This is a genomic window from Paraburkholderia polaris, from assembly GCF_012927345.1.
Lineage (GTDB): Bacteria > Pseudomonadota > Gammaproteobacteria > Burkholderiales > Burkholderiaceae > Paraburkholderia > Paraburkholderia polaris.
In genome coordinates this window covers 1-57,671 of the sequence record NZ_JABBGJ010000037.1, presented here as the reverse complement: position 1 = coordinate 57,671, position 57,671 = coordinate 1, and the positions used below count along the sequence as shown (strand labels likewise).

Annotated in this window: 51 protein-coding genes and 2 pseudogenes (1 of these 53 running past the window's edge); 16 read left to right on the top strand and 37 right to left on the bottom strand. The window is 61.5% G+C overall.

Annotated features, from left to right (window positions below):
- The 6 genes and pseudogenes from HHL24_RS30225 to HHL24_RS30200 form a co-directional block, all read right to left on the bottom strand.
- Positions 1–677, bottom strand: partial view of a sugar transferase gene (locus HHL24_RS30225; protein ID WP_169489042.1) — the 5' portion only. It extends 187 nt beyond the left edge of the window; 677 of the gene's 864 nt are visible here — the first part of the coding sequence; its start codon is at positions 675–677; its stop codon lies off the left edge, out of view.
- Between the two features lie 676 nt (positions 678–1,353).
- Positions 1,354–1,458, bottom strand: a pseudogene (locus HHL24_RS30220) (ABC transporter ATP-binding protein); the annotation flags it as partial.
- A 37-nt stretch (positions 1,459–1,495) separates the two neighbouring features.
- Entirely contained in the window at positions 1,496–2,521 is a 1,026-nt protein-coding gene (gene galE / locus HHL24_RS30215) for a UDP-glucose 4-epimerase GalE (protein ID WP_169489002.1), read from the bottom strand.
- A gap of 12 nt (positions 2,522–2,533) precedes the next feature.
- On the bottom strand, positions 2,534–3,682 hold the full coding sequence (locus tag HHL24_RS30210; protein ID WP_169489001.1) for a glycosyltransferase family 4 protein: 1,149 nt from the start codon (positions 3,680–3,682) through the stop codon (positions 2,534–2,536).
- Positions 3,683–3,734: 52 nt separating this feature from the next.
- Positions 3,735–4,562, bottom strand: a complete 828-nt coding sequence (locus HHL24_RS30205; protein ID WP_169489000.1) for a glycosyltransferase — start codon at positions 4,560–4,562, stop codon at positions 3,735–3,737.
- Entirely contained in the window at positions 4,559–5,821 is a 1,263-nt protein-coding gene (locus HHL24_RS30200; protein WP_169488999.1) for an oligosaccharide flippase family protein, read from the bottom strand. The genes HHL24_RS30205 and HHL24_RS30200 overlap by 4 nt, the downstream gene beginning before the upstream one ends.
- Positions 5,822–6,158: 337 nt before the next feature.
- Here HHL24_RS30200 and HHL24_RS30195 point away from each other — a divergent pair, with 337 nt between their 5' ends.
- The 4 genes from HHL24_RS30195 to waaA all read left to right on the top strand — a co-directional run bounded on the left by HHL24_RS30195 (position 6,159) and on the right by waaA (position 11,162).
- Positions 6,159–7,553, top strand: coding sequence for a phosphomannomutase/phosphoglucomutase (locus HHL24_RS30195; protein WP_169488998.1), 1,395 nt, complete (start codon positions 6,159–6,161; stop codon positions 7,551–7,553).
- Between the two features lie 241 nt (positions 7,554–7,794).
- Positions 7,795–8,796 carry a lipopolysaccharide heptosyltransferase I gene (gene waaC / locus HHL24_RS30190; RefSeq protein WP_169488997.1) on the top strand — a complete coding sequence of 334 codons (1,002 nt, stop codon included), beginning with the start codon at positions 7,795–7,797 and terminating at the stop codon, positions 8,794–8,796.
- A gap of 61 nt (positions 8,797–8,857) precedes the next feature.
- Positions 8,858–9,742: a Kdo hydroxylase family protein gene (locus tag HHL24_RS30185; protein ID WP_169488996.1), complete on the top strand. Its 885-nt coding sequence runs from the start codon at positions 8,858–8,860 to the stop codon at positions 9,740–9,742.
- A 106-nt stretch (positions 9,743–9,848) separates the two neighbouring features.
- Positions 9,849–11,162 (top strand): lipid IV(A) 3-deoxy-D-manno-octulosonic acid transferase, encoded by a 1,314-nt coding sequence (gene waaA, locus HHL24_RS30180; RefSeq protein ID WP_169488995.1) that lies wholly within the window; start codon positions 9,849–9,851, stop codon positions 11,160–11,162.
- Between the two features lie 61 nt (positions 11,163–11,223).
- Here waaA and ureG read toward each other — a convergent pair whose 3' ends face one another.
- The 12 genes from ureG to urtB all read right to left on the bottom strand — a co-directional run bounded on the left by ureG (position 11,224) and on the right by urtB (position 22,453).
- Complete coding sequence (ureG, locus tag HHL24_RS30175) at positions 11,224–11,877, bottom strand: urease accessory protein UreG (RefSeq protein WP_169488994.1); 654 nt, start codon at positions 11,875–11,877, stop codon at positions 11,224–11,226.
- Between the two features lie 11 nt (positions 11,878–11,888).
- Positions 11,889–12,569 carry an urease accessory protein UreF gene (locus HHL24_RS30170; protein WP_169489041.1) on the bottom strand — a complete coding sequence of 227 codons (681 nt, stop codon included), beginning with the start codon at positions 12,567–12,569 and terminating at the stop codon, positions 11,889–11,891.
- Positions 12,556–13,323: an urease accessory protein UreE gene (gene ureE, locus HHL24_RS30165; RefSeq protein ID WP_169488993.1), complete on the bottom strand. Its 768-nt coding sequence runs from the start codon at positions 13,321–13,323 to the stop codon at positions 12,556–12,558. The genes HHL24_RS30170 and ureE overlap by 14 nt, the downstream gene beginning before the upstream one ends.
- A gap of 3 nt (positions 13,324–13,326) precedes the next feature.
- Positions 13,327–15,033 (bottom strand): urease subunit alpha, encoded by a 1,707-nt coding sequence (gene ureC, locus HHL24_RS30160; RefSeq protein WP_093636312.1) that lies wholly within the window; start codon positions 15,031–15,033, stop codon positions 13,327–13,329.
- 55 nt (positions 15,034–15,088) lie between these two features.
- The gene (locus HHL24_RS30155) at positions 15,089–15,394 is read right to left on the bottom strand and encodes an urease subunit beta (RefSeq protein WP_120346296.1); all 306 of its coding nucleotides are present in this window, start codon (positions 15,392–15,394) and stop codon (positions 15,089–15,091) included.
- A gap of 17 nt (positions 15,395–15,411) precedes the next feature.
- A complete protein-coding gene (gene ureA / locus HHL24_RS30150) occupies positions 15,412–15,714 on the bottom strand; it encodes an urease subunit gamma (RefSeq protein ID WP_054041799.1) in 303 nt (100 codons plus the stop codon).
- 163 nt (positions 15,715–15,877) lie between these two features.
- Positions 15,878–16,681, bottom strand: a complete 804-nt coding sequence (locus HHL24_RS30145) for a transporter substrate-binding domain-containing protein (RefSeq protein WP_169488992.1) — start codon at positions 16,679–16,681, stop codon at positions 15,878–15,880.
- A gap of 314 nt (positions 16,682–16,995) precedes the next feature.
- On the bottom strand, positions 16,996–17,877 hold the full coding sequence (locus HHL24_RS30140) for an urease accessory protein UreD (RefSeq protein WP_169488991.1): 882 nt from the start codon (positions 17,875–17,877) through the stop codon (positions 16,996–16,998).
- Positions 17,878–18,032: 155 nt separating this feature from the next.
- Positions 18,033–18,725, bottom strand: coding sequence for an urea ABC transporter ATP-binding subunit UrtE (urtE, locus tag HHL24_RS30135; RefSeq protein WP_169488990.1), 693 nt, complete (start codon positions 18,723–18,725; stop codon positions 18,033–18,035).
- 56 nt (positions 18,726–18,781) lie between these two features.
- Positions 18,782–19,645 (bottom strand): urea ABC transporter ATP-binding protein UrtD, encoded by an 864-nt coding sequence (gene urtD / locus HHL24_RS30130; protein ID WP_169488989.1) that lies wholly within the window; start codon positions 19,643–19,645, stop codon positions 18,782–18,784.
- On the bottom strand, positions 19,642–20,826 hold the full coding sequence (urtC, locus tag HHL24_RS30125; RefSeq protein ID WP_169488988.1) for an urea ABC transporter permease subunit UrtC: 1,185 nt from the start codon (positions 20,824–20,826) through the stop codon (positions 19,642–19,644). The genes urtD and urtC overlap by 4 nt, the downstream gene beginning before the upstream one ends.
- A gap of 1 nt (position 20,827) precedes the next feature.
- Complete coding sequence (urtB, locus tag HHL24_RS30120) at positions 20,828–22,453, bottom strand: urea ABC transporter permease subunit UrtB (RefSeq protein WP_169488987.1); 1,626 nt, start codon at positions 22,451–22,453, stop codon at positions 20,828–20,830.
- Here urtB and HHL24_RS44655 point away from each other — a divergent pair.
- Positions 22,452–22,580 carry a hypothetical protein gene (locus tag HHL24_RS44655; RefSeq protein ID WP_268966750.1) on the top strand — a complete coding sequence of 43 codons (129 nt, stop codon included), beginning with the start codon at positions 22,452–22,454 and terminating at the stop codon, positions 22,578–22,580. The two genes, urtB and HHL24_RS44655, sit on opposite strands and share 2 nt — an antisense overlap.
- Before the next feature lie 225 nt (positions 22,581–22,805).
- On the opposite strand, the gene urtA is transcribed toward HHL24_RS44655, so the two are convergent.
- On the bottom strand, positions 22,806–24,104 hold the full coding sequence (gene urtA, locus HHL24_RS30115; RefSeq protein ID WP_169488986.1) for an urea ABC transporter substrate-binding protein: 1,299 nt from the start codon (positions 24,102–24,104) through the stop codon (positions 22,806–22,808).
- A 532-nt stretch (positions 24,105–24,636) separates the two neighbouring features.
- Between urtA and HHL24_RS30110 the strand changes: the two are divergent.
- Together HHL24_RS30110 and HHL24_RS30105 are read left to right on the top strand one after the other, a co-directional pair.
- A pseudogene (locus tag HHL24_RS30110) lies at positions 24,637–25,069 on the top strand (aminotransferase class III-fold pyridoxal phosphate-dependent enzyme); the annotation flags it as partial.
- A gap of 570 nt (positions 25,070–25,639) precedes the next feature.
- A complete protein-coding gene (locus HHL24_RS30105; RefSeq protein WP_169488985.1) occupies positions 25,640–27,460 on the top strand; it encodes a S8 family serine peptidase in 1,821 nt (606 codons plus the stop codon).
- 808 nt (positions 27,461–28,268) lie between these two features.
- Here the strand turns inward: HHL24_RS30105 and HHL24_RS30100 are convergent.
- From HHL24_RS30100 to HHL24_RS30040, 13 genes are all read right to left on the bottom strand, one after another.
- Entirely contained in the window at positions 28,269–29,369 is a 1,101-nt protein-coding gene (locus HHL24_RS30100; protein ID WP_329606767.1) for a DUF3443 domain-containing protein, read from the bottom strand.
- A 398-nt stretch (positions 29,370–29,767) separates the two neighbouring features.
- Entirely contained in the window at positions 29,768–30,217 is a 450-nt protein-coding gene (locus tag HHL24_RS30095) for a DUF2844 domain-containing protein (RefSeq protein ID WP_169488983.1), read from the bottom strand.
- 144 nt (positions 30,218–30,361) lie between these two features.
- Complete coding sequence (locus HHL24_RS30090; protein WP_169488982.1) at positions 30,362–31,663, bottom strand: DUF3443 domain-containing protein; 1,302 nt, start codon at positions 31,661–31,663, stop codon at positions 30,362–30,364.
- 32 nt (positions 31,664–31,695) lie between these two features.
- Positions 31,696–32,175, bottom strand: a complete 480-nt coding sequence (locus HHL24_RS30085) for a DUF2844 domain-containing protein (RefSeq protein ID WP_169488981.1) — start codon at positions 32,173–32,175, stop codon at positions 31,696–31,698.
- Positions 32,176–32,438: 263 nt separating this feature from the next.
- Entirely contained in the window at positions 32,439–34,049 is a 1,611-nt protein-coding gene (locus HHL24_RS30080; protein WP_169488980.1) for a TolC family outer membrane protein, read from the bottom strand.
- Positions 34,050–34,062: 13 nt separating this feature from the next.
- The gene (locus tag HHL24_RS30075) at positions 34,063–34,386 is read right to left on the bottom strand and encodes a rhodanese-like domain-containing protein (protein ID WP_120297962.1); all 324 of its coding nucleotides are present in this window, start codon (positions 34,384–34,386) and stop codon (positions 34,063–34,065) included.
- Between the two features lie 59 nt (positions 34,387–34,445).
- A complete protein-coding gene (locus HHL24_RS30070) occupies positions 34,446–35,099 on the bottom strand; it encodes a protein-L-isoaspartate O-methyltransferase family protein (RefSeq protein WP_169488979.1) in 654 nt (217 codons plus the stop codon).
- A 386-nt stretch (positions 35,100–35,485) separates the two neighbouring features.
- Positions 35,486–36,574 (bottom strand): J domain-containing protein, encoded by a 1,089-nt coding sequence (locus HHL24_RS30065; RefSeq protein ID WP_169488978.1) that lies wholly within the window; start codon positions 36,572–36,574, stop codon positions 35,486–35,488.
- 41 nt (positions 36,575–36,615) lie between these two features.
- Positions 36,616–36,876, bottom strand: coding sequence for a hypothetical protein (locus HHL24_RS30060; protein WP_063495029.1), 261 nt, complete (start codon positions 36,874–36,876; stop codon positions 36,616–36,618).
- A gap of 81 nt (positions 36,877–36,957) precedes the next feature.
- On the bottom strand, positions 36,958–40,149 hold the full coding sequence (locus tag HHL24_RS30055) for an efflux RND transporter permease subunit (protein WP_169488977.1): 3,192 nt from the start codon (positions 40,147–40,149) through the stop codon (positions 36,958–36,960).
- A 15-nt stretch (positions 40,150–40,164) separates the two neighbouring features.
- On the bottom strand, positions 40,165–41,373 hold the full coding sequence (locus tag HHL24_RS30050; RefSeq protein ID WP_169488976.1) for an efflux RND transporter periplasmic adaptor subunit: 1,209 nt from the start codon (positions 41,371–41,373) through the stop codon (positions 40,165–40,167).
- 290 nt (positions 41,374–41,663) lie between these two features.
- On the bottom strand, positions 41,664–42,833 hold the full coding sequence (locus HHL24_RS30045; protein WP_169488975.1) for an ABC transporter substrate-binding protein: 1,170 nt from the start codon (positions 42,831–42,833) through the stop codon (positions 41,664–41,666).
- Positions 42,834–42,866: 33 nt separating this feature from the next.
- Entirely contained in the window at positions 42,867–43,808 is a 942-nt protein-coding gene (locus HHL24_RS30040; RefSeq protein WP_169488974.1) for a CysB family HTH-type transcriptional regulator, read from the bottom strand.
- Positions 43,809–44,028: 220 nt separating this feature from the next.
- On the opposite strand from HHL24_RS30040, the gene HHL24_RS30035 reads away from it, so the two are divergent.
- The 6 genes from HHL24_RS30035 (at position 44,029) to cobA (ending at position 50,248) form a co-directional block, all read left to right on the top strand.
- Positions 44,029–45,708: a nitrite/sulfite reductase gene (locus HHL24_RS30035; RefSeq protein WP_169488973.1), complete on the top strand. Its 1,680-nt coding sequence runs from the start codon at positions 44,029–44,031 to the stop codon at positions 45,706–45,708.
- A gap of 22 nt (positions 45,709–45,730) precedes the next feature.
- The gene (locus HHL24_RS30030; RefSeq protein WP_169488972.1) at positions 45,731–46,282 is read left to right on the top strand and encodes a DUF934 domain-containing protein; all 552 of its coding nucleotides are present in this window, start codon (positions 45,731–45,733) and stop codon (positions 46,280–46,282) included.
- On the top strand, positions 46,279–47,025 hold the full coding sequence (locus HHL24_RS30025; RefSeq protein ID WP_169488971.1) for a phosphoadenylyl-sulfate reductase: 747 nt from the start codon (positions 46,279–46,281) through the stop codon (positions 47,023–47,025). Before HHL24_RS30030 ends, HHL24_RS30025 begins: the two co-directional genes overlap by 4 nt.
- A gap of 114 nt (positions 47,026–47,139) precedes the next feature.
- Entirely contained in the window at positions 47,140–48,102 is a 963-nt protein-coding gene (gene cysD, locus HHL24_RS30020; protein WP_169488970.1) for a sulfate adenylyltransferase subunit CysD, read from the top strand.
- 19 nt (positions 48,103–48,121) lie between these two features.
- Positions 48,122–49,435 carry a sulfate adenylyltransferase subunit 1 gene (locus tag HHL24_RS30015; RefSeq protein ID WP_169488969.1) on the top strand — a complete coding sequence of 438 codons (1,314 nt, stop codon included), beginning with the start codon at positions 48,122–48,124 and terminating at the stop codon, positions 49,433–49,435.
- Between the two features lie 54 nt (positions 49,436–49,489).
- Entirely contained in the window at positions 49,490–50,248 is a 759-nt protein-coding gene (cobA, locus tag HHL24_RS30010; RefSeq protein WP_169489040.1) for a uroporphyrinogen-III C-methyltransferase, read from the top strand.
- Here cobA and HHL24_RS30005 read toward each other — a convergent pair.
- The 3 genes from HHL24_RS30005 to lptF are packed head-to-tail and all read right to left on the bottom strand — an operon-like array spanning position 50,235 to position 52,894.
- Positions 50,235–50,633 (bottom strand): sirohydrochlorin chelatase, encoded by a 399-nt coding sequence (locus HHL24_RS30005; RefSeq protein WP_169488968.1) that lies wholly within the window; start codon positions 50,631–50,633, stop codon positions 50,235–50,237. The genes cobA and HHL24_RS30005 overlap by 14 nt on opposite strands.
- A gap of 11 nt (positions 50,634–50,644) precedes the next feature.
- Positions 50,645–51,793: an LPS export ABC transporter permease LptG gene (lptG, locus tag HHL24_RS30000; protein WP_169488967.1), complete on the bottom strand. Its 1,149-nt coding sequence runs from the start codon at positions 51,791–51,793 to the stop codon at positions 50,645–50,647.
- 3 nt (positions 51,794–51,796) lie between these two features.
- The gene (gene lptF / locus HHL24_RS29995; protein ID WP_169488966.1) at positions 51,797–52,894 is read right to left on the bottom strand and encodes an LPS export ABC transporter permease LptF; all 1,098 of its coding nucleotides are present in this window, start codon (positions 52,892–52,894) and stop codon (positions 51,797–51,799) included.
- A 136-nt stretch (positions 52,895–53,030) separates the two neighbouring features.
- Here lptF and HHL24_RS29990 point away from each other — a divergent pair, with 136 nt between their 5' ends.
- The 3 genes from HHL24_RS29990 (at position 53,031) to HHL24_RS29980 (ending at position 55,803) form a co-directional block, all read left to right on the top strand.
- Positions 53,031–54,572 (top strand): leucyl aminopeptidase, encoded by a 1,542-nt coding sequence (locus tag HHL24_RS29990; protein ID WP_169488965.1) that lies wholly within the window; start codon positions 53,031–53,033, stop codon positions 54,570–54,572.
- 52 nt (positions 54,573–54,624) lie between these two features.
- Positions 54,625–55,041, top strand: a complete 417-nt coding sequence (locus HHL24_RS29985) for a DNA polymerase III subunit chi (RefSeq protein ID WP_169488964.1) — start codon at positions 54,625–54,627, stop codon at positions 55,039–55,041.
- A gap of 93 nt (positions 55,042–55,134) precedes the next feature.
- A complete protein-coding gene (locus HHL24_RS29980; RefSeq protein ID WP_169488963.1) occupies positions 55,135–55,803 on the top strand; it encodes a DUF2486 family protein in 669 nt (222 codons plus the stop codon).
- Between the two features lie 81 nt (positions 55,804–55,884).
- Here the strand turns inward: HHL24_RS29980 and HHL24_RS29975 are convergent, their stop codons facing one another.
- Together HHL24_RS29975 and HHL24_RS29970 are read right to left on the bottom strand one after the other, a co-directional pair.
- Positions 55,885–56,223, bottom strand: a complete 339-nt coding sequence (locus tag HHL24_RS29975; RefSeq protein ID WP_169488962.1) for a c-type cytochrome — start codon at positions 56,221–56,223, stop codon at positions 55,885–55,887.
- A 182-nt stretch (positions 56,224–56,405) separates the two neighbouring features.
- Positions 56,406–57,671, bottom strand: a 1,266-nt coding sequence (locus HHL24_RS29970) for a dihydroxy-acid dehydratase (RefSeq protein ID WP_169488961.1), incomplete at its 5' end; no start/stop codon positions are given.

Sequence of the window (57,671 nt, the reverse complement as noted above, 5' to 3'; positions counted from 1 at the left end):
GCGTCGACGCCATACCGTTCCAGCTCCTCGTTGACGATGGGTCGAGGGCCGACCAGGCTCATGTCGCCGCGAAGGATATTCCAGAGTTGAGGCAGTTCATCGAGACTCGTCTTGCGCAGAAACCGGCCGACGGAAGTGATGCGCACATCGTTCTTAAGCTTGAAATCGCGATTCCATTCCTCACGCGCGTTGGCGTCGGTGGCAAGGAGTTCTGCGAGAACGAGGTCGGCTTTCGGTACCATGGAGCGGAACTTTAAACAGCGAAACGTCCGTCCACCTTTTCCAACCCGGGGATGACCAAAGAAAGCTGACCCGCCGTCGCTCAGTACGATGCACCCCAACACAAGGAAAATCGGAAATAGCACGAGGAGCAAGGCGGACGCACCGAGGATATCGAGGGCGCGCTTCGTGAAGTCGCCTTTCCTGACCGGTATGTCAGGATCGTTCACCGCAGACAAGGTGCGGCAAGCCATAGGACTTGCCGCTGTCTCCGTTGACGCGTCCGAAGAAAACGATTCTTCGCTGCGACTGAATTCCGCGGTGCCATCCATATAAGAAGCTGAAAGGCCGAGGCCGCCTAGATCCGGATTTTCGGCGTACGAACGACTCACATAGTGGGTATCGAAAGGCGCGATTTCCTTTGACACTGATTCCGATACCTTGCCGACTAAAGCCATCGCTGCCCCCGGGTCGAAGTTCGTTGACGGATACATCAGTGTTTCGGTACTTCAAGTCGTACCGGTTATTTCAGCCAAAAATCAGAATAGAAATCTTTCCATACGATATGGAAAATGTATTCCGCGCACACGAGGCATCGTAAAGCTCGATAAATTCAATCCTGACTATTTCGTAGGAAGAATAGCTTTGAGATTCGACGACTATCTGCTGAACAGTCGTAAAATGCCGATGTCTTGGCTGATTCAGAAGTTGACAAATAGGTATCGCTAAACATCAGACGGTAATTATTGGCAATGCGAAAATGTTCTTCGGCAGCACGTTCCAGCTATCGTGTCGCGAAGTGATTGGCGACGAATTCAATAGATAAGTCGATATAAGCCGGCTTGCTGTCTCTTGCATTTTTGCATCTGGTCAACATGGCCTTTAATGCAAAGACACACTGCGCCTGCTCTGCATTTTGCCGAGCATGTAGACGTAGCGTATGCGTACGGAGACGGCTATTCCGTTCGGTACGACACATAACGCGCGGTTAGGAAAACGCTCCGATTACTGCGTCCATGTGTGTGATGAAAGAGGCTCGCCGCGTTGATGCTGGGCGTGGTTGAGATGATGGTGGAGTGCCGTCGAGTTCTCGTTTTCGCGATTGCGAAAACCGGCCGACAGTCGGTGATTGGATCACCTTGGACGCGTGGCCGACTCTGAGTGATGTCGCATGACATAGCCGTAGTCGGCCACGTTGAGCGCTACCGCCGCGAATTGCTCGACCAGCAGCATCGTGACCTTTCGTCGATCATGCCGCCGTCGAGCTGTAATCTACTTAAGCAGCGAATCCTTGCGGATTGGTCGACTGCCAGCGCCAGTGATCCGCACACATCCGCTCGATACCAAACTCCGCGCGCCAGCCAATCACATCCAAAGCTGCGGCCGGATCTGCAAAACACGAAGCCACGTCGCCAGGCCGCCGCGCCACAATCTCATAAGGCACCGGCCGCCCGGAGGCCTTCTCGAATGCCTTGACGACATCGATAACGCTATACCCCTGACCCGTGCCGAGATTGACCACGAAGCTCGCATCGCGCTTAACCAGCGCATCCAGCGCGGCCAGATGCCCACGCGCCAGGTCCACAACGTGGATATAGTCGCGCACGCCGGTACCATCGGGCGTTTCATAATCGCCACCGAACACTCGCAATTTCTCGAGCTTACCCACCGCAACCTGCGCCACATACGGCATCAGGTTATTCGGGACACCCGCCGGATCCTCTCCAATCAACCCGCTCTCATGCGCGCCAACCGGATTGAAATAGCGCAGCGTCGCAATCCGCCAGGAAGCATCCGCCACTTCCAGATCACGCAAAACCTGCTCGGCAATCAGCTTTGATTGGCCGTAAGGATTGGTGGCCGACAGCGGAAAGGATTCATCGATCGGTGAGCTTTCCGGCACGCCATAGACGGTTGCCGATGAACTGAACACGAACTGTTTCACATTGCGATCGCGCATCACGCCGAGCAGCGCCAGCAAACTGCCGACGTTGTTGCTGTAGTACTCGATTGGCTTGGCGACCGATTCGCCCACCGCTTTCAGCGCGGCAAAGTGAATCGCGCCGGTGATCGGGTGTGCGTCGAAAATACGGTTGAGTGCCGCTTCATCGCGCGCGTCGGCTTCGTAAAAGCTGACAGCCTTGCCGGTGATTTGCTCCACGCGCCGCAGCGATTCGCGGTTGCTGTTCACGAGATTGTCGATTACCACGACGTCGTAACCGCCGTTCAGCAGTTCGACACATGTGTGCGAGCCGATAAATCCTGCACCGCCCGTTACCAGAATCGTGCCCTTCGTGGTCATGCTGTTGCTCCGTTAAAGTAAAACGCCCGTCATTTTCTGTACCAGGTCTTTATACGTTTCGACGACAACGCGTTCGTCGAACTCTTGCGCGACTTTCTGCCGACCGCGTTCAGCCATTGCACGGCGCTCGGCGCCGCTCATGTCGAGCATCTGCGCCAGCTTCGCCGCGAGACTCTCTGCATTGCGCACTTCACACAGCAGTCCATTGACGCCGTCCGCCACCACTTCGCGGCAGCCGGGCACATCTGTCGTAACAATCGGCCGGCCCATCGCCGATGCTTCCATCAGTGTGCGGGGCACGCCCTCGCGATAGGAAGGCAGTACAACACAGTCCGCATCGGCGATGAAGGGCCGCACGTCGTGTGCCTCGCCAAGATACTCGATGATGCCTTCCTGCTCCCACGCGGCTACCTCTTCGCGTGTGATCGCGCTAGGGTTGTCGACGCCGACCGGACCGAGCAATTGGAGCCGCGCCTGCGGGTAACGTTCACGCAAACGCCGCGCGGCTTCGACATATTCGGCCACGCCCTTGTCCCACAAGAGCCGCCCGATCAGCACGAACTTGAACTCCGCGCGCTCCGGCAGCGCGGTGAAGGCGAACTGTTCGAGATCGACGCCTTCGCCATGCAAGAGGCGCGCACGCTCAGGATGCACCAACAAATTCTGCTCGACAAACGCGGCCTGGTCGTCGCGATTCAAAAACCAGATTTCGCGCGGGAAACGAAAGGCGAAACGGTACAGTTTTTTGGCCACTTGCGCCGCACGGCTCTGCTGGATGAAGACATAACCCAGCCCGGTGGTCACCGCCACCGACTGCACACCCGCCAGTTTCGCGGCGACCGAGCCGTAAATGTTCGGCTTGATCGTGTAATGGAACACGACGTGCGGGCGGATGCTTCTATACAAACGATACAACGACAAAAGCGTGCGCAGGTCGTCGCGCGGATTGGTGCCTTTGGACGCCACCGGCAATTCGATGCAGCGGCACCCCATCGCGGTGAGCAGTTCGAACGTGCGGTCGCGCGGCGCGAGCACCGTGACGTCGACGCCGCGTCCGACCAGCATGCGGATCAGTCCTTGCCGATACGTATAGATTGCCCAAGCGGTGTTACAGACGAGTGTAATGCGTAGCGCGGGCGTCGACTTCAAGGCAGGCTTCATGCGGGAACGGGCTCGACGGTGAATAACGGGGTGAAATGACGGGGTAAGGGAATCAATGGCTCGCACGTGGCGCGAGCAACGTGCGTTTGACCCGCTGCAATGCGCGGTAGGGTGTCACCAGGTGCAGCAGATTTTTAGCGAGACCCAGCCAGTCGTACAGATTGGCGGCGTTGAAGTAGCGCAATTGCAGCCGCAGCGTCGAGTTGACCTGGCGGCGCCGTTTGGTGGCGCTAATGCCGCCTTCGTTCAGTTCGTAATAGAGCCCGAGTTCCGGCAGATTCGCGCAGTCGTAGCGCTCCATCAGGCGCACGAACAGATCGAGGTCTTCGGCGGAAGGATACGCCGCGCGATAGTTGCCGACCGTACGAACCGCGTCGATGCGCAGCATCATCGAAGGATGCGCCAGACATGAACGGAAGAAGCGCAGGCGCCGGATCTCATTCGGTTCGGCGGGCGGCGTCAGCATGAAAAGCGCTTTCCCTTCACGCGTGACGATCTGCGTCCACATGCCGAGACCGGCCACTTGCGGATGCAACTCCATGAATACGCGTTGTTTGGCGAGCCGTTGCGGCACACTGCGGTCGCCCGCATCGATGCGGGCCGCGTAGCGAAAGCCGCGCTGGGCAAGGGCGTCGATGCCGGTTTGCAGCGCGCGTTCGATGCCGCCGTTCTGCGGCATACGCAGCACTTCGATCTTCATGTTCGGGATCGCCGGCGCGACGATCGGCGGCGTGCTGCCGTCGTCGACGATCAGTACGTGGACCAGCGCGCTTTCGCTGAACGAAGCCAGCGTTAGATCGACGTCGGCCTGGCCGTTATACGCGGGCATCAGGACGGCGACATCGTCGAGGGGAAGCGCTGTGGCGGATGAATTCGTCATGGGCGCAATTTGAAGCGAATGTAATAAAGATTCACTGACGCGGCAGCGAGATAACCGGCTGCGAGGCCCACCAGCGCACCGTAAGAGCCAAGCCGTGGAATCGCCAACAGATTGACGATGAACGCAACAGCCAGCGCCAGCAGCCACTTCGAGAGCAACACGAATTTGGCCTGATATTTCAGCACGATCAGATTGCCGATCGCTTCAATGCCGGCCGGCACCGAAAGCCACACGGCCCAGCGGAAAATCTCGATGGCGCCTTCAAAGTCCGGCCCGAATACGCGGCGGATGATGAAGCCGGCCAGCAGATCCAGCACGATCGCGCCGCTCACCATCAGCGCGGCGGTCATGGCGCTGAGCCGCCACACGTTGCGGCGCAATTGCGCGGCGTCCTGCACGCGGTAGACGAAGGCGGGCGCGATTGTCTGCGCGAGCATCAGCGCGAGCGTGATCCAGTTTTCGTTCAACTGCTGCGCGGCGGAATAACGCCCGAGGTCGGCGAAGGAAATCGCTCGCTCGAGCATCAGTCTGTCCAGTTTCAGGAATAGATACATACAGATCAGGCCGAGCCAGAACACCGTGCCCGCGGTCGCGAAGTGCTTGAAGAGCGAGCGGTCGAGGTGCCAGCCGAGCTTGCCGCCATGCCGGCGGACGTAATAGATCAGCAGAACCGCGCCGATCAACGCCGATTCGGCGGCCCACAGCCAGCCGAAGCGCGCGGGCGTCGCCATTGCGCGTACCAGCAGATAGACAAAGCCGGCCTTCAGCACCGCGGTGCTCATGCTGGTGAGCAACTGCGGCTTGCTGTACGTCATGCTTTGCAGCCACGCGTTGATCACGCCGACGAACGGCTCGCGAAACAGCATCGTCACCGCGAGCCCGGCGAGCATGGCGCCCACCAGCGGGTCGAAGAAGTGCAACGCGATGCCGAGCCATGTGAGCAGCAGCGCCGCGACGGAAACGGAGAAGCGCAGCGTAAAGGCGCTGCCGAGCACCGTGCCCAGTTGGGTTGGCGGCCGGTTGACGATGGTGGGAACCAGAATTTCCGCGCCGCACACCCAGGTGATCGGCGAAAGCACTAGCAGCAGCGTGTTTGCATACTGCCATTTGCCGAAGGTGTCCGGCCCGAAGTAGCGCGCCAGCATGCCGCTGATCACAATTGCCACACCGATCTGCGTGAGCCGTTCCAGCCCGAGCCAGACGATATTGGTGAAGGCGCGCGTGACGTCGGGATTGGCGAAGCGTTTGAGCGTCAGCATCCGGCGGACACTCGCCAGTGCAATAGCACCTGTTGTGCGGCTTGCGCCGATTGCGCCAATTGCGTGGGCGGCACCGGCGACGCGAGGGGCGCACTGTGCGCAACCGCCCACCCGGCCGCCTGTCGCGGCAACTTTACAAAAGGACGGCGTCTAAGCATTAGAATGGCGTTTATAAGGCTGGTCCGAAAAGCGCAATTATAAGTTGGAACCGGATCGCTTCCGGCAAGGGCGCTTCGCGATGTCTTATCCGTCGGTAATGAGTGAATTAGCTGTTCAATTTACCGATCCCTCAGCGATGCGCCGGTCAAAATTTTCCATTGCACGCAAGTGAGCCAACATGATCTCCAAATCTATTTTCAAGGCGTATGACATTCGCGGCGTAATCGGCAAGACGCTCGACGCCGACGCAGCGCGTTCGATCGGCCGGGCCTTCGGCAGCGAAGTGCGGGCGCAAGGCGGCGACGCCGTGGTGGTCGCGCGTGACGGGCGCCTCTCCGGTCCCGAGTTGGTAGAGGCGCTGTCGGACGGTCTGCGTGCGGCAGGTGTCGACGTGGTCAACGTCGGCATGGTGCCAACTCCGGTTGGCTACTTCGCGGCCAGCGTGCCGTTGAAGCTCGACGGCGGCGAACGCCGCGTCGATTCGTGCATTGTCGTGACGGGCAGCCACAATCCGCCTGACTACAACGGCTTCAAGATGGTCCTGCGCAGTGCGGCCATTTACGGCGAGCAGATCCTCGCGCTGCATCAGCGCATCGTCGACGAAAACTTCTCTGAAGGTAGTGGCACGTACACTGAGTACGACATTGCCGATGCGTATCTGGATCGCATCACGAGCGACGTCAAGCTCGCACGCCCGATCAAGATCGTGGTCGACACCGGCAACGGTGTGGCAGGCGGCCTCGCGCCGAAGCTGTTCAAGAAGCTCGGCTGCGAACTCGTGGAACTGTTCACCGAGATCGACGGCAACTTCCCGAACCATCACCCGGACCCGGCTCACCCGGAAAACCTCCAGGACGTGATCCGCGCGTTGAAGGAAACCGACGCTGAAATCGGCTTCGCGTTCGACGGCGACGGCGACCGCCTCGGCGTCGTCACCAAAGACGGCCAGATCATCTATCCGGACCGCCAGCTGATGCTGTTCGCCGAAGAAGTGCTGTCGCGCAACAAGGGCGCGCAGATCATTTACGACGTGAAGTGCACGCGCAATCTGGCCAAGTGGGTGAAGGACAAGGGCGGCGAACCGCTGATGTGGAAGACCGGCCACTCGCTCGTGAAGGCGAAACTGCGCGAAACCGGCGCGCCGCTGGCAGGCGAAATGAGCGGCCACGTGTTCTTCAAGGACCGCTGGTACGGGTTTGACGACGGCCTGTACACGGGCGCGCGCCTGCTGGAAATCCTCACGCGTGTGGAAGATCCGAGCAAGCTGCTGAACTCGCTGCCGAACTCGAATTCCACGCCGGAACTGCAATTGAAGCTCGAAGAAGGCGAAAACTTCGAGCTGATCGCGCGTTTGCAGCAAAACGCGAAGTTCACCGGCGCGGACGACATCGTGAAGATCGACGGCCTGCGTGTTGAGTATCCGGACGGCTTTGGCCTCGCGCGCTCGTCGAATACCACGCCGGTCGTGGTGATGCGTTTCGAAGCTGATAGCGACGAAGCGCTCAAGCGCATCCAGGAAGACTTCCGCCGCGTGATCATGGCGGAGAAGCCTGACGCGAAGCTGCCGTTCTAAAGGCTTGAGCGACGCCGTGGTTCGTCACGAACTGCGGCAGCCGTCGAACGCGGCGCGGGTTTCACTTACCGCGCCGCGTTTTTTCATGTCATTTACCCGTGGCGCGCTAGAATTGCCGTCCTCATGAGAAAACGCCGGGCCGCCCCAAGTTTTCTCATCCCCCTCGGGGGGCCTGGCGCGAAGCGACAGGTTCGGGGGCTCTCTCAACGCACTTCGGGCCGGATAGCCGGTTTTCCCACACTTGAGCGTGCAAAAGATACTGATCGTGAGGGTGTCGTCATTGGGCGACGTCGTTCACAACATGCCGGTGATCGCCGACATCCGACGCCGTCATCCCGATGCCCAGATCGACTGGCTCGTCGAAGAAAGCTTCGTCGGGCTCGTGGAGCTCGTCAGCGGCGTGCGGCGGCCGATCCCCGTGTCGCTGCGGCGCTGGCGCAAGCGTCTATTTTCGATCGACAACTGGCGCGAGATCGGCGCGTTTCGCCGCGCGCTCGCCGCCGAGAACTACGACCTCGTGATCGACTGCCAAGGGCTCATCAAGACCGCGTGGGTCGCGAGCATGGCGCGTGGACCCGTGGTCGGCCTCGCGAACCGTACCGACGGCGCGGGCTTCGAATGGCCGGTGCGCTTCTTCTACGACAAGCGCGTGCCGATCGAGCCGCGCACCCATGTAGTCGAGCGTACGCGCCAACTGGTGGCCGCGGCGCTGAACGATCCGCAGCCGCAACCCACCGACGATATCGACTTCGGCCTCGACACCGGGCGCGCGGCGCTGGCTTTGTCGGAGGCGAATCTGAACCTGCCGGTGCCGTACGTGGTGTTCGTGCACGCTACCTCGCGCGCCGACAAGCAGTGGCCCGATACCGCGTGGATCGAACTCGGTCAGTCTCTGGTGCGGCGCGGCGCCTCGATCGTGCTGCCGTGGGGCAGCGAGGAAGAGCGCGTCACCAGCGAACGTCTGGCGAAGGAATTCGGCGCTGCGGCCATCGTGCCGCCCAAGCTGTCGTTGCCGGCGGTGGTCGGTCTGATCGAGGGCGCTGCGGCGACGGTCGGCGTTGACACAGGTCTAGTTCACATTGCCGCGGCGCTGAAGCGGCCGACGGTCGAGTTGTACAATTTCGCCACCGCGTGGCGTACCGGCGGCTACTGGTCGCCGAACGTCGTCAATCTCGGCACGGCCGGCAAGCCGCCCACGCTGCAAGAAGTCAAGTCCGCGCTGGCCGGTTTCGGTCTGCTCTAATGTTGTAGCGCTGTAATGCGGTGTGCTTCGCCTTACGCTCCATCCGTTTTCAAGGGCGACCATGAACGAAACCCAGATCATCGAAGTAGCGAACGCTGACTGGCACGGACGCAATCTGTCCGTGCCGCGCGAGATGCTGCTGGCCGGCGTCGAACGCGGCAAGGTGCTGTATTTTCCGAACCTGCGCTTTGCCATTGAAGGCGGCGAACAGGCGTTGCTCGATCCCGCCCTGGCCGATCCGAACCGCAAGAACATCAGTCTTGAGCCGAACGGCGGCGCCTTGCACGGCGTGGCCGGCGATGCGGTCACGCAATCGGCGGTGCGCGCGTTGATCGCGCGTTATCAGGCCAATGCGCGCACGCTCGTCGATGAGCTGTTCCCCGAATACAACGGCAAGTTGCGCGTCGCGCCGACGAGCCTGCGGCTGCGTCAGGTGGAAGGGCGCGAGACGTCCTGGCGGAAGGACGATAGCCGTTTGCACGTCGATGCCTTTCCGTCACGGCCGAATTACGGCGAGCGCATTTTGCGCGTGTTCACCAACGTCAATCCGCATGGTGCACCGCGCGTGTGGCGCGTCGGCGAACCGTTCGAGGATATGGCCAAACGCTTCCTGCCGCGCATCAAACCGCAGATGCCGGGCTCGGCGTGGCTGCTGAACCTGCTGCACGTCACCAAATCGCCGCGCAGCGAATACGACCATCTAATGCTGAATCTGCACGACAGCATGAAGGCCGATCTCGACTATCAGAAGTCGAGCCCGCAGGAGACCATGCCGTTTCCGCCGGGCAGCGTGTGGGTGTGTTTCTCCGACCAGACTTCGCATGCGGTCATGTCCGGCCAGTTCATGCTGGAGCAGACCTTCTTCCTGCCGGTCAAGGCGATGGCGCAGCCGGAATGCGCACCGCTCGGCATTCTCGAGCGCCTGAAGGGCAGGGCGCTGGTTTGAGCGCCGCTTTCGCCTTTGATTGCGCGCGCCCGCTCGACGCGAAGCTCACGACGAAAGTGACAGTGGCACTCGCGCCGAGGCCTTGGTTTAAACGCGCGGAGTCTCGATGCTGAGGGCGATTTATAACGCGCTCTGGTGGATCGTCGCGCCGCTTGCCGTGCTGCGTTTGCTGATCCGTTCGCGCAAGGAGCGTGGCTATCGCGAGCATATCGCCGAGCGTTTCGGTTACTCGCGCGGCCGGTTGCCGGAAGACAACGCGCCGCTGATCTGGGTGCATGCGGTGTCGGTCGGGGAGACGCGTGCCGCGCAACCGCTAATCGACGCGTTGCTGAAGGCGCGTCCCGACGCACGAATTCTTTTGACGCATATGACGCCAAGTGGCCGTGCCACCGGTGAGCAGATTTTCGGCGACCGTGTGTTGCGCAGCTATCTGCCGTACGACATGCCGCACGCGGTGCGGCGGTTTTTGCGGGGGTGGCGGCCGTCGCTCGGTCTGGTGATGGAAACGGAAGTGTGGCCCACGCTGATCGACGAATGCCGTCGCGCGGATGTGCCGCTCGTGCTGACCAATGCGCGGATGTCGGCACGCTCGTATAAGCGCGCGGCCAAATTCGGCCATGCGACCAAGGACGTGTTCGGTGGATTTGCGCGCGTGTTGGCGCAGAGTCCGTCGGATGCGGAGCGGCTCACGGCACTCGGTGCGCGTAACGTCGCCGTGCTCGGCAATCTGAAGTTCGATATGAGCACGCCGCCGGAGTTGGCGGCGCGCGGCCATGCATGGCGTGCGGCGATCGGCACGCGGCCGGTGTGGGTCGCGGCCAGTACGCGCGAAGGCGAAGAGGAACTGGTGCTGCAGGCGTACGCGGCGCTTGGTATCGACGATGCGTTGCTGATCCTGGTGCCGCGTCATCCGCAACGGTTTACCGAAGTGGCGGCATTGGTCGAGAAGGCCGGTTTGCGTCTCGAGCGGCGTTCGACGTGGGCGCCTGCGGCGACGGTGGCATCGGCTGCTGCGACCACCAACGGTGGTGTGCCCGCTTTGCGTTCTGACGTCAACGTGCTGCTCGGCGATTCGATGGGCGAGTTGGGCGCTTACTATGCCGCCTCGGATCTGGCGTTTATCGGCGGGAGCTTGCTGCCGCTGGGCGGGCAGAATCTGATTGAGGCCTGTGCGGTCGGTGTGCCGGTGCTGATCGGGCCGCATGTGTTCAACTTCACGCAAGCCACGGCGGATGCGGTGGCGGCGGGTGCGGCGGTGCAGGTGCAAGACCCGGCTGATCTGGCGCGGGCGCTGCGCGAGCTGTTCGGTGATAAGGCAAGGCGGCTGGCGATGGGGGGGGCGGCCTCGGCGTTTGCCGCGCGCCACCGCGGCGCGACGACACGCACTGTTGATGTGTTGATGGCGTTGTTGCCGGAGTGAGGGGAGGCGCGAAAGCGCCCCGGCTTCAAAGCTTTGAAGCTTCGATGTACGCCCCTTGGGCTTAGGCCTTCAACAACCCTTTCTTCTCGATAAACTTCACCACCACATCCAGTCCGTCGAGCGCCTTCAGATTGCACATCACGAAGGGGCGCTCGCCGCGCATCTTCTTCGCGTCTGACGCCATCACGTCGAGATTCGCGCCGACCATCGGCGCGAGATCGGTCTTGTTGATCACCAGCAGATCCGATTTCGTAATGCCTGGGCCGCCTTTGCGCGGAATCTTCTCGCCGCCGGCCACGTCGATCACGTAGATCGTCAGATCCGATAACTCCGGGCTGAACGTCGCTGCCAGATTGTCGCCACCCGATTCAATGAACACGATGTCCGCATCCGGAAAACGCGTCAGCATGCGGTCGACGGCTTCGAGATTGATCGATGCGTCTTCACGAATTGCCGTGTGCGGGCAGCCGCCCGTTTCGACGCCCATGATCCGTTCGGCCGGCAACGCGCCCGCCACGGTCAACAGACGCTGGTCTTCTTTCGTATAGATGTCGTTGGTGATCGCGACGAGGTCGTACTGCTCGCGCATCGCCTTGCAGAGCATTTCGAGCAGCGTGGTCTTGCCCGAGCCGACTGGACCGCCGACGCCCACGCGCAACGGCGGCAGTTTCTTCGTGCGGACAGGCGGGTGAGCAGGGTGATGAGGTGCGTTCATGATGGAATCTTTTAAGAGCGAAAGAGCCGCGAATACTGCGACTCGTGACGTGCCGACAGAATGCCCAATTGCGGCGCGAAGGTGTTGATGTTGTCAGGTGAGGTGGCCAAGGCTCGCGTGACGGCGGCGTCGATCGGCGCGCGTAACGCGACGATAATGCGCTGGCCGGCGAGTTGGCCGAGCGGCACGGCCTTCAATGCAGCGGCAGCCTGGTTTTCCACCCAGCTGAAAGCGTAGGCGGCGAGCGCGGCGTCAGGCGCTACATCGTGTGCGAAAGCGGCGAAGGCGAAAGCCGTGGGCTGGGCCAGGGGCTTGAGCGATGCCAGCGTGGTGCGCCGTTCGGCGTCGCCCCATTCCAGCGAGACGCACAACTGTCGCAGCGACCAGCCCATCTGTTCCGTTTCGCGCCTGAGTTCAGCGGACTCCCGGCTTGCCAGGAATTCGCTGTTCGCTTCCTTTAAGCCGTCTGCGTCGTGCGCACGCCAGCGTTCCATCTGATGTGCGAGAAACGGCAGTTCGCCACGCGCGAGCACGTCGGTTAAACCGCTCGCGATCCAATCACGTGCGGAATCGGCATCGGTGATGAGTTGCGCTTCGATCGCGGCTTCGAGACCCTGCGAGTAGCTGAATGCGCCGATCGGCAGTGCCGGTGACGCAAGATGCAGCAGCGCCGTGAGCTCAGCGATGCGCATGGCGGTGATGATGCCCGTGGCCGCACGATTCGTCGTGGACGTGATCGTCGCCGTTGTGATCGTGCGAATGGTCGTTGCCGTGGTCATGCTCATGCGCGTGTCCCTGCGCGTGGCTATGACCGTGCTCATGATCCGGTTGGTCATGCCCATGCCCATGCGCGTGATCGTGCGCGTGACTATGACCGTGTTCGTGATCGTGTGGGTGGTCATGGTCATGGTCATGCGAATGCTCATGCCCATGATGCTCGCCGAACACCTGCTGCGCGATCGCATAGTCTTCAGCGAAGGTCTCATCGTGACCATGCTTATGACCGCCGCCATACGCGCCGGATTCCGGCTGGAACGGCATCGACACCTGGTCTACGCTTGCGCCGATGCGCTTGAGCATATCGGCCAGCACCGGATCGTATTCGAGCTTCAGATAATCCGCGCCGACTTCCACCGGCGTATGGCGATTGCCCAGGTGATACGCAGCGCGCGTCAGCGTCAATGCATCTTTCGCGCGCACATACAACACCGCTTCAGGCGCGGCGACTACGCGCACCAGACCGCCATCGTCGGCGACCAGAACATCGCTGTCGCGCAGCACGGTGCCGCGCGGCAGCAGCAGCGCGACTTCTTCGCCGTTATCGAGCGTTGCCGCGAGACGGCTCTTGCGGCGGTCGTCGAAAGCGAGCGTCAAGGTCGGCGCGCGCTTCACCAGCACGGGTGCCAGTTTCAGATGCGGTGCAATCAGTTTGTCGATAGTGCGCATGGTTTAGAACAGGAAGTAGCGTTGCGCCATCGGCAGCACGGTGGCGGGTTCGCAGGTCAGCAACTGACCATCCGCAATCACCTGGTAGGTTTCCGGATCGACGCTGATTGCCGGACGCCACGCGTTGTGAATCATGTCCGCCTTTGTGATCTTGCGGCAGTTCTTTACGGCAACGATACGCTTGTTCAGGCCATAGCGTTCGCCGACGCCCGCATCGGCTGCCAGCTGCGAAACGAAGGTCAGGGAAGTCCGTCCCAGCGCACCGCCGCGCGTCGCGAACATCTCGCGATAGTGGACCGGCTGCGGCGTCGGAATCGACGCGTTCGGGTCGCCCATCTGCGCCATCGCGATCATGCCGCCCTTCAGAATCAGCGACGGTTTGATGCCGAAAAACGCCGGCTCCCAGAACACCAGATCAGCCCACTTGCCCGGCTCGATCGAGCCGACTTCATGCGAAATACCATGCGTGATGGCCGGGTTGATGGTGTACTTGGCGACGTAGCGTTTCGCGCGGAAATTGTCGTGCCGCGCGTTGTCTTCGGGCAGCGCGCCGCGTTGCACTTTCATCTTGTGCGCGGTCTGCCACGTGCGGATGATGACTTCGCCCACGCGGCCCATCGCCTGCGAATCCGACGACAGCATCGACAACGCGCCGAGGTCGTGCAGGATGTCTTCGGCAGCAATGGTCTCGCGACGAATGCGCGACTCGGCAAAGGCGATATCTTCCGCAATCGACGGGTCCAAATGGTGGCACACCATCAGCATGTCGAGATGCTCTTCGAGCGTGTTGACGGTGTACGGGCGCGTCGGATTGGTCGACGAGGGCAGCACGTTCGCCTCGCCACAGACCTTGATGATGTCCGGAGCGTGGCCGCCACCCGCGCCTTCCGTGTGATATGTGTGGATCGTGCGGCCCTTGAACGCGGCCACCGTCGCTTCGACAAAACCCGCTTCGTTCAGCGTATCCGTGTGGATCGCGACCTGCGTGTCGGTGTCGTCGGCGACGGAAAGACAGTTGTCGATCGCGGCAGGCGTCGTGCCCCAGTCTTCGTGCAGTTTCAAACCGATCGCACCCGCGGCGATCTGTTCCAGAGCCGGCTGCGGCTGGCTCACATTGCCCTTGCCGAGAAAGCCGAGATTCATCGGATAGCCATCGGCGGCTTGCAGCATGCGTTCGAGATGCCACGGACCGGGCGTGCAAGTCGTCGCATTGGTGCCCGTTGCCGGACCCGTGCCGCCGCCGAGCATCGTCGTCACTCCGCTCGCGAGTGCTTCTTCAATCTGCTGTGGGCTGATGAAGTGAATATGCGTATCGATGCCGCCCGCCGTCACGATCAGGCCTTCGCCGGCGATCACTTCGGTGGACGCGCCGATCGCGATCGTCACGTTCGGCTGGATATCGGGGTTGCCCGCTTTGCCGATCGCGGCGATGCGGCCATTCTTGATGCCGATGTCGGCCTTGACGATGCCCCAGTGATCGAGAATCACCGCATTCGTCACGACCGTATCGACCACGTCGGCATGCACGCGTTGCGACTGGCCCATGCCGTCGCGAATCACTTTGCCGCCGCCGAATTTCACTTCTTCACCGTAGGTCGTGAAGTCGCGTTCGACTTCGATCAGCAACTCGGTGTCGGCGAGGCGTACGCGGTCGCCAGTCGTGGGGCCGAACATTTCCGCGTATGCGCGGCGGCCAATGCGTAATGTCATGGTGTGAGTCCGGAAATGAGCAGGGCGGTCAGAGCAGGCGCGCGCGGGTGGCGCGTCACAGCTTACCCATCACCTTGCCGTTGAAGCCGTAGACGATGCGCTCGCCCGCCAGTTCGACCAACTCGACGGTGCGTTCCTGGCCGGGCTCGAAGCGCACGGCGGTGCCGGCTGCAATGTTCAGGCGGAAGCCGCGTGCCGCTTCGCGATCGAAGGAAAGCGCTTCGTTCACTTCATAGAAGTGATAGTGCGAGCCGATCTGCACCGGCCGGTCGCCGGTATTCGACACGACCACCGTGACGGTGGCGCGGCCCGCGTTGAGTTCGTGTTCGCCGTCGTCGATGAGGAGTTCGCCGGGAATCATGGGGCTGCCTTGCGTGATTAGGGGATCGGGTGATGGACGGTAACGAGCTTGGTGCCGTCGGGGAACGTGGCTTCGACCTGGATGTCGGGGATCATTTCCGGCACGCCTTCCATCACATCGGCGCGCGTCAGCAGCGTGGTGCCGTAGTGCATGACCTCCGCGACGGTCTTGCCGTCACGGGCCGCTTCCATCAGCGCGGCGGTGATGAAGGCGATCGCTTCCGGGTAATTCAGTTTGAGGCCGCGGGCGCGGCGCCGTTCGGCGAGCAGCGCGGCGGTGAAGATTAGCAGCTTGTCCTTCTCGCGAGGTGTCAGCTTCATCGAATGTGTGCGTAGGGTTGCGCCGGTCCCGAACTGGGCCGGCTGCGACAATGATAGGCGCTGCGTGCCATGGCCGCGATCGCGTGCTACGCACGGGATGAGTCCATGACGAGTGCAATGCCGGATAAGCCAGCTACGGTATCAAGTCCGGCTAACGATGCGCTTACAGATCGGCCGGCAGCGGCGCGCCGAACCATTTCTTCGACATCGTGTTGAGCGTGCCGTCCTGCTTCGCTTGCGCGATGGCGGCATTCACTTTCTGTTGCAGGCGTCCTTCGTTCTTGTTCATGCCGACAAAGCACGGCGAATTCTTGATGACGAACTTCGGCTCCGGACGACGCGGCGGGTTCTTCGCGAGGATCGCGGCAGCGACGATGTTACCGGCGGCGATCAACTGTACCTGACCCGAGAGGAATGCGGCGATGGTCGCGTTGTTATCTTCGAAGCGCTTGATGGTGGCATTCGGTGCCATTTGCGTGAGAGCGATTTCCTCGAGCGCGCCGCGCGTGGCGCCGACCGTTTTGCCGGTGAGATCGGCGGGACCGGCGACCTTGATGTCGGCGGGGCCGAACACGCCCTGGTAGTACGGCGCATAGGCGGTTGAAAAATCGATGACCTTGTCGCGCTCAGGCGTTTTGCCGAGCGACGAGATCACCAGATCGACCTTACCGGTTTGCAGATAAGGGATGCGGTTTGCGCTGTTGACCGGCACGAGTTCGAGCTTCACGTTCATCGACTTCGCGAGCAGGGCGGCGGTATCGATATCGTAGCCTTGCGGCTTCATATCCGCGCCGACCGAGCCGAACGGCGGATAGTCTTCGGGAACCGCGACTTTCAGCACGCCGGCCTTCGCGATGTTGTCGAGGGTATCTGCGTGGGCGGCGGGCGCATTGATTGCGAGGACGGGTGAGAGCAACAGCGCGGCGAGCCAGGCGCGACGCGCGGGGCGGAGGGTCGATCGGATCATGTTAGGTGAGCGGTGGTGGCGAAAAGCGGTCGGCTGCCGTCAGGACGCAGCAGCATCGTGGGGGATTTTGATGCAAGGTATGTGCCATGCCGGTGCAGTATGGCTGGACGGCGCGGGAGGTAGGGATGCGCACGCTAGCGGGCGTATGTATGCTCCACGTTGGTGCATACTGCGTCTTACGACGGTGAAAGGCAGGCTGCGGTTCTGAAAGTCCACCCAGGCGAACGCGTTGCCCGGACCGGGGCGACTTTGATGAACCGAGATGACAGGAACGGCTAACGCCACACGCGACCGGGCAAGCAGCCACAAGCGTCTTAAGTCGACCAGATGCGGAGCGGCACGGCTTCGACTCCATGCACCACTGGCCTTAACTGAAGCCAGCACTGAGTCAACGCGCGCTGCAGCGTTTCCATCGACCGCGAAACCGCCCGGACGAGCAAAACCCCGTCCGTGACACAAGACGCCGCCGCCCGCAAAGAATCATCAAACGGCAGCTGGGCAGTCAGCGTCTCAGCAAGCGCATCGTCGCAAGCCGCCCCCACAGCCCAAAGCGTCCCATACGCAGGAAACCCGGCAAGCCCTTGCGCGGCATCCCGCAACGAATCTTCCGCGCTAAGGCTCGCACGTTCGAGCCACAGCGCCTCGCCATTTGCCCCGACGATCCGCGACACCGCGCGCAAATGACCGGCCGACCACCGCTCACCAGCCGCCTGCCGCCCAAGCTGCGTCGCATCCCAGCCGATTGCCGTTGCACCCTCGTCAAGCGTCAGCGAAAAATCCAGCATCGCGTTAGCGTGATCGAAAACGATATTGTTCTGCGGCAGCCAGTCGAGCTTCGCCTGAGGGCCCACACGCACCGCGATATTCTGCCGCGCCGCACGGCCATTGGACTTGTACCACTTGGTCGCGCCAGGCGTCGTAACCACAGCATGCGCACTGTCGCCCACTGCAACATCGATGTCGAGATGATCGCCGCCCGCGATCCCACCCGGCGGATGCACGATGACCGCATGACAGATCGCATTGCCTTCGGGGTAAAGCGGCCGTTGGATACGCAACGGCCCATCATGCAGCCGATGCTTGAGCGTGGTCCGTTCACCCTCCTTGACAAAGCCGAGTTCGAGGCGCGCGCGCCATTGCGAGTGCGCAGTATTTTGCGCGGTGGCCAGTGTGGCGTGGTTTTCGTGAAGCGACATACGAATGGAAAGTGTGAATGGACGGGCGGGGCGGCCGCGTTAAAGGACGCGGCAACAGACCCGTTAAGGCGGAGCGCGCCAGCACGCGTTAGGCAACGACTAGCCGCGTTGCCACAGGATGCGGCGAGAATAGCACGCTGTGCTGCTTGCACCCGTCAGACGGCGATCAGTGCACGTACGCCATCCGTATCCATGTTGGCGCCTTCACCGCCCGCGACGATTTCACCGCGGCTCATGACCCAGTATCGATCAGCGATCTCTTTGGCGAAGTCGTAGTACTGTTCGACGAGCAGCACGGTCATGCCCATTTCTTCGACCAGCTGACGCAGCGTTCGACCGATGTCCTGAATGATCGACGGCTGGATGCCCTCGGTGGGTTCGTCGAGGATGAGCAACTGCGGATCGCTCATCAGCGCGCGGCCGATCGCGAGCTGCTGTTGCTGACCGCCGGAGAGGTCGCCGCCGCGGCGGCTGCGCATATCCTTCAGGACTGGGAACAGTTCATAAATTCGGTCCGGGATTTTCTTCGGCGCTTTTTTACTGGCCGCGCCGACCAGCAGATTTTCTTCGACCGTCAGTCGGGGGAAGATGTCGCGGCCTTGGGGAACGTAGGCGAGACCTTTCTCCACGCGCGAGTAAGTCGGCAGCTTGGTAATCGGTGTGCCGCGCCAGGCGATCGAACCGCTTTTGGTCTGGACGACGCCCATCAGGCATCGAAGCAAGGTGGTTTTGCCCACGCCGTTGCGGCCCAGCAATACGGTGAGCTTGCCGTCGGGCACGGTGAGCCTCACGTCGCGGAGGATGTGGCTGCCGCCGTAGTACTGGTTCAGGTTTTCCACTTCTAGCATGTCGGTCGATCCTTGAATTCTGGTGGTTTATCGCGGCCGTAGTCTTATTGCGGCCATTACCGTCCGAGATAAGACTCGATCACCGTCTCGTCCCGTTTCACCTCATCAAGCGTGCCGTGGGCCAGCACCCGCCCTTCGGCCATCACCGTCACCTTGCCCTTTTCACCGGACAGCGCCGCGACAAACTCCATATCGTGTTCAACAACCATCATCGAACACGTCCCACGCAAATGATTAAGCAGCTTGGCCAACTGCATGGTCTCGTCGTCGGTCATGCCGGCCGCCGGCTCATCGAGCAAAAGCAGCGCCGGTTGCTGCATCAGCAACATGCCGATCTCGAGTCGCTGCTTCTGCCCATGCGACAACTCGCCGGCAAGCCGCCGCGCCTCGCTCTCCAAGCCGATCAAGGCCAACGTCTCTTCAATCCGCGCTTGAGCCTCGCGATCCAAACGGGCGCGTAACGAAGCCCACCAGCCCTTGTCGGCCTTCATCGCCAACTCAAGGTTCTCCCACACAGGATGCTGCTCAAAAACGGTAGGCTTCTGAAACTTGCGCCCAATGCCCGCACGGGCAATGGATGGCTCATTCATCCGTGTCAGATCGATCGACTGCCCGAGAAAAACCTTGCCCGAATCGGGCTCGGTTTTCCCGGTGATGACATCCATCATCGTTGTCTTGCCTGCACCGTTCGGGCCGATGATGCAACGCAATTCACCTGCTTCGATCGATAAAGTCAGCGCATTCAGCGCGCGGAACCCGTCGAAACTCACGGTCACGTCTTCAAGGTACAGAATCGTCCCGTGCGAAATATCGATCTCGCCCGGCACCACCGCGTGCCCCATGCTCGCGACGCCGCTCAACGACCGTTCAGCAGGTTCTTCAGGTAATGCAAGATCAGGAACCATCGGGTTTTCGTTCATGAGCGGTTCCTCTTGCGCGTGACCATTTCGATCAGCCCCATGATGCCGTTCGGCAACAACAACGGGACCAGCACGAAAATCAGGCCAAGAAAGAACAGCCAGTACTCAGGGAAGTTCGCCGTAAAAAAGCTCTTCGCGCCATTCACCGCGAACGCGCCGATGATCGGTCCGATCAATGTGCCGCGTCCACCCACCGCAACCCAGATCGCCATCTCGATCGAGTTGCCCGGCGACATCTCGCCCGGGTTGATGATGCCGACCTGCGGCACATACAACGCACCTGCAATTCCGCACAAAATAGCGGAGACGGTCCACACGAACAGCTTGTACGCGAGCGGGCTGTAGCCGAGGAACATCAAGCGCGTTTCGCCGTCACGTACCGCAGTGACGACGCGGCCGAGCTTCGACGTGACAATTGCCCGTGCGCCGATAAAGGCCAGAATCAACACTGCAAATGTGATCAGCAGGAGGGCAGTGCGCGTGCCCGGATGTGTAATCGGAAAGCCGCCGATTCGCTTGAAGTCGGTAAAGCCGTTATTGCCGCCGAACCCCGTTTCGTTGCGATAGAACAGCAGCATGGCGGCAAACGTCATCGCCTGCGTGATGATCGACAGGTACACGCCCTTCACCCGCGAGCGGAACGTGAAGAAGCCGAACACCCACGCGACAACGGCGGGCACCAGCACTACTAGCAGCAGCGCATAACCGAGATGCTGCGTGCCTTGCCAATACCACGGCAGTTGGTGCCAGTCGAGAAACACCATGAAGTCGGGCAGGTCGCTGCCGTATTTGCCTTCGTGGCCGATCGAGCGCATGAGGTACATGCCGATCGCGTAACCGCCCAACGCAAAGAACAACGCATGTCCCAGACTCAGAATGCCGCAATAGCCCCAGACGAGATCGAGTGCCAGCGCGGCGATCGCGTAGCACATGAACTTGCCGGTGATCGTCATCGCATACGCGGACAGATGGAACGCGCTCGTCTCCGGGACCACCAGGGTAGCGAAAGGCACGCCGAGACCGAACACGATGATCAGTGCGATCAGCGCGAGCCACGCGCGGCGCGACAGAAGTGCCGGACGCGGCGGCAGGCCGAGCGCGAAGCCGGATTGCGCTTCGCGTCCGACGTTGGCGCCGCCGCCCGCTGCGCCGACGTGAGCCGATGAGGTAGCAGATGTCATCTCATGCCTCCGCGCTACGGCCCTTGAGGGCGAACATGCCCTGCGGACGCTTCTGGATGAACAACACGATCAGCACGAGCACCGCGATCTTGGCGAGTACCGCGCCCCAGAACGGCTCGATCGCCTTGCTGACCAGCCCGAGACCGAAGCCGCCGATCACCGTGCCGGCGAGTTGGCCGACGCCGCCGAGTACCACGGCCATGAACGAATCGATGATGTAGCTCTGGCCGAGGTCCGGGCCCACATTGCCGATCTGCGACAGCGCACAGCCACCCAGGCCGGCAATGCCCGCGCCGAACGCGAATGCATATGAATCGACGCGCGCGGTCTTCACGCCGACGCACGCCGCCATCCGCCGGTTTTGCGTGACGGCGCGCACGAACAGACCCAGGCGGGTTTTAGTCAGGACAGCCCACGCAATCCCGACGACGATCAGCGAAAACGCCAGAATCGCCAGCCGGTTGTACGGCAGGATCAGATTGGGCAACACGGTCACGCCGCCGCTCATCCATGCGGGGTTGATCACCTGGACGTTCTGCGCGCCGAACAGCATGCGCGTCGCCTGAATCAGGATCAGGCTGACGCCAAAGGTGGTCAGCAGGGTTTCGAGCGGACGGCCATACAAATGCTTCAACACCAGCCGTTCGAGCACAATGCCGACCAGCCCGGCTGCGGCGAACGACGCCGGCACGGCAAGTAGCGGATACCAGTCGAACGCGCCGGGGGCAAAGCGCTGGAACAGGTTCTGCACAACGTAGGCGGCGTAGGCGCCGATCATCAGGAATTCGCCGTGCGCCATGTTGATGACGCCGATCAGCCCATACGTGATCGCGAGACCGAGTGCGGCGAGCAGCAGCACGCTGCCGAGCGACAGGCCGGCGAACAGCGTGCCCGCGATCTGGCTGCGGCGCTGGATCGAATCGAGTTCGTCGATGCCGCTTTGTGCCGCGGCGCGCACGCGGTCGTCCGCTTCGTTGAAGGTGCCGTCCGGCTTCTTCGCGACGAGCGGACGCAGCAGTTCGTTCATGTCGAGATCGTGCCGCGCGGCGACCAGTTGCACCGCTTCGAGACGCTTGACCGGGTCGGCGTCGTGCAACGCGGTCATCGCCCACAGCGTGTCGAGGCGCTTCTTTAGCGCCGGGTCGGTTTCCTTCGCGCGCGCCGCATCGACGAGCGGTTTGATCGACGGATCGGGGTTTTGCAACAGCGCGGTGATGGCGGCGTCGCGCGTGGCGGCGTCGGGCGAATCGAGTTGCACGCCCGAAAGTGCGCCTGCCACTTTCGAGCGGAGTAGGTTGTTCAGGGTGACCGGTTGCGCGTCGCCCGCGGCGACCGTTTTACCGGTGACGGCATCGCGTGCAGTGTCGCCGTCTTGCAGCAGCACCGCGCCGGAGTCGGTGGCGAGCGCGCTGTCCTCGGAGAGGGCTTTGAGGACCGCGAGCGATTCTTTGTCGTGGTTGGCAATCAGTTTGTCGATTGCCGCGGATTTCGCATCGAAGTCGTCGCCGGCGAGCGGGGCGACATCGGCCGGGGTGAGCGCAAAGGCGGCAAGCGGCGCGCTGGCGAGGAGTGCGAGCGCGAGGCCGCCGATGCTGCGTCGTGCGAATTTCGGAAATGAAAACGCCATGATGGCCTTTGAAGAAGAACCGGCGGGGCGGCGCGGCATCGTGCTAAAGAGCCGCTTGCCGCGCCGTCGGATTGCTGCACGCGCAGACCCGCGCCGTGAGTCGGTTGCCGCGAATCCGCTGCCCTGAGTCCGTTCCGACTGACACAGTTGCGGCGAATGCAGCACCTGCCGCAAATTGGTCTGCGAGTCCGACCGTGAAGGCCGAGGCTGACTGACCCAACGCCAACAGGACATGAGCCAGACCTAAGCGCCAGCTTCACGGTCCGGACGGGCAGCGTGTCTCGCGCGTCCATCGAGAGATCACGTCGGATCGTAGCGACGGCTAACCGCACCGTCGTAGCGATCCGTCCTGTCAGGCAACGCGCGAGCGCTTCAGGAATGCCGGAATCGAACTGACCACATCCGGCTTGCTCGAATTGCCGGCGATGAACGGGCTCCACGGCTGCGCGCGAATCGCGGTCTTGGTGCGCCACACCACGTTGAACTGGCCGTCGGCACGTACTTCGCCGATCATCACCGGCTTGTGCAGATGGTGATTGCCGTCCATTTCGAGCGTGAAGCCCGACGGCGCCGCAAAGGTCTGGCCGATCATCGCCACGCGAACCTTGTCGACGTCCGCGCTCTTCGCTTTCTCGACGGCCTGCTTCCACATATGGATGCCGACAAAGGTCGCTTCCATCGGGTCATTGGTCACGCGCTTGGTGCCACCCGGCAGGTTGTTGTCCTTGACCCATGCGGCCCATTGCTTCTTGAACTTCTCGTTGGTCGGGTTGCGCAGCGACATGAAGTAGTTCCATGCCGCGAGATTGCCGACCAGCGGCTTCGTATCGATGCCGCGCAGTTCTTCTTCGCCGACCGAGAACGCGACGACCGGCACATCGGACGCCTTCAGCCCCTGGTTGCCGAGTTCCTTGTAGAACGGCACGTTCGAATCGCCGTTGACGGTCGAGATCACCGCCGTCTTGCCGCCCTGCGAGAAGGTCTTGATGTTCGCGACGATGGTCTGATAGTCGCTGTGGCCGAACGGCGTGTAGACCTCCTGGATATCGACTTCCTGCACGCCTTTCGACTTGAGGAACGCGCGCAGGATCTTGTTGGTCGTGCGGGGGTACACATAGTCGGTGCCCAGCAGGAAGAAGCGCTTGGCGCCGCCGCCTTCCGTGCTCATCAGGTATTCGGTTGCCGGGATCGCTTGCTGATTCGGCGCGGCGCCGGTGTAGAACACGTTGCGCGACATTTCTTCGCCTTCGTACTGCACCGGGTAGAACAGCAGGCCGTTCAGTTCTTCGAACACCGGCAGCACCGACTTGCGCGACACCGAGGTCCAGCAGCCGAACACGACGGCGCACTTTTCCTGGGTGATCAGCTGGCGCGCTTTTTCGGCGAACAGCGGCCAGTTCGACGCCGGGTCCACGACCACGGGCTGCAGTTGGCGGCCCAAGACGCCGCCGTTCTTGTTGATGTCCGCGATGGTCATCAGCGCGGTGTCTTTGAGCGATGTCTCCGAGATCGCCATCGTGCCGGACAAGGAATGTAGAACGCCTACTTTGATCGGACCGCTGTCCGATTGCGCCTGAGCAAACGGAATCTTGCTGGCCAGCGCCAATGCGCCCGACATCGAACCAAATTTCAATAGACTGCGACGTTTCATGTGCATCCCCTTGCCATTGATGGTGAGTGTTTATGGGCGTCGATTTCCGCCAGCAGGGCTTATCCCGCATGGCATGCCACTTGTGTACTGCAAGGCACATGCCATGCAGTAATTTCGACTTGGAATCCGCGTATTGCGTGCTGCGACGCGGTGATGCGCCACATCGGTTATGCGTAACGCGGCGCAAAATTGGTGCAGGAGCGGGGTGTGCGCCTCGTTCAGGTGCGCGCCGCGCTGCAGCGAAGCGTGTCTATCGGCCAGCGGGCGTCGGCGGTGCATGAGCGCCGCCCCTTTGTGCATGCGGCGCGCTCTGCCTGCACTGGAAGGCCACCCACGCGAGGAGGCGCGATATGAGCGAGCGCGCCAGCGTCAACGCACCCGATATGTCCGCATATGTCCGTGTTCTGGATGCCCTTTGCGGCGAACCGTCAGTTCAAGAGCGCGCCTCGTCTGTTGGCGAGCGCGCAGGGGGATGTACTACACATCAGACGATGGTCGGCGCATTCTCGACGGCACTGCCGGGCTGTGGTTTCACGATTCGATTGTGAATGGGGCGCCGGGTGGGATTGAACTGTTTCATGGGCGTACGGACACCGCGATTGCGGCGGCTGCGGCTTGCGCGACGATTGATCTTTACGAGCGCGAACAACTGTTTGAACGCGCTGCGCGGATGGCGCCGATCTTCGAGAATGCGATCCATAAGCTGCGCGGCGAGCGGCATGTGATTGATGTGCGCAATCTTGGGCTGGTGGGGGGGGATTGGCGCCGCGTGCCGGAGCGCCTAGTGCGCGTGCTCATGATGTGTTTGTGCGGTGTTTTGAGAAGGGCGTGTTGACGCGCTATACCGGCGATATTCTGGCGTTCTCGCCGCCGTTGATTATTGAAGAGGCGCAGATCGATGAGGTCTTTAAGACGGTGGCTGAGGTTTGAAGGAGACGGATTCGGGGCGGCACGGTGTTTTTTGACGGCAAGACGGTTTGCAAGGTAAGGTGTTGGCGCCATGAGGCACCGACACCTTGTTTGATTCACGTTCGTGCGATGGGTCTTTTGGGCGGTCCAAATGTCAACCTTGACCACCGCATCACGGCCCGCCATGCCGAGAAGCCGCTTGCGGAAGGGCAAGCGGCGGCGCGTGACCACAAGACGGCCGAAACGTCTGTACCGGTGAAACAACGTTCTACAACGTTGACACACTAGCCCCCAGCGGCAACGAAACCGCAAAACGGACAAGAGAAGGCGCGAGGAATCGCGCCTTTTTTTGTTGCGTCTCCCGTTCGCATAGTCAGACTCCATGCGAGGAAATTTCCTGATTGTGATCGGATGAGGCTGATTGTTCCTTTGGACACCTCTGTTTAGGCTCATAACCATTACGGATCGTTACGAATATTTCAATTGCACAACCTTTGCAGAAATACGCAAAAGATCTGAGAAAGAGATGCCTTTTCAAGGAATCGCAGCGCGTGACGCAGCAGAGGGCGCTCGAAAAATAATCTCACTCAGGAATAAGAATTATGCGGACTATGAGACATAAAACAATGAAGGGACTGCGATCCGAAAATGGTCCGCTTCGCGTTACTGGCGCAACAGAAAAGCGACGCGGCGTTGTAGCGGGTCTTGCCGGCGTTTTCCTTTCTCTCGCACTTGGCGCGTGCGGCGGAAGTGGCGGCGGCGACACAACCGCACAGACAACGCAGGAATCGAAGGAGCCGCAAACGCTCGAACAAACAGCATCACTAGCGGCGGCGAACCCGACAACCCCGTTGGCGCTTTCCCTGAAGATGAACACCAGCAGCTTGGGACCGGATGCCTCTGTTGATCGTTTCATCATCAAGTACAAGGACGGCACCACTGAAAGCGGCTCAACAACGGCGGTGCAGTCAAGACTCGACCGGCTTGCGGGTTCCGTCCCCTCGAAGGCACACTATTTGCGGCGCATGGGTCGTGGCTCAGACGTCGTCACTACGGATCGCAAACTAAAAGGGGTTGAAGCGAAGGCATTCATGCGAGCGATCGCTTCGGACCCCAACGTTGAGTTCGTTGAACCAGACACCGTGATGACCATAGGGTCATCGCCCAATGATCCCCTATATAGCAAACAATGGTCTCTGAGTTCGAATCAGACGCCGGGAACAACCACGGCGGGGATACGCGCGGAAGGTGCATGGGACATAGCGAACGGCGCAGGGGTGGTGATAGGTGTCGTGGATAGCGGTATTACAAGCCACAGCGATTTGAACCCGAACGTTCTGCCGGGCTACGAATTCACCAGTGGCACGTATGGAAATCGAGGAGGCGACGGCACGCAGCCGGCCAATAAGCCTGGAGAGAACTGCAATGTAATGTGGCATGGAACACACGTCGCGGGCATCATGGCCGCAGGGACAAACAACGGTATCGGTATTGCCGGAATTGCGCCCGCCGCCAAGGTGGTGTCTGTACGGACGGTCAGAAACTGCAATGGCGGTTATATGTCCGATATGGCGGACGGTATTACATGGGCTGCGGGCGGAACTGTGTCGGACGCACCTGTCAATCCGAACCCTGCGAAGGTGATAAACATAAGCCTTTATGCATATGGAGCCTGCCAAACATCGCTTCAAAACGCCATCGACTATGCAACCGGTAAAGGGTCCGTTGTTGTCGTAATCGCCGGAAACTATTCAACCGATGCGGCGAAGGTTCAACCCGCTAACTGTCATAACGTTATTACGGTCGGAGCCATCAACTCCGACTCGACAAAATGGGTGAGTTCAGACTTCGGCCCGACTGTTGATATCGCGGCACCGGGCAATAACATTTGGTCCACCTATAACGATGGGAAGACAGCGCCTGGTACCGAAGGCTACGGTCTGTTGAGTGGTACATCGCAGGCCGCGCCGATGGTCAGCGGCGTGGCTGCACTGGTGCAATCCATCGCCCCTGCGCCGCTGACCGTTGCGGAAATGCGGACGCTTATACAGCAAACCGCCCAGCCATTTACACCCCAAAAACCGGATCAGCCGATTGGTACGGGCATTGTCGATGCGACTGCGGCGGTAAAGGCTGTGAAGTCTGGAAAAATACCGGCGGCGGCGGACTTCACGTGCACGCAAAGCCCGAACCTTATGCAATTGATCTGCAAAGACCTTTCTACAGCACGGGGCGGCGTCCCGATCCGGTCATGGAACTGGAATTTCGGCGACGGAAAGGCTGCCACGGTCGTTTCGCGTTCCACCAATCCGGTCGTGGATTATGACTATCCTGGCATGTACCAGATTACGTTAACCACAACCGACGAGAATGGGGCAGTCAGCACTACGTCACTCCCTGTTAGCGTCGCCGCACTTTCAATCACCGATATTACCGACGATGACTAGGGAGTAAGGTTCCCGCTGGTTAAGGATGAGGTGCTGTATTTTTCGATCACTATTCCACCTAGTCAGGTGAGAAGTCTCCACTATGCACTTCCTGGATCGACTGCAACTTTTACCCTCAGGTCGGGGTCATCAAAAGATGTCGTAATGCTGGAAACCAGAGGCGATACGGCATTAATGGTTTCACCTGATTGTTCTTCCACACTGTCGGATGGAATGCCCGCTGCCTGTTCGGGGCGCAGCACCAGCTATGGGAGAACCTTTTACGCTAGGGTAACAGCCAAGACAGCGGTAGGCGACGCAAAAATCGAGCGATTTTTTGTTAGCGACGTAAACCCTTCCTGTAGGTTGAAATCGCTCGATGCTACAGTTACATGCTTGGGGGATGTTTGTAGTTGTCCACAGTAACGTTGGACTCCTGCATTGAGTACGCCGATGCAGGGGTAGAAGCGAAAGGATAAGAATGATTTCAGAGGTCAGGCTAATGGTGCCACCGCCTCCGCTGACGCGACGATTGAATGCGCTACACCTGCTACCGGTACAACCGGTTAGGTTCTGCGGGTGGGCGGGACTTACTACGTGATGGTATCCAGCAAGACAAAACTCGATGGCGCTTCTGTCTTAGCCAAGACTGCCAACTTTTGATCTGGAAGATTGGGACAAATGTGGGCAATGGAGGCGTTGCCGGATTGAGGGAGACGAATTGATGCGCAGAGGTGTGCCGTGACACGAGCGCATGGCGCGTGCTGTCACATAAGGCTGGCGCCTCGCGGCGCCGGCCTTATGTGTCACGCGCGTACGGCTGTTGAGGTTAGAAGGCGACGAACGGCCCGGTTTGCGTACCGATCTTCGCGCCTTCCAGCACGGTATACACATTGCGGCCGAAGAAGAACGGCAGACCCCACATGAAACCTCCGGAAAGTTTCGCGCCGAGGCTATCGTAGGCAGCGTTCAGGTTCGCCCGCAAGCTGAGCCCATTGCCGACCGAGAACGGCACCGTGACGGGTGTGCCGACTCCGCTAGTGGCCTTCAAGACGGCAGACAGGCTAAGGGAGGGCGATGGTGTGTACCAGACGCCCGTGTAGGGAATTGTGCTATCCGGAAAGTAATAGACATTCGTGCCACTGTCGATCACGCCGGTGAGCGTACTGCCCTTGTACACGGTCGTGAAGAAGCCGTTCTGATCCACCGGCACGATACTCGCCGTCGATGATAGCGCATTGTTCTGCCGCGTTCCGACGCCGAACACGAGTTCACCGGTGGCCGTCGCCTGACCGTCTGCGGGTAACGCCGGCAAACGGATGATGGTCCCGTTGTTGTCGGAGGTAAAGTCGGCGACAGGATTCATGACTTGCGTGTCCAGCGGTACGCGTGTGCCCGTGCACGAGGCCGTGGAGGGGCAGTAGTAGTAGGTCGCCGACAATACTTGTTGCGCTGCAAGCGGATAGTCGCGCGCCGTATGGCCGATGCCGATTACGCCGTTGGCGCCAAGCGCGGCCGCCGTATTGAGGTCGACCATGCCACGGGAATTGCACTCCGTCGGCATGGTGTATGCGCCATCGCCGATCACTTGGACCGGCAGATTGCCCGCCGTTTTGCCTCCGATCGTCACGTCGGCGCGTTTGACCGAGCCCCACGTATAGCCGCCCATGAAAGTCGCGCATTGGGCAACCGGAGCGCCTCCGGTCGGATCGTTCGAAGCCCCGGTCTGCGCCGGCAAGCGGGAAGCGAGCGTCGAACCCAACGCGCTGGCCATCACGCGCACACCGACCGAACCTGTGTCGAGCAGCATGTGATCGACGGTGGCGCATTGGGTGTCGCCCTGCGAGCCAGGGATGCATATGGTTGCGCTCACGTAGAGCATGTTGGTCTCGCCCATCGTCCGATCAACGACGATCGGCACAGTGTTCACGTCGGCGACTGGCGTCGGCGTCGGAGTCGGCGTTGGTGTCGGAGTCGGAGTCGGAGTCGGCGTGGGAGTCGGCGTCGGCGTCGGAGTGGGAGTCGGAGTGGGCGTCGGGCTTGGAGTCGGCGTTGGAGTAGGGACGCCACCAGCCGCGCCCGCATCTGGGCTTGGACTCGGAGCAGGGCTCGGGCTCGGAGTGGGACTCGGAGTCGGCGTGGGTGTCGGCGTCGGAGTTGGAGTCGGAGTTGCCGGTTTGTCGTTATCCTGGGTCGCGTTCGAACTACCGTCGTCGCCGCCACCACCGCCGCAGGCTGAAAGGGCCAAGCTCGCCGTCAGCAGCGCGAAGCAAAGTTTCTTATTGAGTGTCTTCATGTTTCTTTCTTCCGTGAAATCGATGTGCCGCGTTACTGCAGATCGTCAGCACGGACATTGGCGGGTACGAGGCGCGGCAGGACTGCCTTACCAAAGAAGTTGCCCGCCCGGCCGGCCGACTCGATCTGAAAGTCGCCGTTGCGCTCGATCAATGGACCGGTGCCGCGCACGCGCGCTGTACCGGCGGAGACCGCGTTCGGGAAGTAGCTGCCGAGTAGTGTGACCATGTCAGGGCGCACCGGCCCTTGCCAGGTGACGGCAAACACGACGTTGGTTGGCAAGACGTATTCGCGAATCCTGACACCGTCAGTGTCACGCGACTCACGCACGGTGTAAGCCGCGGTAGAGGAAGAGGAATTGAGGGCTGCCGCGCGAAGCAACGTCTGCGGGGCCGAACCCGTACTCGGTGCACCACCCAACGCTGCATACGACGCGAGCGGCAACAGTGCCGTGGCGGCCAGCACGATCTTTACAAATCTCATCACATTGCTCCAAAAAACAGGTCGGAGCATGTTGCCTGCAGGCTATTAATGAGAGTGCCGGAAAAGTCTCAATGAGATGTCGGAAACGACGTCAGGAGACAGCGCTGGAAAGCCCCGCCTCCTGCATCAAAAACATCCATTCCGTCAGAACGCGACAAACGGTCCGCTCTGTGTGCCTATCGTGCCGTTGCCTACGGTCGTGTACACGCTGCGTCCGTAGAAGAATGGCAGACCCCACATGAACATTTTCGAACTGGACTGATACCAGCCGACGTTGTCGTAGGCGGCATACCCGTTCGTCGACATGCGGACGACACTGTCGATCGTGAACGGCACATTGACAGGCGTTCCGTTGCCGTTGGTGGCCTCCATCGTGGCTGCCAGGTTCAGCGCGGTTAGCGGCGTGTACCAGCCCGACGTAGTGGGAATCGAATCGTCCTGGAACGCGAACCCGTTGGTACCACTGTCGATTGCGCTCCAGGTGAACGCCTGACCTTGATACTGAGTCGTAAATTCGCCGTATTCATCCAACGCCAGAACGTTCACATTCGACGGTAACGCGTTATTCGATTGCGTGCCGATACCGAAGATCAGTTCGCCTGTGACGCTCGCCTGGCCTCCCGCTGGCAGCTTGGGCAGGCGGATGATCGTGCCGTTGTTATCGCTCGAGAAGGCGGCGACGGGGTTTATCACCTCCTTGCTGACCGTCATGCGTGTGTTGAAGCAAGCGTTTGCGCCCGTGCAATAGTAGTAATTCCCCGGCAGCGCGGTGGTCAGCGCGTCTTTCGAATCCTGGGTGCCGTAGCCGATGCCGAGAATACCGTTGGCGCCGAGTTTCTCGACGGTACTGAGGTCCGGGCCGCCGTGCGCGACGCAGTCCGACGGGATGGCGTACGCGCCGTCGCCGACCAACTGGATGGGGATGTTGCTTGCCGTGCGGCTGCCGATCTTGACATCGGCGCGTTTCACCGAACCCCAGGTCGTACCGGAACCGAACGGCATGCATTCGGCGATCGGCGCGGCGCCGCTTGCGTCGTCGACGGCGCCGACTTGCGTCAGCAACTGGGACCCGAGTGTCGGCAATGCGCTGGCCATGATGCGTACGCCGACCGAGCCCGTATCCACCAACATGCGGTCGACGGTCGTGCACTGACTCGCGCCTTGCGTACCGGGAACGCATACCGTGATCGTTGCGGAAAGCATGTTGAGGCTGCCCATCGAGTTGTTGACATAAATTGGCACCGTGTTGCTGCCATTGCTGGATGTATTGCCCGAATTGCCTGAACTGCCCGAGCCATCCGGTTTCGTGATCCAGTCGGGATCGGCGGACCAGGCGATCGAGCCGTTGTTGTTGCTGCTGTTTCCATCACTTCCGCCGCCACACGCTGCCAGTGTCGGGCCAAGCGCGACCAGCGCGACCCAGAGTGTCTTATTGATTGTCGTCATCTTGTTGTTTTCCGCGAAATCGATACGCCGTATTACTTCAGATCGCCCGGACGGACGTTGGCCGGCATCAGGCGCGGCAGATACGCCACGCCGAAGAAATGTCCCAAGCGGCCGGCTGATTCGATGCGGAAGTCACCGTTGCTTTCGATCAGCGGACCGGTGCCGCGCGCACGGCTTTCGCCGGCGCTGACGTAGTTGGGGAAATAGCTGCCGAGAAGCGCCGTCATATCCGGCCGTATCGGTCCTTCCCAAGTGACAGCGAACACGACATTGCTGGGCAGCACGTATTCGCGGATCGTGACGCCGTTAGCGTTACGCGACTCGCGCACCGAGTAGGCCGCCGTGGAGGTTGTGCTGGCCGCGCCCGTATTTGAAGCGGCGGCAGACTGCGGTGTAGCACGCAGCATCGTCGGCGAGGAAGACGTACCGGTACTCGGCGCGCCGCCCAACGTAGCATGCGAGGCGAGCGGCAGCAGTGTTGCGGCCAGCATCGCGATCTTTAGAAGTCTCATCACACTGCTCCCCAAAAATAGTCGGAGCATGGTGCCCGCGCGATGATCAGGAAACCGTACGAAATTTCTGCAGCGACGACGGGAAAGATCGCAATGAAAGGAAGGTGTCAGGGATGTCGCAAACCGTCCCGCGCTGAGAAGGCGCGAATGACAACGAATGCCAGCACACAGCAGCGAGTAGCAGGCGGCCCACGTGTGCAACGCAAGAAACGTCGCGCGGGCAGAGGGTCAATCGGGGAAGAAAAAGACTAAACGAGCCGACGTTACTGAGCCGCCGCCGCATTCGGCATCGTCCGCCGTCCGAGCTTGCCTGCAGCGCCTTTAGCAGCGACACCCGGATGCGGCACCGTCGGCACCGTCGGCACCGTCGGCACCGTCGGCACCTGCGGCAACGCAGTCAACGAGCCATCGTCGAGCGGCGACAGCAACGCGCTCAACTGCAGCACGTCCTGATCGGTGAGATTCGCGGTCGAGGCCTTCAGCTTCAGACTATTGATCAGCGTGTCATAGCGCGCCTTCGCGAGATCGCGGCGCGCCGAAAACAGTTGATCCTGCGCATTGAGCACGTCGATATTGATCCGCACGCCGACCTGATAGCCGAGCAGGTTCGATTCGAGCGAGGTGTTCGCCGATCGCTCGGCGGTCTGCAGCGCGCGCACTTGCGCGAGCCCGCTCACCACGCCGAGAAACGCTTGCCGCGCCGATAGCGCCGCATTGCGCCGAGCCGTATCCAGATCCGCGGCAGCCTGGTCTTCGAGGGCGAGCGTCTGACGTACGCGGCTTTGCGTCGCGCCACCCGCAAAGATCGGAATCGTGACTTGCACGCCGATCGTGCTGTTCGTGTACGACGACCCCAGGTTGCCCAGTTCCGCGGCGAGCGCCGGCGTGCCGGGCGCGGGCGTGTTCGCGCCGCTGCCGAAGCCGCCACCGAAATTGCCGCCGAAGTTACCCGCGCCGGCCGCGCCGAGACTGCTGCGCGAGCGGCTCGCCACCAGGTCGACAGTCGGCAGGTGGCCGGCCTTGGCCTTCGACGTCTCGCGTTGCGCGCTATCCAGCGCGATCTGCTTCAGGATGACCTGGTAGTTCGCATCGCTTGCCGCATCGACCCACAGATTGATGTCGGCGGGCACGGGCGGCGGCAGCGGTGCGCCGGCGGCGAGTCCATCCACGCGCTCGACAGGGTGTCCGACAATCTGCTGCAAAGCCGCCAGCTTCACGGCAAGGTCGTTCTGCGCGGCAATTTCCTGCGAGACCGCCTGATCGCATTTAGCCTGGGCTTCGTTGGTATCGGTGATCGTCGTGTTGCCGACTTCGAATGAATGCTTGGCCGATTCGAGCTGCTGCGCGATCGACGCTTTCTGCGAGCGCACAATCGCAAGGCTGTCCTGCGAGGCGAGCGCATCGAAGTAAGCCTGGCCAAGCCGCACGATCAGATCCTGCCGCGCCTCTCCAAACGACGCCTGCGCCGAATCCACCGCGAGCTTGCCCTGCGCATAGCCGTACCAGCTATCGACGTGAATCAGCGGCTGCGTGAGCGAAATCGTGTAACCGTTGCTATTGCCGTAGGAGGCAGGAAAGCCGCCGCCGAAATCGGTGTTCTGGCGGTTCGCGGTGAGTGACGCGGAGACTTGCGGCAGCAGTTTGGCGCGGGCCAGCGGCAACGCTTCGCTATTGGCGGCAAGCGCCGCGCGCGCGCTTTGCAGTTGCGCGTCGTTCGACAGTGCTTCGTCGTAAAGCTGGGACAGGCCGACGGCGTGCGCGGGCAGCGGGATCAGCGCCGCGAGTGCGGCAATGGAGGTGGCGACAAGTGCACCACGAAACGCGCAATGAAACGCCAAAGCGGCTGCGAGAACCTGCACCCGCCGACGGATCATCGCGACCGTGCGATCAATAGGTGGGAACGGACGGGTCGACCTGACGCGACCACGCGTCGATCCCGCCTTGCAGATTGAAGACGTTGGTATGGCCGCGCGATTCGAGGAACATCGCGACCTGGGCGCTGCGCGCGCCGTGATGGCACACGCAGACGATTTGCGCGTCGTCGTCGAGCTCTTCGCTGCGCGCGGGAATCTCACGCATCGGAATCAGCACGGCGCCGGCGATCGACGCCGTCTGGATTTCCCACGGTTCGCGCACGTCGAGCAGCACGGGCGCGGGGCGCGATTGATCCGCGAGCCATTCAGCGAGCGCGGGAGCGGTCAGATTTTGCATCAGCAGGACATCCAGTTCAGAGGACGGCGGCACGCCGGCCGTACAGATAAAGGTGTGAATTAAAACTTGAAGCGCGGCGGCTGCACGGCGTTAATCAGCGGTTCGACATAGGTTTCGAACACGTCGGCGATGCGGTACTGCTTCTCGTCGATACGCGTGATGATCTGCGCCTTCATGACCGGCGCGGTGCCGACGAAAGCCGCGAGACGGCCGCCGATCTTCAGATGTTCGAGGATTTCCTGCGGCAGCACCGGCAGGCCGCCCGATACGCAGATCACGTCGTACGGTGCAGCGTTGGCCCAGCCACGCGAGGCGTCGCCGGTGGCGACTTCGGCGTTCAGCACGCCGTTGGCGATCAGGTTGCTCTTCGCCAGTTCCGCGAGTTCCGGTTCGATGTCGACCGTCAGCACGTGCTGCGCGCGGTGCGCGAGCAGGGCGGCCATGTAACCCGAGCCGGCGCCGATTTCGAGCACGCTTTCGTGTTTCTTCACCGCCAGTTCCTGGAGCACGCGCGCTTCGACGCGCGGCGCCAGCATGTGCTGGCCACCCGGCAACGGCACTTCGAAGTCGACGAAGGCCAGATCGCGGTAGACGGTGGGGACGAAATTTTCACGCTTGACGATCGAGAGCAGATTCAGCACGTCCTGGTCGAGCACTTCCCAGGGGCGGATCTGCTGTTCGATCATGTTGAAACGCGCTTGCTCGATGTTCATGGTGGATTCGGCAGTGTGGTTTGGCGAGTTTGCGATTCTTTGCCACTGACCGGCGACCTCGGGGTGTGACTCCGGGGTACAGCCCCGGACACAACTCAGGACGCAGGACACGGCAGGGTAACTACGGGATTGTACCAAATGGCGGCGCGAACCCATGCCGTCACGGGCGGTGCGCCGTCCGGCCGCCGCCCTGGGACGGCTCTCGCCGCGGCCGCCCGACCCCGTATTAATTCCTGGCGATCCGTCCTTGCGACGGTGTGGCGAGCCTGCGCTTCATCGATGCAGTGCAGGCAAGCAGCGCGGCGGACGGTCAATGGTGCGAGATAAAACCTGCTTGACGGTGGATACGTGACGCGCATGCCGGGCAGCGAAGGGAGCCTTTCAATTCAACGCCGCCTGATTTTTAACCAGGCCTTGAGCGTACCGAGGTCCTGGAACTCCACCAGATCGTACTCGAGCGATTCGATCTGTTCCTGCAGCATGAAAACGTCTTCCGCCAGCTCGTGCATTGCCTTCTTCGGCGTGATGGAAGCCATCGGGTCGAGCCCGTAGCGTTCCTTGAACGCCATTTCGACAAACATAATTTCGTCGTCGAGTTCGCCGACCTGCTCCTTTAGTATCTTGTTGTAATGCTTGAGCCGGTCTTCGCTCAGGTTATCGATCGCGTTCTGATCGATGTGTTCCAGTTCCAGCTGCAATTCGAGCAAACGCAGCAGATTGTTCTTGCTGTAGGCCTCGTTGACGCGTTGCATCAGCGCGGTTTTCCGTTTGCGTTCTTCTGGATCGCTTTCGCGATCGGGATGCAACGCGCTCGCCAGCTTGCGATACACCTCGCGAATCGAGCGGCTCAGTTGCGCTTCTTCTTCCTCGCGGCGCGTTTCGGCCGCTATCTGCTTCGCCGTCTTCTTTTTCGGGGCGCATTGCGCCTGCCGCGCCTGATGTTCCGCCGCTTGCGCAGCGTCGTCCTGTTCGATATGCGCCTGCAGGCGATCCAGAACTTCGTCGGGCGAGTTCATGTCGATGTCGTCCAGCTCAACGCCTAATACCGTCTCCAGCATCGATTTCATTTCGTCTAACTCGGACGCTCTGTCGTCGTCGTAGTCGGACCCGCTGTGCCGGTTGTATAGCGCTTTCAAGTCGCCGCTATCTTCTTCCCCGAGACACCTCGCCGCCAGATCGACAATCACCGCTGAAAGGGTGCGCCGCTCGGTCTGGGTGATACGTTTCTGGTTGCTCTGCTCGTCGAGAAGGTGCGCCATTCGCGCACGCAAATGTTGCATCTTCTGCGTCAGCGGCAGCAGTTCATTCACGTACTTTTGCTGGAAAGCCGGCGCGAACTCCTCCCACGCGCTCAAACTGGCGCGCCGCTTTTCGATCTGTTTGATCAGCGTGTTGAACGCTTTCTGGCCCTTCGACAGGGTAGGTTGATTGTGGTCCGGCGCGATGCTGACGGACCTGGCGCTTGTCCTGGTCATGGAGCGGATATCTTCGGTCGTCAAATGGGGTGGGGCGCCGCCTAGCTGCCCTTGCTCTTCCGGATCTGCTCTTCGAATGCGATATCGAGCTTGCTTGCCTTGCGTGGCTTGGGCGGTCCAAAACCGTCGACGAATTTGACGAAGTCGTCGAGCGTCAGCGGGTCGGAGACTTTCTTGTCCGTGCCGCTCGATTTGTCGACCAGATAAAACAGGCCGCCGGACAGGCTGATCGCTGCGAACTGCGGATTGCCGCTGCGGGTTTTTAGCCGCTCGACGGCGTGGATGGCTCGGGTGGTGCGCATGATGGGGGACGGCTGGTCGGGGAAAGACTTCTACTGTAGCAACTTCGCGCAGGGCCTGCGAAGTTGCTTGATTGCGTGACGCTACGCCTTGCGTCTGAACTTTCTCCGCAGCCAATCCGCCCAATCCTCCAGCACCGTATAGACCACCGGCACGACCACCAGCGTCAGAATCGACGACGTAATCACACCGCCGATCACCGTCTGCCCGAGCGGGCCACGCTGCTCGCCGCCTTCACCGAGCGCCGCCGCCAGCGGCAGCATGCCGAAGATCATCGCCAGCGTGGTCATCAGAATCGGCCGCAGACGTACACGCGCCGCTTCGAGCAGCGCTTCACGCCGCTCCATCACGCGACCCTTGCCGGACGCATCGAGCAGGGTGCCGCGCCGCGCCTGATTCGCGAAGTCGATCAGCAAAATCGCGTTCTTCGTGACAAGGCCCATCAGCATCACGAAGCCGATGATCGAAAACATGTTCAACGTACTGCCGAACAGCAGTAGCGCGATCAGCACGCCGATCAAGGTAAGCGGCAGCGACGCCATGATCGCAAGCGGCTGCGCGAAGCTGGCGAACTGCGACGCGAGAATCATGTAGATGAAGATCACCGCCAGCGCCAACGCCTCCACCGCGTACACGAACGATTCGTTCATGCTCTTGGTCGAGCCTTCGAATCGATAGTGGTAGCCCGCGGGCAGATGCATCGCGTCGAGCGTTTTCGCGACGTCCGAGGCCACTTCACCGGGCGAGCGGCCATTGACGTTGGCCGACAGCATCACCTCGCGTTGCAGGTCGCGCCGGTTCAAGACATCGGGGCCGGTCGTCTTGACGATATCCGCGATCTGCCGCAGCGGTACCAGCACCGGCGCACCGTTCGCGTCGGTGCGGTTGGTGGCGATCATCAGCTTGGCCAGATCGTCGACGTCCTGACGCTGCGAGCGCGGCAAGCGCACGCTGACGTCGTAGTCCTGATCGTCGGGGGCGCGCCATGTGCTGATGGCATCGCCGGAGAGCAGCGGCCGCAATGCGGTGCCGATATCGGCTACGCCCACGCCGAGGTCGGACGCCAGTTCGCGCTTCACGTTGATCGCGACGATCGGCTTATCCGCCTTGAGACTCGAATCGAGATCGACGAGGCCCGGGATCTTGGCCATCCGCGTTTGAGCCGCATCCGAAAGCCGGCGCAGTTTGTCGATGTTGTCACCCTGCAAGCTCAACTGGATCGCTTTCGTGCTGCCGGCGCCATCGGGCACGCCGATTTCGGTAATCGACACGCCCGCCACCGAGGCGAGCCGGGCGCGGAACACCTGGTTCAATTCGACCATGCCGCGCGTGCGGTCGCGCCGGTCTTTCAGGCGCACGGTGATCAGCGCGGTGTTTTTGCCTTGCGTGTTGCCCGAGTTGACCGTCGCGTAACTGAAGCGCACTTCGGGGTAGGTGGCGAGAATCGCCTGCACCTGTTTCACTTTTTCCGAAGTGGCTTCGAGCGAGGTGCCCACCGGCGTGTTCAACCCGATCTGCGTTTCGGAGAAGTCCGCATTCGGCACGAACTCGGTGCCGACGAACGGCACCAGAAACAGGCTGCCGAAGAACGTGGCCGCAGCCACGGCCAGCGTGATCGCGCGATGCTTCAGCGACCAGCCCAGCAGGCGCTGGTAGAACGCGGTGAGCTGGCCGATCTGCTTGTCGAACAGATGCAGGGAACGTTCGATGACGCGCCCATAGCGATAGCCCTTGCGGCCAGTGTCCGCGTCGTGTAGATCGGGGTCCGGCCAGATCGAGGACAGCATCGGATCGAGCGTGAACGACACGAACATCGAGATCAGCACGGCGGCGGCCACTGTAATGCCGAACTGATGGAAGAAGCGGCCGATGATGCCGCCCATAAAGCCCACCGGCAAAAATACGGCGACGATCGAAAAGGTGGTCGCCAGCACGGCGAGCGCAATTTCCTTGGTGCCGTCGAGCGCGGCGGTGCGATGGTCCGCGCCGAGCTGCACGTGCCGCACGATGTTTTCGCGCACCACGATCGCATCGTCGATCAGTAGGCCGACGCATAAGGACAGCGCCATCAGCGTGATCACGTTGATCGTGAAGCCGCACGCGTACATCACCGCGAAGGTGCCGATCAGCGCGATCGGCAGGGTGAGGCCGGTGATCACGGTGCTGCGCCACGAACCGAGAAACAGGAACACGATCAGCACCGTCAGCAGCGCGCCTTCGAGCAAGGTACGCTTCACTTCGTTGACACTGTCTTCAATGTTGATCGACGAATCGTCGGTGATGCTCAGTTTGACGCCGGGTGGCAGTTGCGGCTGCAGAAGGCCGACTGCGTCACGCACGCCGTGTGCGACTTCCACAGTGTTCTCGCCTTGCGCCTTGATGATCGACAGGAACAGCGCGCGCTGGCCGTTCAGCAGCGCCATGCTGTCGGGTTCCTGCTGGCCGTCCACCACATCGGCGACCTGATCGAGTGTGACGGGCTGTGTCGCGGAAGAGGCTGTCGGTATCGCCGACTGCGCGCCGCGCCGCGCAATGATGATGCGTTTGAAGTCGTCCGGTTTTTCGAAGCGGCCTTTGACCTGCACGGTCTGCTCGACATTGCTCGACGTGAGCGGTCCGGCCGGAATCTCCTGATTCTCGTTCTGCACCGCACGGATCACCTGATCGACGCCGATCGAAAGCGCCTGCAGCTTCTCCGGATTCACATCGATCTGCACTTGCCGCTTTACGCCGCCAACCAGCGACACCGAGCCGACGCCGCGCACCGTTTCGAGCCGCTTGCGCACGATCTGATCGGCGACGGTGGTGAGATCGCGCGTGGACAACGACGCGCCCGGTGCGTTCGAGATGGCCACCGTGATGATCGGCATATCCGACGGGTCATAGCGCAGCACGCGCGGGTCCTTCACGCCGTCGCGCAGATCGGGGCGGATCAGCGCGATCTTGTCGCGCACGTCCTGGGCGGCTTGCACCGCATCCACCGAAAGATCGAATTGCACGATCACGACCGACTGCGCGTCGTACGAACGCGAGGTGATTTCGTCGATGCCGCTGATCGTGTTGACCGCTTCCTCGATCTTGCGGGTGACGTCCGACTCGACCGATTCCGGCGACGCCCCCGGATACGCGGTCTGCACGACCACGACCGGGAACGCGATGTCCGGGAACTGATCGACCTTGAGCCGCTGATAAGAAAACAGACCGATGACGAGCAGCGCCATCATCATCATCGTGGCGAGCACCGGGTTGCCGATGCTGATGCGGGTGAACCACATAGGCAGGGGCTCCGGTCAGCGTGTGCTGCTTGCGCCCGGCACGCTGGCCGCTTGCGGGGCATCCTGCCCGGGCTGGGCGGATGGCGCCGATTGGGCGGGCTGCACCACATGCACGGTGCTGCCGATCCGCAATGAGCCGAGATTGTTCTTCACGATCTGCTGGCCGGGCGCCAGTGGGCCGCCGACGATCTCGGTCCATGTGTCGCCGTCGGCATCGCCGGTCGCGCCGGTCTGCACCGGCTGCTCGACCAGCTTGCCGTTGACGAGCGCATAGACGCTGTGGCGCGTGCCGTCCGTGCGGATGGCGGTGGCAGGGACCACCAGCACGTCCTGCCGGCTGCCGACCGAGATCGTGCCGGTGCCGAACATGCCGACCCGCAGCGTGCCCGCCGGGTTGGCGACCTGCACGTACACCATGATCGAACGCGAGCCGGCTTGCGCGGCCGGGTTGATGCGCGTGATTGCGCCCTGGATCGGTGTGTCGATACCGTCGAACGCGATCTGGATCGGCTGGCCGATCCGCACGCGGCCGATCTCGCCGACCGGCACCGGCGCTTCCAGTTCGAGCGTGCGCAGATCGACCACGTCGAACAGCTTGGTATCAATGGCAACTTTCTCGCCCGGTTCAACCGAGCGCGAGGCGATCTGTCCGTCGAGCGGCGAGCGCACGACGGTATCGTCCAAAGACAGATTCGACGACGCCAGCGCGGCCTTCGCCGCGTCGAGATTCGCGCGCGCGATTTGATACTGGCTTTGCGCGGTGTCGAAGGCGTTTTTCGAAATGAAGCCCTTTTCGACCAGCACGCGGTTGTTGTCGAGCGTCTGTCTGGCGATGTCGAGCTGGCCGGCCATGGCGGCCATCTGGCCGCGCGTCTGTTCGGCGCGGGCGACGTAGTCGCGGGCGTCGATCTTCGCGAGGATCTGACCGGTCTTGACCGGATCGCCTTCGCGCACCATGACGTTGAGCGCCGAGCCGGCAACTTTCGATTTGACCGCGGCTTGCGTGACTGCGCGCAGTGAACCGGTCAGCGGCAGCGTTTCGGAGAGGGTCCGGCGGCTGACGGTGGTGAGGTCGTCAGGCGCGAATTCGACGACGGAAGAAGGGGCCCCGACGTTGGCGTCAACGGCGCCGCTGCGCTTCCTGATGGCGTGGCCGATCGCAATGGCGAGGATCACACCGGCTACAACGGCGGCGACGATGATGCGTTTTCTGGTTTTTAGCATGCGCGGTCTGACGGACTTCACGAACTGGCGAGAGGCGGTGGCGGCCTTGTGGTCTCAAGGCGCCCCGCGCTCGCACGGAATCGGCAAATTAGCCAGAACTCGCCGTTCATTGCAAGCTGGCCGTCAGCATGTTACACGCAGCTTGCATGGCGCGCGCCGCTCGAACGGTGGGCTCGGGCGGCAGGCGTGCATATTGACTAAAAGTGACAAATTCAGACGGACAACCGGTGGCGATGGGTAGTGCGATGCGCGCGGCTGAACCGGGACGGAACCCGCCGCGCATGCCATGCTCACTGACTCAGATAAACAAACTTGCCGTTGTTGATCGTGCCCATCACGCTCGCGCGCTGATCCAGACCGACGTGGTCCTTCGGGCTCGTATTGACCACACCGTTCGGCACGACCAGTTCATGTGCGTGTTCCAGTTCGTCACGCAACGCAATGCGGAAAGCCGGCGTGCCCGGCTGCGCCGTCTTCAACGCACGCGCGACTGCATCCTGCAAACGCGGATACACGCCTGCTGCATCGCCCGCGAACTGCGTGACGCTGCCCGGGCCGTACTTTGCTTCGTATTCGTTGGTGAACGCGAGCGCCGCCTTCTTCGCCGGATGATCGGCCGGCAGCGTGCGCGCCACCACGACCGGCTGGGTCGGGAACAGCGTGCCTTCCACGTCCTTGCCGCCCAGCTTGATGAACTCGGGCGTGGCGATACCGTGCGTCTGATAGATCGGGCCTTTGAAGCCGCGTTCGATCAGCGTGCGTTGCGGCAGCACGGTCGGCGTGCCGGCCCCGGCGATCAGGATCGCGTCGGGCTTGGCTGCCATCAGCTTGAGGATCTGGCCGGTAACACTGGCGTCGGTGCGGTTGTAGCGCTCGGTGGCCACCAACTGGATATGACGCAGGGCCGCGAACTTGCTGAACTCGTTGAGCCAGCTTTCGCCGTAGCCGTCCGCGAAACCGATGAAGCCCACCGTCTTCACGTTGTGGTTCGACATGTAGCGTGTCATCACGTCGGCCATCGCGCTATCGGTCTGCGCCATCTTGTAGGCCCAGACCTTCTTGCCTTCCTGCGGCTCCACCACGCTCGCCGAGCCGATCAGCGTGATCATCGGCGTCTGGCTTTCGGCGACCGGATCGAGCGCGGCCATCGCCGCCGGCGTGATATTCGGGCCGACGATCACGTCGACGTGGTCTTCATTGATCAGCTTGTGAATATTGCGAACCGCCGCACCCGGGTCGGAAGCGTCGTCGAGGAAGATGTAATCGGCTTTCTGGCCGGCGATCGTGGCCGGCCACATCAGCATCGCGTTCTTACTCGTAATGCCGATCACGGCGGCGGGGCCGGTGCTCGACAGATCGATGCCGACCTTGATGTCGGCGTGTGCTGCGTTGGCGAGCAAGAGCGCGCCAAAACCAAAAGCGGCGGCGAGGCCGCTGATCTTTTTCTGATACGACTTCATCGAGGGGTCTCCATAGCGGGAAGCGTGGTGATGTCAAAGTTCGTAGGTTTCGTGCTCGCCTTTGAGCGCCTGTTCGATCAGCTTGCGATTCATGCTCGGCGACAGCAGTTCGACGAGCGTATACACATAGCTGCGCAGATACGCACCCTGTTTCAGCGCGACCCGCGTCACGTTGCTGCCGAACAGGTGGCCGACCGGCATCGCGCGCAGATGGCGGTCGCGCTCGGCGTTGAACGCGATATCCGCCATGATGCCGACGCCTAGCCCCAGTTCCACATAGGTCTTGATCACGTCGGCGTCGATCGCCTCCAGCACGATGTCCGGATGCAACCCGCGCAGGCGGAACGCCTCGTTGATCTTGGTGCGGCCGGCGAACGCGTTGTCGTACGTAATCAGCGGATATTGGGTCAGATCATCCAACGACAAAAGTTTGCGGTCGAGCAGCGGGTGATCCGGTTGCATCACGGCGACGTGGTGCCACTGGAAGCACGGTAGCGAGACCAGTTCCTTATAGTTAGCGATCGCTTCAGTGGCAATGGCCAGGTCGGCCTGGTCGTGAATCACCATCTCGGCGACCTGCGTCGGGCTACCTTGCAGAATTGAAAGGTGAACTTTTGGGAAGCGCTTCTTGAATTCGGCGATCGCGGCCGGAAGTGAGTAGCGTGCTTGGGTGTGGGTGGCGGCGATCACCAGATTGCCCTGATCCTGGGCCGCGTAATCTTTACCGACCCGTTTGAGGCTCTCGACCTCCTGCAGAATCTTCTCAACCGACTGAAGAATGATGCGCCCCGGCTCCGTCATCCCGCGCACCCGCTTGCCGTGCCGCGTGAAGATTTCGACGCCCAGCTCGTCTTCCAGCTCGATGATCGCCTTGGAGACGCCCGGCTGGCTTGTAAACAGGGCTTTGGCCGCTTCGGTCAGATTGAAGTTCTGCCGCACAGCCTCGCGGACGAAGCGGAATTGATGCAGGTTCATATATAACCTCTCCGCATATCAAAAGAATTTTTTAGTCGTTTGAAATATAAGGCGAGTTTATTACGATCTGTCCATCTTTTTCAATATGGATATCTGTATTTGTCATAAGCAAATGAGCGGAGGGTCTAAACGTTCATGGGCGAGTGCTGACAAACAGAGATAGCCAGGCGCGGCGGAACCGGACCGCTGCGCTGTTACTGCAAAAAATTGGGGTCCCCGAATGTACCAATACGATCAGTACGACCAGACCATCGTCGATGAGCGGGTCGCGCAATACGCCGATCAGGTTCGCCGCCGCTTGTCGGGCGAATTGAGCGAAGAGGAGTTCCGTCCGCTGCGCCTGCAGAACGGCCTGTACATGCAGCGTCACGCGTACATGCACCGCATCGCGATTCCGTACGGCAACCTGCGCAGCGATCAGATGCGCGTGCTGGCCCAGATCGCGCGCGAGCACGACCGCGGCTACGGCCACTTTTCGACGCGCTCGAACATCCAGTACAACTGGATCCAGCTCGAAGAAACGCCGGAAATCCTGCGCAAGCTCGCTGCTGTGCAGATGCACGGCATCCAGACCTCGGGCAACTGTATCCGTAACATCACGGCCGATCAGTTCGCTGGCGTAGCGCCGGATGAAGTGGTCGATCCGCGTCCCTGGGCAGAAATTCTGCGTCAATGGTCGACGTTCCACCCGGAATTCGCCTGGCTGCCGCGTAAGTTCAAGATCGCCGTGTCGGGTTCGACGGAAGACCGCGCTGCCGTGCAGATTCACGACATGGGCGTGTATCTGAAGAAGAACGAGCAGGGCGAGTTGGTGGTCGACATCCTGGCCGGCGGCGGCATGGGCCGTACGCCGATCATCGGTGCGATCATCCGCCGTGATTTGCCGTGGCAACACCTGCTGACGTACTGCGAAGCCGTGCTGCGTGTGTATAACCGCTACGGCCGCCGCGACAACATGTACAAGGCGCGTATCAAGATTCTCGTGAAGGCGCTGAGCCCGGAGAAATTCTCGGCGCAGGTCGAAGAAGAATGGCAACACCTGAAGGACGGTCCGTCGACGCTCACACAAGCGGAAGTGGATCGCGTGGTGCAGTATTTCCAGCCACCGGTATATGAAAAGCTGGCCGACACGGATGCATCGTTCGAAAAGCATTTGCTGGAAAACCGCGGCTTTTCGCGTTGGGTCGAGCGCAATGTGCGTCCGCACAAGGTGTCGGGTTATTCGTCCGTCACGCTGTCGCTGAAGCCGACCACGATCGCCCCGGGCGACGCCACCGACGCGCAGATGGAAGCGGTTGCCGATTGGGCCGACGAATACTCGCTCGGCGAAATTCGCGTCTCGCACGAACAGAACCTGATTCTCGCGAACGTGAAGAAGCGCGACCTGTTTGCGCTGTGGGAAAAGGCTAAGGCGCAGGGTTTCGCAACGCCGAACATCGGCTTGCTGACCGACATCATCGCGTGCCCGGGTGGCGATTTCTGCTCGCTCGCGAATGCGAAGTCGATTCCGATTGCGCTGGCGATTCAGGAACGTTTCAACGATCTCGACTACGTGTACGACCTCGGCGACGTGTCGCTGAACATCTCGGGCTGTATCAATGCTTGCGGCCATCACCACGTCGGCAACATCGGCATTCTGGGCGTCGATAAGGACGGCTCGGAGTGGTATCAGGTGACGCTCGGTGGCGAGCAGGGTACGGGCGCCACGGGCGCGCATCTCGGCCGCGTGATCGGCCCGTCGTTCTCGGCGGAAGAAATGCCGGACGTGATCAGCAAGGTGATCGATACGTTCGTGGAAAACCGCATTGAAGGCGAACGCTTCGTCGAAACGTACAACCGCATCGGCATGACCCCGTTCAAGGAACGTGTGTACGCCTCGCGTCAACCGGCTCACGCGTAACTGCGAAAAGGATACTGAACAGATGGCTTCTATCATCAAGAACCGCGCGATCGTCAACGATGACTGGACGGTGGTGCGCGCCGCTGAAGACGGCACGCTGCCCGCAGTGAATGAATTGCCGGCCGGCAAAGTGCTGGTGCCGCTCACGTTGTGGCAGGCTTCCCGTGATGCATTGATTGCATCGCGCAGCACCGCTGAAATCGGCGTGTGGCTCGCACCGGATAGCGAACCGGCGGATATCGTCGGCGACTTCGACACGATCGCGCTGATCGGCGTGGACTTCCCGGTGTTCCGCGACGGCCGCGGCTATAGCATCGCTCGCCTGTTGCGCGAGCGTTATGGCTACAAGGGCGAACTGCGCGCGATCGGCGACGTGCTGCGCGATCAACTGACGTTCATGTTTCGCTGCGGCTTCGATGCGTATGCACTGCGTGAAGACAAAGACTTCGACGACGCGCTCAAGGCGTTCGACGAATTCAGCTTCAACTATCAGGGCGCGGTGAACTCCTCGCCGCTGTTCCGCCGCCGCGAGTCAGGCGAACTCGTGGGCGAGCTGGCAAAGGCCTCGGCATGAGCGGCGCACAATCGTTCACGCCGGAACTCGCTGCGAAGGTCGAGCGCCTCGATGCGCTGCTCGATTCGATCGCGGCGCGCCACGCGAACGTGAAGCTCGCCAGCAGCCTTGCAGCAGAAGACATGCTGCTCACGCACGCGATCCTGTCGCGTGGTGTGAAGATCGGCATCTTCTCGCTGAACACGGGCCGTTTGCATGCGGAAACGCTCGGCATGCTCGATCGCGTGAAAGAGCGCTACGGTTACGATATCGAGCAGTTTCATCCGCAAGCTGCAGCAGTTGAAGAATATGTCGGCTCGCATGGTCTGAACGCGTTCTATGAAAGCGTCGATCTGCGCAAGCGCTGCTGCGAAATTCGCAAGGTCGAACCGTTGAACCGTGCGCTGTCGGACGTCAGCGCGTGGGTGACGGGGCAACGCCGCGAGCAGTCGGTCACGCGGGCCGAACTGCATGAGGAAGAACACGATGCGGCGCGCAACATCGCCAAGTTCAATCCGCTGACGGACTGGACCGAAGCTGAAGTGTGGGACTATCTGAAAGCATTGGACGTGCCGGTCAACCCGCTGCATGCGCGTGGTTACCCGAGCATCGGCTGCGAACCTTGTACCCGCGCGATCCGTCCCGGTGAAGACAGCCGTGCAGGGCGCTGGTGGTGGGAGTCGCGCGATACGAAGGAATGTGGACTGCATATCACGACGATTACGCCGATCCCCGTCAGCAGCAGCGAGAACGCTTCGGCATAAAGCATTCAGGCGATTCAGGCGTTGGTTTTTAGCTTGAACGCCGCAGATACCGATTTGAATAGTTCCGCCTGGGCGAGCAACCGCTTGTCAGGCGAATCAACGAAGGACCCAAACATGAGCACCACGCTCGATTCCACTGTGAATGCACCGCTTACCAACACGGCGAACCGGATGGATCACCTCGATTGGCTCGAAGCCGAGTCTATCCACATCCTGCGCGAACTGGTCGCCGAATGCAGCAAGCCCGCGCTGCTGTTTTCGGGCGGCAAGGATTCGGTCGTGGTGCTGCACCTCGCGCTGAAGGCCTTCGGCATTGGCGCGAATCGCAAGACCGTGCTGCCGTTCCCGCTCGTGCACATCGACACCGGTCACAACTATGAGGAAGTGATCGACTTCCGCGATCGCCGCGCGAAAGAGATCGGCGCTGAGCTGGTGGTGGGTCACGTCGAAGATTCGATCAAGCGCGGCACGGTGCGTCTGCGTCGCGAACTGGATTCGCGCAACGCTGCGCAAGCCGTGACGCTGCTCGAAACGATCGCGGAACATGAGTACACCGCGCTGATCGGCGGCGCGCGCCGCGACGAAGAAAAGGCCCGTGCAAAAGAACGGATCTTCTCGTTCCGCGACGAATTCGGCCAATGGGATCCGAAGGCACAGCGCCCGGAACTGTGGAGCCTGTATAACGCGCGTCTGCACAACGGCGAACACCTGCGCGTGTTCCCGATCTCGAACTGGACCGAACTCGACGTGTGGCAATACATTGCCCGCGAACAGCTCGAACTGCCGTCGATCTATTACGCGCATCAACGCGAGATCGTGCGCCGCAACGGCCTGCTCGTGCCGGTCACGCCGCTCACGCCGATGCGTGAAGGCGAAACCAGCGAAACTGCGCTGGTGCGTTTCCGCACCGTGGGCGATATCAGCTGCACGTGCCCGGTGGAAAGCGATGCCGATGATCTCGAGAAGATCATCGCGGAAACGGCCGTGACTGAAATCACGGAACGCGGCGCGACGCGGATGGACGATCAGGTTTCCGAAGCCGCGATGGAACAGCGTAAGAAGCAAGGTTATTTCTAAGCACACGAGAGCAATGCAAATGAATATTCACCAACCAGAAGACCTCGGCGTGCTGCGTTTCATCACTGCGGGCAGCGTCGACGACGGCAAGAGCACGTTGATCGGCCGCCTGCTGTACGACAGCAAGGCTGTGCTCTCCGACCAGCTCTCGGCACTGTCGCGCGCGAAGAATAAGCGTACCGTTGGCGACGAAATCGATCTGTCGCTGCTGACCGATGGCCTCGAAGCCGAACGTGAGCAGGGCATTACGATCGACGTCGCATACCGTTACTTCGCAACGGCAAAGCGCAAGTTCATCATTGCTGACACGCCGGGCCACGAGCAATACACGCGCAACATGGTGACGGGTGCATCGACCGCGCACGCAGCGATCATTCTGGTCGACGCAACGCGTGTGACGTTTGTCGACGGTGTCGCGCAACTGCTGCCGCAAACCAAGCGTCATAGCGCGCTCGTGAAGCTGCTCGGCTTGCAGCACGCGATTGTCGCGATCAACAAGATGGACCTCGTCGACTACAGCGAAACGCGCTTCAACGAGATTCGCGATGCGTATGTCGAACTCGCGCGTCAACTGGGTCTGAACGACGTGCGCTTCGTGCCGGTCTCGGCGCTGAAGGGCGACAACATCGTGACGGCTAGCGAGAGCATGCCGTGGTACGCAGGCGAGCCGCTGCTCGATTTGCTCGAAGCGTTGCCGGTCGATATTCCGACGGGCCAGGCGCTGCGCTTCCCGGTGCAATGGGTGGCGCGTCAGGACGGCAGCCAGGCTGACGACTTCCGCGGCTATATGGGCCGTGTCGAAGCGGGTGAGGTGAAGGTCGGCGACACCATCGTCGTGCTGCCGGCGAACCGTGAAGCGACGGTTGCCGAGATCATCGCGCCGGTGACGGGTGGTACGGCGGCGGTGGACCGTGCGTTTGCCGGTCAAACCGTGACGATCCGTCTGGCGGAAGACGTCGACGTGTCGCGTGGCGATACCTTCGTGCTGCGCGAAGCAGCGCCGGAGCCGGCGAAGAAGCTGGAAGCCGATCTGTGCTGGTTCGACGATACGCCGCTGTCGACGCAACGCAAGTATCTGTTGAAGCAGACCACCAACACGGTGTTCGCGCGCATCGGTGCGATCAAGGAAGTGCTCGACGTGCATACGCTGTCGCAGGCGACCGATCGCAAGGACCTGACGATGAACGACATCGGCCGCGTCTCGCTGACGTTGCAAAAGCCGCTGGTGTGCGACGTGTACGACTCGCATCAGGGCACGGGCGCCTTCGTACTGATCGACGAAGCGACGCATCACACCGTCGCGGCTGGGATGATCCGGGCGTTTTCGGCGTAATTTAGCGAGCCTTGGTCGCGCACCGCGGGCGCCTTAACGAACAGGTTGATGCAAATGGGTAAGGTTTATCTGATCGGAGCAGGGCCGGGTGCTGCGGACCTCATCACGGTACGCGGGGCCCGGCTGTTGGGTATGGCCGATGTCGTGTTGCACGATGCGCTGGTCGAGCCGGCGATGCTCGACTACGCGCCTGCTCACGCGCGGCGGATTGCGGTGGGTAAGCGCTGTGGGCAATTGTCGACGGCGCAGCAGTTCATCAACAAGCAGATTGTGGATGCTGCGCTTGAGCACGATGTGGTGGTGCGTCTGAAGGGTGGCGATCCGATGTTGTTCGGGCGTGCCGATGAAGAGATGCGGGCGCTGGAAGCGGCGGGCATCGAGTACGAGGTTGTGCCTGGGATTACAGCGGCGCTGGCTAGTGCGGCTTCGTTGAAGCGGTCTTTGACCCTGCGAGGTGTTTCGCGCAGTATCGCGCTGGCTACTTTTAGCCGGGCGCCGGGGTCCGATGAGATTCGCGAGCAGGTGAATGCGGATTCGCTCGTGTTCTATATGGGGCGCGATAGTGGGGTGGAAATCGCCCAGCAATTGATCGACGCTGGGCGCGCTGTTTCTACGCCTGTCGCGATTGTCGAGGCTTGCAGTACGGAGCGCGAACGGACGCTGACTTTGACGCTCGAGGAACTCGCGGCCGGAGAGGCGCAAAGATGGGTTGATGCCTCGCAGCCGAGTCTTCTGATGATCGGGGAGGCTTTTGCGGCGCGGGCCGGGCAGCGGACGGATTCTTCTTCGGAAGCGTTGCTTAGCGCGGCGTGAAGGGGGTGTTTTTTTTGCTTTGCCGGAGACAATAATCCGCCACAGCATCGAGCACAGAATCATCCTCACCGACGGCGGTCGCACAGTGAATAGCGACGCCAGGATGGGCCGCCCGGCAAACGTCGAGCACCGCAGGTAAATCCCGCCTGACATGCCCACCTTGCCCAAAGAACACCGGCACAACGGTCACAACCGAGCATCCGTGAGCAACGTGAGCGGCCACAGCGGTTGGCAGATCGGGTTCCATCAACTCAAGAAATGCCAGCGAAACCGGTCCAGCGGCGCCATGAGCAGCCTCCAGCTTCGCAGCGAGGCGAGCAAAAGGCTCCGCCCACCGCGCATCCCTCGCGCCATGCCCAAACAGCACAATTCCATGCAAGTCCATGGCTAAGGCTCCTAATGCCGATCGACCCACTTCAACCCGACTAACCCGAGCACCAGATACACCAGCCCCGGTGTAGCCGCGGTCAACGGCGCAGGCCACGTATTCAACGTGCCAATATGCGAGAACAGCGTGTTGAACAGCTGAAAACTCATCCCCAGCATAATCCCGCCGAAAACTTTCACACCGACCACGCCGGCGCGCGTATGCAGATACGCAAACGGCAGCGACAGCACCAGCATCACGAACACCGCAAACGGATACAGCAGCTTGCGCCACAGCGCAATTTCATACCGCTGCGTGTCCTGATGATTCTCGGTCAAATGCTGGATGTAGCGGAACAGATTGAACATCGACATCCGGTCCGGCGACACGAGCAGCACCGATAGGATCTGCGGTGTCAATTCCGAGCGCAACGAATACTCCGGCAACGCCACCTGCTTCGCGCGATACACCGGATTCAACGCATCGGCCGGCGTACCCGGAGGAGGGGGCACGTCGATCAGTTGCGTGTCCGTCACGTCAGTCAGCTGCCAATGCCCCGGCGGCTGATACGTGCCACTCTTCGCAATCCGCACGTTCGAGAGCCGGAACTTCGAGTCGAATTCATAAATCCGCACGTTGCTGATCGTCGCGTCCGGCTTCAATTCGCCAACGTTCACGAAGCGCGTCACCTGCTCGCCGTCCGCGCGCGCGGTGAGCGTGTCCTTCACCCAGACACCCGATTCGAAGTTGCTCGACACGGACGACCCCAGCGCTTCAAGCCGCACGCGTTCCGACAACTGATCCGTATACGGCCCGACGACTTCTCCGATGAAATAAGTCAGGATTACCAGCGGAATACCGATCTTCAGGAGCGAGCGGAGCGCCTGATTCGTCGCGAGGCCCGACACGCGGAAAATCGTGTACTCGGAGTTAGCCGCCATCTGCGCGAACACGTAGATCGCGCTGATCAATGCGGCGACCGGAATGATTTCGTAGAAGCGCGAGGGCGTTTGTAACGCGACGCGCAGCACCGCGTACTGGAACTTGTAGTTGCCGTGGCCGACTGAGTTCAGTTCGTTGATCAAGTCGAAGAAGAAGAACAGACCCGAGAACGCGAACAGAATAAAGATGAACGTGAGGTAGACCTGACGCGCGAAATACCTTTCATAAATGCGCATCGGTCAGGCCCCCTGCGAACGGCTGAACATCGCCCGCGTGAATAGCGGCCGGTTGCGCACGCGCAGCCAGAAGATGAACGCGACGATCGCCGCCACGATAACGTGAAGGACCACCAGTCCAACCGCGAACGACATCCTGCCTTGCTCGATCCACGCCTGCACCACGTTCAACAGATTGGAATACGTCAGATAGATCAATACGGCCATCACCAGATTGATAGTACGACTGCGCCGTGGGTTCTGATGCGCCAGCGGAATCGCCAGCAGCATCAGGTTGATCGCAATCAGCGGCAGCCCCGCACGCCATGCGAATTCGGCAAGGTTGTCGTTGGTCGGGTTGCGCAGGAGTGTGAGCGTGGGCAAGCTGGTCGTAGTCGGTGTATTGACGACTGGCTGGCTCTGGATCTTCAGGCCGTAGCGCTCGAATTCCATGATGCGGAAATCGGGGTGGCCCGGTTCGCCGTCATAGCGGCGGCCGTTTTCCAGCACGACAAATCGGTCGCCGTTCTTGTGTGTTTCGGTATGGCCGGTTTTCGACACGACCACGTTGACCTTGCCGTTTTCCGTGCTGGTCACGAATACGTTCTCGACACGTGCCTGGTCGGGCGACATCTTCTCGATGAAAAACACCCGGTGGCTGGTAGCCGATTCGCGGAACTGGCCCGGCGCCAGCAACGAGACTTCATCGCGCTGCTGGAAGCGCGCCCGCAGCAGCTTGCTCTGCTGGTTCGACCACGGCCAGCCGACGAACACGAAGAACATGATGAGGATGATGATCGGCGTGGCGAAAATACCGATCGGCTTGATGAAGCGGGTCAAACTGACACCCGAGGCAAGCCAGACCACCATCTCGGAGTCTTTGTACCAGCGGGTCAGGACGAACAGAATCGACACGAACAGGGTCGCGACGAGCATGATCGCCAGGTAGCCGATCACGGTCAGGCCGATCAGGACCAGCACGTCGCGCGGATCGATCTCGCCCGAGGCGGCGAGGCCGACGATGCGGATCATCATCGTCGTCAGCACGAGCGTGAGGAGAACCATGAACACGGCACCAGCCGTATACGCGAGTTCGCGCTGGAGGGAGCGTTCGAAGATCATTATTGATGAAGAGAGGGGGCGCTCTCAGCGGCGCACGGGTTGGTTCCCGTCACGCCTCCGGTGCAGCCGCCGCGGGAAAAATAGCGGATAATTGCGGCTTCATCCTAAGCCCAGACTTTATCCGAGGACAAGCGCGATGGACTTTAGCATAAAAGCCTGTGATTGGACCAAAGGCTCGTCAAACGGTTTCCTGACCGGGAAATCCGATTGCATCGTAATCGGCGTGTTCGAGTCGCAAACGCTCTCGGGCGCTGCGCTGGAGATCGACGCGGCCACCAAGGGCCTCCTGACCCGCATCATCAAGGCCGGCGACATGGACGGCAAGGCCGGCACCACGCTGTTCCTGCACGAAGTCTCAGGCATCGGCGCTTCGCGCGTGCTGCTGGTCGGCCTCGGCAAGCAGGATGCTTTCAGCCAGAAAGCCTACGGCGAAGCCGTGCGGGCCGCCTGGCGCGCACTGCTCGGCACCAAGATCGTCCAGGTCACCTTCACGCTTGCTCAACTGCCGATCCTCGAGCGCTCGGCCGATTGGGGCGTGCGCGCCGCGATCCTCGCACTGCGCGAGCTGACCTACCGGTTCACGCAGATGAAGAGTAAGCCGGACAACGCGGCGCGCGCCTTGAAGCGCATCGTGTTCAGCGTCAATACGGGCGACGAGAAGGCCGCCAAGCTCGCGGCCAAGCAGGGCGCCGCGCTCGCTAACGGCATGGATCTGACGCGCGACCTCGGCAACCTGCCGAGCAACGTCTGCACGCCGACCTACCTCGCCAATACCGCGAAGAAGCTCGCCAAAGACTGGAAGCTGAAGGTCGAAGTGCTTGGCGAGAAGCAGTGCGAGGCGCTCAAGATGGGCTCGTTCCTGTCGGTCACGGCCGGCTCGGTCGAACCGGCTCAGTTCATCGTGCTGCAGTACCACGGCGGCGCCGCGAAAGCCGCGCCGGTGGTGCTGGTCGGCAAGGGCGTCACGTTCGACACCGGCGGCATTTCGCTCAAGCCGGGCGAAGGCATGGACGAGATGAAGTACGACATGTGCGGCGCCGGTTCGGTGCTGGGCACGTTGCGCGCCGTCGCCGAAATGGGCTTGAAAATCAACGTGGTCGGCATTATCCCGGCCGTCGAGAACATGCCGTCGGCAACGGCTACCAAGCCGGGCGACATCGTCACCAGCATGAAGGGCCTGACGATCGAAGTGCTGAACACGGACGCCGAAGGCCGGCTGATCCTGTGCGACGCGCTGACCTATGCCGAGCGCTTCAAGCCGGCAGCGGTGATCGACATCGCCACGCTCACGGGCGCCTGCATCATCGCGCTGGGTCATCACAACAGCGGCCTGTTCTCGAAAGACGACGCGCTGGCGGGCGAATTGCTCGACGCATCGCGTGAAGCGTCCGACCCGGCCTGGCGCTTGCCGCTCGACGACGAGTACCAGGATCAGCTCAAGTCGAACTTCGCGGACCTCGCGAACATCGGCGGCCGTCCGGCCGGCAGCGTGACGGCGGCGTGCTTCCTGTCGCGCTTCACCGAAGCGTACCCGTGGGCGCACCTGGACATCGCCGGCACTGCATGGAAGAGCGGCGCGGCGAAGGGGGCGACCGGCCGTCCGGTGCCGTTGCTCGCGCAGTTCTTGATCGACAGGGCCGCTGACGGTCGGGCCGCTGACGGTCGTGCCGCACAATGACGCGTTGCAGTAAGGCTGTGGGCGTCGCTGTAGACGCAAAGCGGAGCCGCCGATGACGAGAATCGATTTTCACTCGAACGTCGGCGATTCGCTGCTGTATGCGTGCCGCCTGATCCGCAAGGCGTATCAGTCGGGCCAGCCGACCATCGTGCTGGCCGAGCCCGAACGCCTGCGGGCTTTCGACGAGCAGTTGTGGACGTTCTCGCCACTCGACTTCGTGCCGCACTGCATGGCCGGCTCGCCGCTTGCCGCAGAAACGCCGATCGTGCTGGCTTCAAGCCTCGATGATGTGCCGCACCATCAGGTGCTGCTGAATCTCGGCGCCACGGTGCCGGCGCAATTTGCTCGCTTCGAAAGATTGCTGGAAGTGGTCGGTAACGCACACGACGAACTCGCGGCGGGCCGCGAACGCTATCGTTTCTATCGCGATCGCGGCTATGCTTTGAACAACTACAAGCAAGGCGGCTAGGTTTCACTCCGCCCGCGTCGCGTGGTGTTTTGTCGTACGGATTCGACGTGCGCGTGGCCTGCCGCAGCTTGGACTCAAACACGGAGAGTGCGCGTGTCCGATCCTAACGATAGTTCGATCCCGGTTCTGAGCGAGATTCTCGTACCGGGTAATCCTGCCCAGGCGCGCCATGTGCCCGGCGGTACGCAGCCGGTGTCTGATCCCGAGACAGCGCAAGAACCGGTCTTCGCGCCGGCACCGAGGCACGAGCCTGAGCCGGTGCTCAGGCCAGAGTCCGCGCCCGCGCGGGAGGAGCCGACGCTTGCGCCGCAGCCCGCGCATGTGTCAGAGCAGGCGCATCCGGCAGACCACGCTCATCCGAAAAAACGCTCGAGGGCACACCACGCTGGCGATCACCGGCACGCACATGAGCCTGCCGTTGCGCCGTCAGCGGGCGTTTTCGACCGGGCTGAACCGCATGCGCCGATCGAGACGGGCGCGATTGTGCCGCCGGATATCGCTCACGAAGCACTCGCGCAGCCGCAACCGAATCTCGATGCGGATGTTATCGCCGAACGTCTGCGTGGACGGTTTGCGGGATTTTTGACGGGCGAGGGGCGCGGCGTTATCGAAGCACGCTGCCGCGATGCGTTGCAGGATCACACTTCGTGGCTCGTGAACCAGATCACGCGCGAAGTGGCGCTGGCTCTGGAGACCGAATTGACCGGCTGGGTGAGGGAAGCGGTCGATCAGGAGATCGCCCGGCGCTCGGGCGGCGCTTGAGCATGGCAGTGGCGCGCCTTTATTCGGGCGCGCCCACCGCTTTCAGCAAGCCGCGTTCATTTGAGTCTTCATAAGCGTCAATCATTTCAGGGTCATCACCCAGTTCGCCAGCGTAGCCGCCTGATCGGGCGTGAGTTGCGTATTCGCGGGCATCGGCACCCGGCCCCACACACCCGTGCTGCCATCCAGAATCTTGTGCTTCAGATAGGTGGCGGCGTCTTCGCGGCCGGCATATTTCGCGGCGACGTCATGCAGCGCCGGGCCCATGAATGGACGCGTCACCGAGTGGCAGCTCATGCAGTTCTGCTGCTGGGCAAGCGCCAGTCCGGCGGCCTCCGCGTGCGCCGCCGGACTGCCGACGCCCAACGTAGCGCTCAGCACGCCCGCCGCTGCAAGCGCTGCATACGACAATGATTTCATTCCGGTCTCCGTCGGTGCAGGTGCCCGACTCGTGGTGCACGCATTATAAAAGGAAAGGGGCGCACGGTTTCCCGTGCGCCCCTTTGCGCCTTTTCGTAACTTACGTAGCTCAGGTAGCGTCGAGCAGTGCTTCTGATTGGCCCCGAAGAACCGAGGCGCATCAGTAGGTGCTCAGCGCACGCTTAGCCCGTCACTGCGCCCTTGTTGGCCGGCAGTGCCAGCGCGGAGTATTTCGCCATCACGCCACGCGTGTAACGCGGCTTCGGCTGTTGCCATGCGGCGCGGCGGCGTTGCAGTTCGGCGTCGTCGATGTTCAGTTGCAGGAGCAGCTTGTGTGCGTCGATCGTGATCGAGTCGCCTTCCTGCACGAACGCGATCGTGCCGCCCACGAATGCTTCCGGCGCGACGTGACCGACCACCATGCCCCATGTGCCGCCCGAGAAGCGGCCGTCGGTGATGAGGCCGACGCTTTCGCCGAGACCCTTGCCGATGATCGCCGAGGTCGGCGCGAGCATTTCCGGCATGCCGGGGCCGCCCTTCGGACCGAGGTAGCGCAGTACGACCACGTCGCCGGCGACGATCTTGTCGGCCAGAATGGCTTCCAGCGCGCTTTGCTCGTCGTCGAACACGCGGGCCGGGCCGGTGATGACCGGGTTCTTCAGGCCGGTGATCTTGGCGACGGCACCGTCTTCAGCCAGGTTGCCCTTCAGGATGGCAAGGTGGCCTTCCTTGTACAGCGCCTGTTCGATCGGGAAGATCACCTGCTGGTCGGCGCGCGGCTTGCTCGGCACGTCCTTCAGTTCTTCAGCGATCGTCTTACCGGTGATCGTGATGCAATCGCCGTGCAAGAGGCCGGCGTCGAGCAGAATTTTCATGACTTGCGGAATGCCGCCCGCCTTATGCAGATCGGTCGCGACGAACTGACCCGACGGCTTCAGGTTGCAGATCACCGGCACTTTCTTGCGCATGCGCTCGAAGTCGTCGATGGTCCATTCCACTTCAGCTGCGTGCGAGATGGCGAGGAAGTGCAGCACCGCGTTGGTCGAGCCGCCCGTCGCCATCAGGACGGCCACGGCGTTTTCGATCGACTTCTTCGTGACGATGTCGCGCGGTTTCAGATCCTTCTTGACCGCTTCGACCAGCACGCGTGCCGATTCGGCTGCCGAGTCGACCTTTTCCTGGTCGGGGTTCGCCATCGTCGACGAATACAGCAGCGACATGCCCAGTGCTTCGAACGACGAGCTCATGGTGTTGGCGGTGTACATGCCGCCGCACGAACCCGTGGACGGGCATGCGTTCTTTTCGATCCCGTCGAAATCTTCCTGCGACATCCGGCCGGCCGTGAACTCGCCCACGGCTTCGAACGACGACACGATGGTCAGGTCGGTGCCTTTCCAGTTGCCCGGACGGATCGTGCCGCCATACACGTAAATGCTCGGCACGTTGGT

Coding starts and splice junctions, on each gene's coding strand:
- ureA (WP_054041799.1), bottom strand. CDS start 15,714: ATGAAGCTGACACCTCGCGAGAAGGACAAGCTGCTAATCTTCACCGCC.
- HHL24_RS30030 (WP_169488972.1), top strand. CDS start 45,731: ATGGCTTCTATCATCAAGAACCGCGCGATCGTCAACGATGACTGGACG.
- HHL24_RS30155 (WP_120346296.1), bottom strand. CDS start 15,394: ATGATTCCCGGCGAACTCCTCATCGACGACGGCGAACACGAACTCAAC.
- HHL24_RS30060 (WP_063495029.1), bottom strand. CDS start 36,876: ATGCGCACCACCCGAGCCATCCACGCCGTCGAGCGGCTAAAAACCCGC.
- HHL24_RS30200 (WP_169488999.1), bottom strand. CDS start 5,821: ATGCTGACGCTCAAACGCTTCGCCAATCCCGACGTCACGCGCGCCTTC.
- HHL24_RS30090 (WP_169488982.1), bottom strand. CDS start 31,663: ATGACGACAATCAATAAGACACTCTGGGTCGCGCTGGTCGCGCTTGGC.
- HHL24_RS30205 (WP_169489000.1), bottom strand. CDS start 4,562: ATGACGAATTCATCCGCCACAGCGCTTCCCCTCGACGATGTCGCCGTC.
- urtC (WP_169488988.1), bottom strand. CDS start 20,826: ATGACATCTGCTACCTCATCGGCTCACGTCGGCGCAGCGGGCGGCGGC.
- HHL24_RS30210 (WP_169489001.1), bottom strand. CDS start 3,682: ATGAAGCCTGCCTTGAAGTCGACGCCCGCGCTACGCATTACACTCGTC.
- HHL24_RS30050 (WP_169488976.1), bottom strand. CDS start 41,373: ATGCTAAAAACCAGAAAACGCATCATCGTCGCCGCCGTTGTAGCCGGT.
- HHL24_RS30025 (WP_169488971.1), top strand. CDS start 46,279: ATGAGCGGCGCACAATCGTTCACGCCGGAACTCGCTGCGAAGGTCGAG.
- lptF (WP_169488966.1), bottom strand. CDS start 52,894: ATGATCTTCGAACGCTCCCTCCAGCGCGAACTCGCGTATACGGCTGGT.
- HHL24_RS29975 (WP_169488962.1), bottom strand. CDS start 56,223: ATGAAATCATTGTCGTATGCAGCGCTTGCAGCGGCGGGCGTGCTGAGC.
- HHL24_RS30005 (WP_169488968.1), bottom strand. CDS start 50,633: ATGGACTTGCATGGAATTGTGCTGTTTGGGCATGGCGCGAGGGATGCG.
- HHL24_RS30145 (WP_169488992.1), bottom strand. CDS start 16,681: ATGATCCGATCGACCCTCCGCCCCGCGCGTCGCGCCTGGCTCGCCGCG.
- HHL24_RS29990 (WP_169488965.1), top strand. CDS start 53,031: ATGGACTTTAGCATAAAAGCCTGTGATTGGACCAAAGGCTCGTCAAAC.
- HHL24_RS30065 (WP_169488978.1), bottom strand. CDS start 36,574: ATGACCAGGACAAGCGCCAGGTCCGTCAGCATCGCGCCGGACCACAAT.
- HHL24_RS30015 (WP_169488969.1), top strand. CDS start 48,122: ATGAATATTCACCAACCAGAAGACCTCGGCGTGCTGCGTTTCATCACT.
- HHL24_RS30040 (WP_169488974.1), bottom strand. CDS start 43,808: ATGAACCTGCATCAATTCCGCTTCGTCCGCGAGGCTGTGCGGCAGAAC.
- HHL24_RS29985 (WP_169488964.1), top strand. CDS start 54,625: ATGACGAGAATCGATTTTCACTCGAACGTCGGCGATTCGCTGCTGTAT.
- urtD (WP_169488989.1), bottom strand. CDS start 19,645: ATGAACGAAAACCCGATGGTTCCTGATCTTGCATTACCTGAAGAACCT.
- urtE (WP_169488990.1), bottom strand. CDS start 18,725: ATGCTAGAAGTGGAAAACCTGAACCAGTACTACGGCGGCAGCCACATC.
- HHL24_RS44655 (WP_268966750.1), top strand. CDS start 22,452: ATGATGGCCTTTGAAGAAGAACCGGCGGGGCGGCGCGGCATCGTGCTA.
- HHL24_RS30070 (WP_169488979.1), bottom strand. CDS start 35,099: ATGAACATCGAGCAAGCGCGTTTCAACATGATCGAACAGCAGATCCGC.
- HHL24_RS30195 (WP_169488998.1), top strand. CDS start 6,159: ATGATCTCCAAATCTATTTTCAAGGCGTATGACATTCGCGGCGTAATC.
- HHL24_RS30055 (WP_169488977.1), bottom strand. CDS start 40,149: ATGTGGTTCACCCGCATCAGCATCGGCAACCCGGTGCTCGCCACGATG.
- HHL24_RS30170 (WP_169489041.1), bottom strand. CDS start 12,569: ATGCGCATCGCTGAGCTCACGGCGCTGCTGCATCTTGCGTCACCGGCA.
- galE (WP_169489002.1), bottom strand. CDS start 2,521: ATGACCACGAAGGGCACGATTCTGGTAACGGGCGGTGCAGGATTTATC.
- cobA (WP_169489040.1), top strand. CDS start 49,490: ATGGGTAAGGTTTATCTGATCGGAGCAGGGCCGGGTGCTGCGGACCTC.
- ureC (WP_093636312.1), bottom strand. CDS start 15,033: ATGACATTACGCATTGGCCGCCGCGCATACGCGGAAATGTTCGGCCCC.
- HHL24_RS30045 (WP_169488975.1), bottom strand. CDS start 42,833: ATGAAGTCGTATCAGAAAAAGATCAGCGGCCTCGCCGCCGCTTTTGGT.
- waaA (WP_169488995.1), top strand. CDS start 9,849: ATGCTGAGGGCGATTTATAACGCGCTCTGGTGGATCGTCGCGCCGCTT.
- HHL24_RS30080 (WP_169488980.1), bottom strand. CDS start 34,049: ATGATCCGTCGGCGGGTGCAGGTTCTCGCAGCCGCTTTGGCGTTTCAT.
- HHL24_RS30185 (WP_169488996.1), top strand. CDS start 8,858: ATGAACGAAACCCAGATCATCGAAGTAGCGAACGCTGACTGGCACGGA.
- HHL24_RS30095 (WP_169488983.1), bottom strand. CDS start 30,217: ATGAGATTTGTAAAGATCGTGCTGGCCGCCACGGCACTGTTGCCGCTC.
- cysD (WP_169488970.1), top strand. CDS start 47,140: ATGAGCACCACGCTCGATTCCACTGTGAATGCACCGCTTACCAACACG.
- HHL24_RS30035 (WP_169488973.1), top strand. CDS start 44,029: ATGTACCAATACGATCAGTACGACCAGACCATCGTCGATGAGCGGGTC.
- ureE (WP_169488993.1), bottom strand. CDS start 13,323: ATGCGCACTATCGACAAACTGATTGCACCGCATCTGAAACTGGCACCC.
- HHL24_RS30075 (WP_120297962.1), bottom strand. CDS start 34,386: ATGCAAAATCTGACCGCTCCCGCGCTCGCTGAATGGCTCGCGGATCAA.
- HHL24_RS30105 (WP_169488985.1), top strand. CDS start 25,640: ATGAAGGGACTGCGATCCGAAAATGGTCCGCTTCGCGTTACTGGCGCA.
- urtB (WP_169488987.1), bottom strand. CDS start 22,453: ATGGCGTTTTCATTTCCGAAATTCGCACGACGCAGCATCGGCGGCCTC.
- ureG (WP_169488994.1), bottom strand. CDS start 11,877: ATGAACGCACCTCATCACCCTGCTCACCCGCCTGTCCGCACGAAGAAA.
- HHL24_RS30085 (WP_169488981.1), bottom strand. CDS start 32,175: ATGAGACTTCTAAAGATCGCGATGCTGGCCGCAACACTGCTGCCGCTC.
- lptG (WP_169488967.1), bottom strand. CDS start 51,793: ATGCGCATTTATGAAAGGTATTTCGCGCGTCAGGTCTACCTCACGTTC.
- HHL24_RS30140 (WP_169488991.1), bottom strand. CDS start 17,877: ATGTCGCTTCACGAAAACCACGCCACACTGGCCACCGCGCAAAATACT.
- urtA (WP_169488986.1), bottom strand. CDS start 24,104: ATGAAACGTCGCAGTCTATTGAAATTTGGTTCGATGTCGGGCGCATTG.